Consider the following 48,681-nt stretch of genomic DNA (forward strand, 5'->3'; position numbering starts at 1 on the left):
ACCACGACTCAACCTGCTCAACCGTCAACCCATAGGCACACAGTCAAGACAACGAACACCTACACCCACAGTCACGCCCAGATGCGGTTGCAGTATTAAGCAGTCTCCCGACGATTGACTGGTCTCATCGAAGGCAGTCGACCTGGGCAGCGTGACCAGCGCGGACTGGTTTGACTGAGACGACAACCTCCAGGTCGCCCGCCCTGCCTCCGCTGGTTGACGTGGGGGCGACTTGGTCCGTCGAAACGAGCTGGCGTCCGACTGCCTTCGATGAGAGCGGTCAGCGATCACCGGGCCGGGGCCCTGCGGCTCGCACCGCACCGTGATGAGCACGTGGTGTGTGCCGGTGGAGACATGGTCCTGGGCGCCGGTGAGATCGGTTTCCGAGAGGGGTCCGGGCGGTGGGCGGTCGACGAGGTCGGTAACCAGTCGACCGACTACTGCCCGGACGTCAGCTCGCGGCCGGCCGTCGCCGACGCCCTGGACCGGGCCGGGGTCGTTCGTCCGTCCGGCTTCACGTACGAGGTGGTGTTCCGCCGCTGCCCGTCCTGCCGGCAGCTCGACATCGTCCGCGAGGAGGACTTCGTCCGTGTCTTCTGCGACGAGGCCCTGCCGCAGGGGTGGAACGCCGACCGGCCCGGACCCTAGACGAAGCGGCGCGTGAACGCGGTGCGGGAAGGGGGCGCGGTGCGGGAAGGGGACGCGAGGGCCGGGGGTGGTGAGGTACCGTCAGTCATTTTCCTGGTCGGGCGCGGGCTCGGTGAGTCCCTTGCGGCAGTGGCCGTGGCCGGGGTGCTTGTGGCAGTAGGAGTCCTTCTTCTCTCCCACGGTGATGGTGGCCTTGGCGGGTCCGCTGACGATCGGGTTCCCGTGCGGGTCGGTGGCCGCCGCGAACGCCACGTTGGTGATGTCGCAGCCCTTCTCGCCGCCGCCGCGGTTGTGGGCCGTCTTGCAGGCTTCGATGTCGGCCAGGGTGATCGTGTAGGTGCCGTGGCAGGTGGTGCCGGCCCCGGGTGTCAGCGTGGTCGCGGCGCAGCTGACGTCGGCGATGCGGTCGTCGTCGACCAGCACGCCGTGCAGGTCGGTGCTGCCGGTGTTGGTGACCGTGTAGGAGTACTCCACCGTGTCTCCGACGGCGAAGGGGCCGCGCGAGAGGACCCGCTTCTTCAGGGTGAGGTGCGGCGCCCCGATCGGCAGCGTCAGCTGGGTTTGCGGGGACGTGACCGGCTGATCGTTCGCCGTACCGGTACCGGTGGCGGTGGCGGTGGCGGTGTTGGTGACGGAGCCGGCCGTGGCGTCGTTCTCGGTGATCGTGTACGTGCCGTGGCAGGTGGTGCGGTCGCCCGGGCTCTCCGCCGGGGCGAGCGTGGTCGAGGGGCAGGTGATGTCGGTGACGTGGTCGTCGGTCACGTGGAGGCCGGTCAGTTCGGTGCCCCCGGTGTTCTGGACGGTGTAGCGGAAGGTGACCGTCTGCCCGGCCGTGTAGGGGCCGGGCGTCTGCGCCTGCTTCTCGATGGCGAGGCCGGGCGGCCGTTCGATCGGCACGCTCTGCGAGGACGGCGGCGAGGAGACCGGCTGGCCGCCCGAGGTGCCGGTCGCGGTGGCCGTGTTGTCGATGGAACCGTGGGTCACGTCGGCGGTGGTGACGGTGTAGGTGGCGGTGCAGGTGACCGTATGGCCGCTCGCGAGCGTCGTCGTGGGACACGAGACCGGGCCGACCTTCGGGTCGTTGACGGCGAGGCCGGTGATGTCCGTGGCACCGGAGTTGGTGACCACGAAGTCGTACGGCACCCGTGTCCCGGCCACCAGGTCACCGGGCAGCGGCTGCCGGACCTGCTTGACGAGGTTCAACTGCGGCAGCGGCTGGTTGCTGCTCACCACCACGTTGCGGATGAGGTGCACGTCGGTGAACAGGCCGGTGGAGGCCGCGAACCCGAACTTGTAGGTGGCGGGCACCGGTTGCGGAGCGGGCGTGCTGAGCACCTGGTGGGAGCCGGTGCCGTCGTTGAAGTCGACCGATACGGTGAGCACCGGGGCGGGCGTCGGGGTGAGCTCGACATGGACCCGGCGGCGCGAGGGTTCGAGCGCGGTCTCGGCCTGGGCGGGGGTGGCCCCCGGGGGCAGCGCGGTGAGCGGCCCTTGCAGGGTGCCCGGGAGCGTCGACGGCCAGGGTGCGGTGGTGCTGAAGTTGCTGGTGGTGGCGGTCAGGAAGCAGTAGCCCTCGATCCCGTCGCCCGGGCCGCGCACCGTGACCATGTTGGCCCCGGGACCGGGGACGCGGAACGCCGTCCCGGCGGGCGAGCGGGTGGGGCAGCCGTTGCCGCGGTGCTCCCAGTCGCCGAAGTAGTTCCCGAGGACATCGAGCCCCACGCCCAGGTAGCCGCGGTCGACACCGGGCAGGAAGGTGGCGGTGGGGTCGTCGTCGGGAAGCTTCTGCGCGTACCCGAGGCTGCCGCCGAAGGCGCCGGGGTGGGCCAGCGCGCCGTCGCCGTTCACCAGGAAGAACGAGATGCCGTCAGCGGGGTTGGCCGGGGTCGTGCTCCCGTACTGCCACTGGTCGAAGGTGACATCGAGGCCCTGGTTGGCGGGCAGCGCGTTGTTGTAGAGGACCGCGCCGGCCTGGTCGTTGGACGCGTCCGTCAGCCGCAGATAGCCGTGCGGCGCGCCGTCGGGGGGCGGCACCGGGCCCACGCCGCCCGGGCAGCCGCCCAGCGGATGGTCCCCGGGGCCGGGCGCGGCGGCAGCCGGCGCGCCGGTGAGACAGGCCGACCCCACGCCGGTGAACTCCGGGGCGGTGGCCTGGGTGAACGTCTCGCTGACCAGGGGCGAGCCGCCGGCCCGTGGCTGCGCCTGGGTGCCGGTGTCCAGGCACAGGGGCATTGCGGCGCCGACCATCAGGGCCAGGGCCCCTGCGGCGAGCCGGGCCGTCCGGACGCGCCGCGGGCGCTGCCCAGGAGGCGCCGAGTGCTGTTCATGTGTCATGTACCCACGTATAGCAGTCACTCTGAGTATTCAGAGTGAAGACAGGCTGTTATGAAATTGCCCTTCGGTGACTCCGCTGATTGCCGCGGGGGCGCTCGCGCGGGCGACAGGGCCCGATCCGGCCGCGCGGGGACTTGAAGCATCAGCGGTGCATTCCTCACTGCCATGAGGAGACCCGGGCCAGGACGGAGACATCCCAGGCTTCGAGAGTGTCCTCGAACCGGTGGTCTCGGCGGGCGCTTTGGTGGTGTGCACGATCCGGTCGCAGACTCGGCAGACGGCGGAACCGCTCTGCTGCCACCAGCGGCAGGTGGAGCGGACGGCGCACGGGGGAAGCGGAGCGTCCGGGTCGTCCGCGCCCACCTCGTACGCGGCATGGGCCACCGCGTCGCCGAGCGAGCAGCGGGACCCTTCCCACTGGCCGCACGCCGCTTCGACGCAGGGCCCGGCGAAGCGGAACCGTGCCTCGGGCGGGCGCAGACCGGGGGCGGAGGCCCGGGCCGTGAACTCGGCGTCCACCGTCAGCGGCGGGCGCAGTGCGGCGACGGTGCCGTCCTGCCGGACGATGCCGAGCAGTAGGTGGCCCGGGGCGCACAGGCTGCTCGGGCAGGTCGCCCCGGCTCGGGCCGGGCCGGCCTCGGTCTCGGTCACTACTACTCCTGCTCCATCTGCAACCCGATCGGCCCCGGCCGCTTCAGCAGCGCGTCCACCGCGTCGCCGGCAGAACCGGCCCCGCCGAGCGGCACCTCGCGCAGCGGCGGCGCGAGGTCGAGCTCGGCGACCTGGTCGAGGACGAGCCTTCGCACCGTGTCCCCGATCCGCTGCAGCACGTCCCCCTCCAGGTCGCCCTGGACGGTGACGCTGAATCCTCTTCCGGTCATGGACCTTCCTTTCCTCGGGGCAGTCGGCCGGGCCGACCGGGCCACTGACGGCGCCGGTCACCGAAGACGCTGCCAGGGGGACCCCGGGGCGGGCGAGCGCTGCTGGCCGGTTGGAGTGAGGCGGCGCGCAGCGGGCCCGCCGCCTGGTCGTTTCGGGCGTACGTCGGCGCGCAGCCCCTCGAAGGTCTGTGCACGATTGACCGGGGTCCGGAAGCCGCGCGACGTCGACCGAGGTGCTCCACCGGCCTGGACCCCTCCACCAGCGCACCGACGGGAGCACAGCATGACCGGGACCCCCGAGCCCTTCGACGACACCGCGGGGCTGCCGCCCCTGCCCGGCTGCGCCGAGGACGCGGCCGGCGCACTGAAGCAGATGTTCGTGGACCTGACCCAGGGCGTGCGGATGGCCCGCGGCCAGGATCCCGTCAAGCGGCCGGTGTTCCTCAAGCCGCACGGCGTGGCCCGTGGCACGCTCACCGTCGCCGACGACCTGCCGTCGGACCTGCGTGTCGGGTTCCTGGAGAGCGCCCGCACCCAGGCCGGCGGCCTGCCCGCCTGGGTGCGGTTCTCCAGCGACACCGTGCCCGGCGCTCCCGACCTGAAGACCACCCTCGGCGTCGGCATCAAGCTGTTCGGCGTGCCCGGCCCGAAGCTGCTGGAGGGTTACGCCGAGGCCGGCACCCAGGACCTGCTGCTGCAGAACTTCGACGTCTTCTTCGTCGACACCGCCCAGGACATGTGCGAGTTCACCAAGGCCGGTGTCATCGACGGAAGTTACGACAAGTACCTGGAAGCCCATCCGGTCACCGCCGGGATCCTCGACGCGATGGCCACGTTCGAGCAGAGCGTGCTGACCGCCACCTACTGGGGCGTCCTGCCCTACGCCTTCGGACCGGACCGCTTCGTCAAGTACAAGCTGGTGCCCGCCGGTTGCGAGTCGGCCGACCCGGCGGCGACACCGCCCGACGAGGACCCCGCCTACCTCGGCGCCGACCTGGTCCACCGGCTCAAGGCCGGTCCGGCGGCCTTCGACCTGATGCTCCAGTTCCGCACCGACGACGAGAAGATGCCGCTGGACCAGGCGACGGTGCGGTGGGAGGAGTCCGAGAGCGCCCCGGTGAAGGTGGCCCGGCTGACCTTCCAGCAGCAGGACGTCACGGCCCGCGGCCAGGCCGCGTACGGCGAGAACCTCTCCCTCAACCCGTGGCACGCTCTCGCCGAGCACACCCCGGTGGGCAGCATCGCCGAGGTGCGCAGGACGGTGTACCTGGCCTCGGCCGAACAGCGCCGCGACGTGAACGGCGTCCCGACGGCCGAGCCCGGCCCCGCCCGCCCGCAGATCACCCCGCCTGCGGCCCACGACACCCGGATCGTCCGGGCCGCCGTGCACCCGGCCATCGGCGTGGCCCGGGTCGGCGACAGCACGATGGACGACTTCGTCCTCGGCCCCGAGGTCGACGATCCGGCCCCGCTGCCGGTCGGGAGCTACAAGGACGTCACCGGCGCCCTGAAGCGCCAGGGCGTCCGGTTCCGGGTGTACGGCTACAACGCCGCCGGCGAGCCGGTCGCCGAACTGACCGCCGACAACGCCGACCTGCACTGGACCGTACACGTCGCCAACGCGAAGGCGGCCTGGTACCAGTTCCAGATCGCCCTCGACATCCCGGAGGCGAACCAGGCCGACGACAGCAACCTGCGCAACCCCAAGATCCAGGCCGACCAGCGCACGGACCTCCTGGTCATCGACCCCGGCCCCCGTTCGGTGCGCGGCCGCAACCGCTCCGACAAACCCGAGTACCGCTTCGACACCGGCACCTTCATGGGCAAACCGGTCTACCTCGGGGAACTGCGCACCGACGACGGCGGCCGGCTGGTCTTCCTCGGCGGCCACGGCGTCTCGGCCTCCTCGACCGGTACCCCCGCCGACACCTTCGCCAACAACGACGGCTGGTACGACGACACCTCCGACGGCCCGGTCACCGCCGAGGTGAGCATCGACGGACGGCCGATCCCGGTCGAGCCGGCCTGGGTGGTGACCGCGCCCCCCAACTACGCGCCCGAACTCGCCTCGGTGCGCACGATGTACGACCTGGTGCGCGACTCCTTCTTCAGCGCCGGGCAGCTCCCCGAGCCGCCGCAGGTCTCGTTCACCCGCGACGTGCTGCCCGTGCTGCGCCGGCTGTCCGGCCTGCAGTGGGTCAACAAGGGCCTGTCCACCCAGTTCGGCTTCGGCGGGCGCGAGTACCTCCTCGACCCCGCCCGGGTCGCCGCGCTGGCCGACCCCTCGCCCGTCCAGCGGGAGCTGCGCCGGCAGATCTGGCTCTCCGTCCGCGACTACAACCGCGACGGCATGTCGCCGGTGCCCTGGCCTGCGGTCTACGGCGACGCGATGAACCTGCCGCCCCAGTCCGTGCGCCAGCACATGACGCTCTCCGCGCTGCAGTACCGCCTCCTGCAGCGGTGGGCCCGCGGGGACTTCGCCGACGACTACGACCCGACGGCCGCGCCGCCCGCCGCCCTCGACGACGTCCCGTTCGCCGAACAGCCCGGGACCCTCGACCGGGCGGCCCTGTCGTTCTGCCTCGCCGACGCCTTCCACCCCGGCTGCGAGCTGACCTGGCCGATGCGCCACATCACCCTGTACAGCAGCCCGTTCCGGGTGCGGCACCGCGACCCGCTGGCGCCCGTCCCGCCCGACTACGGCCAGACGCTGACGCCGGAGCTCGCGCTCTCCCTCGACGGCCCGCTGCACGCCCAGGGCCCGGGCGGCCTGACCCGGTGGCTGGCGGTGCCGTGGCAGACCGACACGGCGAGCTGCCGGTCGGGCTACGAGTACAGCGTCTCGCTCGGCTTCGGCCCGTACGACCCGTACCTGCCGACCTTCTGGCCGGCCCGGGTGCCCAACCACGTGCTCGCCGAGGAGGACTACGAGGTGGTGATGGACACCACCCGCCCGATCGCCGACCGCCTGGCCGCGTTCCAGAACCGGCGGACCTGGCTCCGTTGGCTGCCCCGCGACTACATGGCCGCCATCAACGCGATGGTGCAGGACTTCGGCAAGCTCGGGGTGGTCGAGCGCCGGGTCGGCCCCACCGACGACCCCCGGCTGCCGGCGGAGGTCCTGGTGGAGTCCGAGGTGAGCTTCCCGGCCGAGCCCGCCCCGCCGGCCGGGCGCAACCTGATGACCGTGCACGTGGACCGCGGCGCCGACCCGGCCCTGGGCGCGGCCGCGCTGGCCACCGCGGCCACCATGGCGGACGCCCCCGACGAGGAGGTCTCGGTCGGGTTCATCGACAAGGTCAAGCGCCTGCGGCCCAACCGGTGACCCCTCACCCGCCGGTTCGCGTGCGCCCGTCCGGTCCGGTCGACGCCGTGGTCGCGGGCGGCGGACCGGCGGGCGCCGTGGCGGCGCTCGTCCTCGCCCGGGCCGGCCACCGCGTCACGCTCCTGGACGGCGGAGGCGGCCGGCACCGGCCGGGCGCCGCGTCGCCGGCCATGTCCCCGGTCGCGTCCCCGGCCATGTCCGCCACCGCGCCCCCGGTCGCGTCCGCCGCCGTGTTCTCCGCCCGACCCGTGTTCAAGATTGGGGAGTTCCTGCCGCCCGCCGCCCGGCCGCTGCTGGGCGATCTCGGGCTGCTGGAGGCCTTCCTGGCCTCCGGTCACCCCGTCTCCACCGGCACGTACGCCGCCTGGGGATCGACCGCGCTGCACGGCCGCAGCCACCTGTTCGACCCGTACGGCCACGGCTGGCACCTCGACCGGCTCCGCTTCGACGCCTTCCTGCGGGACGCGGCCGTCGCGGCCGGTGCCGAACTGCGGCAGGCCACCGTACTGGACCGGCTCGACGACCGTCTGACCGTCCGCGAGCCGGCCACCGGCGCCGTGACGGAGCTGTCCGCCCGCTGGACGGTGGACGCGACCGGCCGACGCTGTGTCATCGGCCGCCGCAACGGCCGCCGCTGGCGGCAGGACCGGCTCGTCGCCGCGTACGTCGTGTTCCCCGACCGCCGCCCGTCGCGCCCTTCGCGCCCGGGCCAACCGTCGGACCCGGGGCAACCGTCGGACCCGGCGGACGCCGAGGCCCGCACCCTGGTGGAGGCGGCGCCGCACGGCTGGTGGTACACCACCCGGATCCCGGCCGGGCGCCTGGTCGCCCATCTGACCGACGCCGACCTCGCCACCCCGTCCCTACGCACCCCACAGGGCTTCTGGCAGGCGCTCAGTCGCACCGTCCACGTCCGGCGCCGCCTGACCGGGCACGGTCCGGCCGCGACACCCGTGCCGCGCTGGGCGCCGGCTCACGGCCTGCGGCTCACCCCGGCGGCCGGGCCCGGCTGGGTGGCGGCCGGGGACGCCGCCCTCGCCTTCGACCCGCTCTCCTCGCAGGGCATCCTCACCGCGCTGCACACCGGTGCCCGCGCCGGACGGGCCGTGGCCGACTGCCTCGCCGACGGGGGACGGACGACGGCAGCGCTCGCCGACTACACGGCGTTCCTGGACGGGATCGCGGCGGCCTACCGAAGAAATCACGGGTACGCCTATACCCAGGAGCAACGTTGGCCCCTGAGCCCCTTCTGGCGCCGCCGCCGTACAGGCGAACGGCCCCTGAGCGGCATAGCCTGAAAGGGCCGGAACGCTCGTCCAAGGAGTCAGCCATGACGACTCAGACGCTCGCCGTGCTGGACGCCACGGAGGTCACCCAAGCCATTCAGGACCTCCAGCACAGCGTCACCCTGATCGCCGGCAAGGTCACCGTGATCCGCGCCTACGTGAGCGGCGCGAGCGGCCCCGCCACCGGCGTGAACGGCACCGTGGCCCTGCTCCGGTCACCCACCGACACCCCGATCACCGTTTCCTCGGCCAATACCGTCTCCCTCGATCCGACCGCGCCCAAGGACGTACCCACCCGTCGAGCCGACGCCGGCCTGAGCCTCAACTTCGTCGTGCCGAGCGCACTGACGGCCGAAGGGGCACTCAGCGTGAGCTCGATCTCCCTGACCGACACCATGACGGGCGCCGATGTCCCGTTCAACACCCCGCCCGGCGCCACCGCCGTCTGGTTCACGCAGTCCCCGCCGCTCCGGGTCCGAGTCCTGGGGCTGCGCTACACCATGGGCAACCCGCCAGTGACCTACACCCCGCAGGACATCGACTACACCTTCCTGATCAGCTGGCTCAAGCGCGCCTACCCGGTGGCCGATGTCATCGAAGCGCCGCACACCATCATCGACGTCACCGCCACCCCGCCGTTCCAGTGCACCGACACCAACGCCCAGCTCGCCGCAATCCGCGCGCTCGACATCAGCGCCGGCGGTGACCGGCGCACCCACTACCTCGGCCAGGCGGCCGACGGCGGGTTCTTCATGCGCGGATGCGCCTCCGGGGTGCCCGCCACACCCGACCCCACTACCGTCGCCTCGGCGCCGTGCGGTGCCGCGACGTGGGGCTGGGACTTCGACGGCACGTACGCCGACTGGTACGGCGGGCACGAACTCGGCCACACCTACGGCCGCAAGCACCCCGGATTCTGCGGAGAGTCGAAGGACGACCTGCAGAACTACCCGTTCCAGAACGGACAGCTGGCCAACGACGCGAACAGCTACGCCGGCTTCGACGTGGGCGACCCCCAGCTGAACCTGCCGATGGCCGCCCGGCCGGGGGTGCCGTGGCACGACGTCATGACCTACTGCAACTCCCAGTGGCCCTGCAGCTACACCTACGAGGGCATCCGCCAGCGCCTGCTGGCCGAGGACTCCCTCGCAGCCGGCGCCCCGGCGCCGACCCCGGTGGCTCCACTACGCGAGGCCGCCCACGAACTGAGAGTCACCACACGAACCGGCGGCCGCCCCGACGACCGGTTCCCGCAACTCTCGGTGACCACCGCGGCGGCCCCGATGCCGGCGGCCGACGAAGCGGCACGGGGAGCGGGGCCCGACACCGGGCAGCTCGTCAGCGTGATCGGGACCGTCAACCTCACCCAGCGCGCCGGTGACATCCGCTTCGTCAATCCGGTGTCGGCCGCGGCCCGACAACCGGCCCAGCCGGCCCAGCCGGCCCCCGCCGGACGGGCCGGGCAGCCGGACGGCGCCGGCCCGGACGGCGAGGTGCCGGTGGTGCTGCGGATCCAGCAGGCAGGCGGTGCACCCCCGCAGGACTTCCCGGTCACGGTCAAGCTGTCGTCGGACCCGGAGCCGGGGCAGGACCGCACCGGACTGGTCGACGCGGTCCTCCCGGTGGGGGCCGATCCGGCGTCCGTCGAACTGCTCGTCGGAGGGCAGGTCGTGGACACCTTCCGCCCCGGAGCCCCGGCCCCGGCCCTGCGCGGCGCCCGTCCGACGACGGCGCAGGACGGGAACGTCGGGCTGGCCCTGGACTTCGGCCCGGCCCCGCAGGACGGTCAGACCTTCGCGACCCAGGTGAGCACGGATGGCGGACGGACCTGGCAGACCGTCGGGGTCGGCCTGAAGAACCCGACGATCACGATCGACCACAGCCAGTTCCCCCCGGGGACACAGGTTCAGGTCAGGGTCATCTCGACCAACGGCTTCACGAGCACGACATCGGACATCCAGAGCTTCCAGGTGTGAAGCCGCCCTGCCGCCGCCCGGCTGGACTGCACACACCCGGCCCGGGACCGATCCCCGCACCAGGTGGACGGCTGCGGTCTCCAGCTCCAGCACCCCTCGGGCCCGTCGGGCATCCCGACTGGCCCGAGCGGAGAGGGACCGTCACTCGTCATTGACGGCGTCGTGTCGGCGCAGCGGGGGGAGGAACAGCGAGACGGCGCCGACGGCGAGCAGGATCAGAGCCTGCGTGGAAGCGGTAACTGATGAGGCGTCGTGCAGTGGCCAGGCCCAGATGCCGGGCCTGTTGTGCACCAGGCCGAAGGAGACGCACAGGAAGGGGAACAGCGCGGTGGCCACCGTGGCGAGGCGTGCTCCCCCGAGCCACCGGATGATGAGGGCGAGGCCGAGGTAGCCGGCGAAGTCGCGGGCCAGGGCGGTGGCGGCGCTGCCCGCACCCGCCGTGGATGCCACGACGGCGGCCAGCGCGCAGACCAGGACGCAGACGGCCATGAAGGCCGCGTCCCATCCGCCCATGGCGCGGACCGCCACGCGCTCCGCAACGCCGTCGGCGCGGGCCTGGCCCTCCAGGATCAGGCAGACGGGAACCAGAGGGAGAAGTGAGGACATGGGCAGGTCGAACGTCAGCCCGCCGATCACCACCGGGATGGGAACCGTCACGGAGTCGGCGCCACTGCCCAGCAGGATGCAGGAGAGCAGGCCGATGGCGACGGCGGGGACGTACCTGATGCGCAGCCACCAGCTCATCGAGCCGCCTGGAAGGAGGGCGCGCCCGGCTGGTGGTACTGCACGGGGTCCAGAGCCGGCTTGGCGTCGCAACGGCCCAAGGTGTCCGCGTTCTTCCGGAACCACGCGAGCTGCTCGTCGTGCGGGAGCGTCATGACCTGACGGGCGATCTGCACCTCCTGTGGTCGATAACGGCCTTCGACCGACTTGGGGGTGACGCCGGCCGTGAGTTTCAGCCAGGACGACAGTGGGGCGACGGCCTCGGAGCCGGGCCAGCGGGCGAACGGCTCCTTGGCGCAGTTGGGAGCCCGGTTGGGGATGTATCCCAGCGCGACGAGTGACTGCACCTCGTCCTTGCCGGGCCGGGCGGAGAACGGTGACACTGTCGCGGACTGCGCCAGACCGACAGTATGGAGACGCTGTTGGGCCTCGACCGCCCAGTCGGTGATACGGGCGGCGTCGGCCTGCTGCTCGGGCCACAGGCACACCCGCGGTGCCGTCGCGGTGCAGGTCTGCTCGCTTTCCGGGCGTGCCTGCGCCGCACGGTAGCCGAGCGGTGCGGCGATCCACGCCCCCGCCGCCGCCGTGGCCGCCAACACCAACATGGCGGTCAGCCGGTTGTTCCCTCGCAGCCTCGTCCACATCCAGGCGGCGGCCACCATCCCGACACCTACGATGACCGGCGCGAGGACCGCCCGGGTGGCCGGCACCTGGTCCAGCGCGCAGCATTCGGTGAGGTTCCGGCCGTTGAGCTGGCGAACCCAGAAGACGTTGAGCGCCGACGGGTAGGCCATCCACAGGAAGCTGGCGACGAGGGCCAGGGGTACGGCGAGCAGCCGCGGAAGAACCTGTCCGAGAACGTAACCGACCACGGTGTGCGCGAGGACGACCAGCAGTTCCAGCAGGATGATGACAGGGGTGGACCAGCCCGGAAAGCCGCTGGCCTGCGGCACGAACAGGGCAAGGGCGGCCAGGACGGACACCGTGCCGAGTGCCAGGGTCGGGGCCAGGACGGAGAGGGCGATTGCGGCGGCGGAACGGGTGGGCGCCGCACGGAGGACCGCGGACTGGCGCACTTTGAGGCCTTCCCAGGCCCCGCAGGCCGCGACGGCGGGCGCCGTGAAGTTGAGCAGAAAACTGCTCTGGGCCGTGACGGAAGGCCAGTAGCCGTCGGTGATCCAGCCGGCCATGTTGCCGCTGTACATCGCGATCCACACGAGCAGGACGGGCATGGCCCGCAGTGCCGACGAGATCCGGATGATGCTGCGCCAGGGCACGGTCACACCTCCCCGGTGACGATGCTGGCGTAGGCGGTCTCGGCACGCCGTTCCGCGGAGGCATCGTGCGGCGCGAGCGCCAGAAAGGACCCGATGGGCCCTTGGTGGCGCACGGTTCCCCGGTCGAGGACGACGACCGAGTCGTAGATCTCGGCCAGGTCCTCGGTCTGATGAGTGGAGACGACGAAACTCGTGAGGTGGCGCAGCTCCCCGATCAGCTCCCGGAAGACTCCGCGTTGCACCGGGTCGAGTCCCGCGGTGGGCTCGTCCAGGAGCACGACCTGGGCATCGTGCACCAAGGTCTGGGCGATGCCCAGCCGCCGTAACTGACCACCGGAAAGCTCCCCACTGCGCCGATCTGCGAGCGAGGTGAGCCCGACCTTGTCGATGGCCCGCTGGGACCGCTCCCAGGCCTCACTTCGCGACATGCCCTTGAGCCAGCCCGCGTAGGCTGCCTGCTCCCGCACCCGCAGACCGGGTACCGGCCGCACTTGCTGAGGGAGCCAGCCGACCCTTCGGCGGTAGGCCTTGAGGTCCTTGGAACTGCTCGTGTCCAGCCCGTCGAGGGTGATGCGGCCGGTCTCGGGCCTGAGCGCGGAAGCGATCAGACCCAGCAGGGTCGACTTGCCGGCGCCGTTCGGGCCGAGCAGCACACTGCACCCTCTTCCCAGGCTGAGGCTGAAGGAGTCCAGAACTCGGGAGCCCTTGCGGTAGCCGAAGGAGCAGTCAGTTACTTGAACAGGCATAATCACCGATCCGCTTTGCATTTGAGCTGGTGAGAGATGTAGCGCAGTCCAGTCCAGTCGACCGGACGCGCATTCCCCGCAGACACTGTGCACTATCAGGTATACCGACGCGCATCTCCTGAGCGGTGAGCACAGCCGGGAGATATCCACGCTTAACACGCGGGCCAGGCGCGGGCCCCCGGCTTCCCGCCAGTGCGAGGAATTTGGGCCCTCTGAATGGCGCGGCGAGCCCACAGGCGCGTGCGCCGACACGACAGAGAGTGCGGCGTGCGGTGCTGGCGCGCGCCTCCACGGAGATAGCGACGGAGGCGTGCTCACATCCGTTGATCTGCATCGACTCCCTCCTGGAGAGCTATGCAACGTGGCCTGCTGCGAGAGTTCGGATCCGATCATGCCGTACGAGCGCTGCCTCCGCAGCGACTTCCAGGAACCCGACCGCACAAAAGTGCGATAAATGGGCAATCCGGGAACCAAGCGGCCATGCAGGACAACGTGCACCTTGTATCGATTTTCGGAAATTTACCATAAGTCTCTAGAATCAATTGCCTTGGTCTGAATTTTCCATGCTATTGGGTGTTGCATATTGCTCGATGAAAACCAGCCAAATGTGCGAGATTTTCAGAAACCCATTCGCTCAACACTTGTATGTGTGCATTATTAATTCCGGCACTCTGAGACCTCCGGGTGCCGGCTTCGCCGATGTGCGAGGCCTCCGCAGGAGGGGATTGATATGCAGGTCACTGGATTCATGCGGCGCCGCACGGGCGTCGTCCTGACCGCGATAGCGGCAGCCACGCTCGCTGGAGCAGTGCCAGCGAACGCCGAGGGGAACTGGAGCTCCTCCATCTCGTACTGGGGGTACAACGCCGAGTCCCGTCGGTGGACCGACAACCACACCGACGGGGACTGGACCACCGTCAGCTTCAGCGGCTGCTCGGACAACAACTCGGGCTGGTTCGCCTCCGGTAGGCCTACCACCGTCGAGCTGGACAAGGACATCTCCTGGTCCCCCGACATCAGCTACGGCGGCCGCGGCAACTTCTGCAACACCGTCGACTGGGGCGAGCGCACCGACAAGGGCCAGTACTACTTCATCCACAAGAGCGACTTCCGGCTGAACGTCGACTCGGTCTACACCGCCTACTGAGCAAGGGAAGGAAGCGACATGCAGCTCACCGGATTCATGCGGCGCCGCACGGGCGTCGTCCTGGCCACGATCGCGGCGGCCACACTCGCCGGAACGGTACCGGCCCACGCCGAGGGGAGCTGGAGCTCCCACATCAGCGACTGGACGTACAACTTCGAGTCCCGCCGGTGGACTGACAACCACGCTGACGGGAACTGGACCACCGTCAGCTTCAGTGGCTGCTACCACAACGGTTCGACGGACTACTTCAACCGCGGTGGACAGGCCACCATCGAGCTGGACAGGGACATCTCCTGGTCCCCCGACGTCAGCTACGGCGGCCGCGGCAACTCCTGCAACACCGTCGACTGGGGCGAGCGCACCACGGCCGGGCAGTACTACTTCATCTTCAAGGATGACTACCCACTGAGCGTCGACTCGGTCTACACCGCCTACTGACCGAACCGGCCCGAACGTCAGCTGGCCAGTGTGCCCGGCGGTGCTGACCCCTCCGCCGGGCACACGCACCAGCCAGGAAGCGGCTCGATCACATGGGAACATGCCCGACCTGCCACCAACCGACTACCAAACCACAACCAACCCCGAACTAACAGGGAAGTGGGGTGCTCGGTGACGGCTACCAACAGAGCAGCCCAGACCGGGCACCTGGGCTCGACATCGACCAGGTCGCAACCGAGGTGGGCGAGGTCGTCCTGCGACGCGGCAAGCTCCAGCCGCAGGATCGCTCGGAGGGGCGGGAAGTAGACCGGGGGCCTCACCACGGATATGGTGAGGCCCCCGGCCCTACTTTCACGCTGGTCGCCGCGGAGCGCTTGCCGACGTCAGCCGGCGCCTCGGTCACCACGAGGTACGCGGTTCCCTCGACAGCGGCTGACCGCCTCAGCCTCACCTCGACATCGACCGTCACCGGGGTCGGCGACCGGGCTGCCACCGCAGACAGGGCGGCGTCCAGCCCCCGGTCGGTGAAGGCGACGGGCAGCAGCATGATGTCAGGGCGAGGACACCGATGGGGATGCCGCCTTGGCTGGTAGTAGACGTGGGCGAATCGCGGGGTCACCGGGCGGGTTCGGGTAACAGTTCGGCGGCTGCTTCGATGCGGTCGAGGACGTTCCGGGCGGCGTCCGACAGCGGGTAGCGGCCGGCGTCGGCGCGGGTGGCGCGGGAACGAGGCGGGGTGCAGCGAGCGCAGGCGGTCGCCGACCACCTGCCACCGCTGCAGGCCCCGGTCCAGGCCGGCCGTGATCAGGGAGTCGGCGGTGAACGCGATCCGGGTGCCGGAGGAGTCGACGGCGAACAGGTCCGCGCGGTTGAAGCCGAACTCCGCCAGGTCGAGTTGCAGCTCCTGGCCGCCGAAGAACCCGAGCGCCGCCCTGACCAGCCTCAGGCCCGTCACGAAACCGTCGGCCGTCGCCTCCACCCGCGCTCCGAGCAGCGCCGCGCCGCCGGCCAGGACCGCCTCCCCGTCGGGTGTGTACTCGACGAGTTCCGCGTTCCGACGGTGGCCGTCGCCGGCGAACTCGCGCAGGGCAACCACGGTCTCCGCGTCCACGCAACACGGGCGGCTACCCGGCGGCGCGGATCAGCCGGTCGACTCCTGTTCGGCCTGCTCCTGCTCGGCCTCCACCTGGGCGTTCCACTCGCGCTTGGCCGCCCGCCAGGCCTCGTCGCTCTGGCCGGACCGCCAGTAGCCCGAGACCGACATCCGCTCGCGCGGGATGCCCCGCTCCACGCGCAGCAGGCGCCGCAGTTCCTTCACGAAGCCTGCCTCGCCGTGCACGAACGCGGATGCCGTGCCGGCGGGGAATTCCAGCGCGCACACCGCCTCGACCAGCGCCTCGCCCACCGGGCGCGCGCCGCGGTGCAGCCAGCTGATCTCGGCCCCGGCGGGCGAGACGATCTTCTGCTCCTCCGCGGCGTCCGCGACCTCGACGAAGGCGTGCACCACGGCATCGGCCGGCATCCGTTCCAGCGCCGCGGCAATCGCGGGCAGCGCGCTCTCGTCGCCCACCAGCAAGTGCCAGTCGGCACTCGGGTCGGGGGCGTAGCCGCCGCCGGGGCCCAGGAAGCGCACCGTCTCGCCGGGCTGTGCGCGGGCCGCCCATGGCCCGGCCAGGCCCTCGTCGCCGTGCACCACGAAGTCGATGGTCAGCTCGCGCAGGGCCGGGTCCCAGGCCCGCACGGTGTACGTCCGGGTGATCGGCCGCTGCTCCGGCGGGAACTCCTCGCGGATCCGCGCCATGTCGAAGGGCTCCGGGTAGCTCACGCCCTCGGGCGTGAAGAGCACCTTGACGTAGTGGTCGGTGAACTCGGTGGCGTCGAAGTCCTCCAACCCCGCACCGCCGAGGACCAGGCGCACCATGTGCGGTGTGATCCGCTCGGCGCGCAGCACCTGTGCTTCACGGGCCTGCGGTGTCCGGCGGGTCGGCTGGTCTGCCATGGTGCCCCCCTGGGCTGTGTGATCGCGCTTCTTGGTTAGGCTTGCCTAAGTTAGCACTCTTGAGGCGGTGCTCGGCTCAGGGGCGGCAGCCGATCCCCATTCCGTCCACGACCGGGAACATCACGCCCTGGCAGCCCTGGCGCGGAATGCGGACGCAGCAAGGGCGCGCGGATGCCTCCGCGGCCGGTGCGGCGCAGTCAGACCGCGCCGCGCGCCGGCCGGGAGTCGACGACCGAGGTCGCCGCTCGCAGAGGTCCGCTCAGAACCGGCGCGCTGTCCGAGACGGTTCCAACAGGCCGCCCGGGTGGACCTGACGATCAGTCAAGTCACGATCGCGGCAGAACGAATGGCGGGCGGCGACGGCGAGGACAGCGGCTTCCGCACGACCAGGTGCGGTCGGGCCTCAGGCGCGCCGCACCACGAAGGTGACCTCGGCGGTGTTCCCCTTGCCGCCGATCACCTCGCACGTGAGGCCCGCGCCGACAGTGCACTCGTTGATGTTCGACCCGGCATAGGGATTGCTCCAGTGGATCAACCCGTTCCAGGTGTCCACGCCGAAGCTGATCTGCCCCTCGGTGCCCGTCAGGAACCCGCACGACTCGGTTTTCCAGCTGGGGGCGACGTTCGGCAGGATGTAGCTCGGGGGCAGGGGGCTGCCGGCGGTCCAGCACCCGTGGGCCAGGGTGGCCGAGCCGAGGTAGAGCATGCTGCTGGTCTGGTTCGACAGGGTGACCTTGGTGCTGCGCACCGCGTAGCCGGCGGACGCCGTCGGGGTGGCCGACTGCGCTGTTCCGGCGCTGGGGGTGGCGGCCTGCGCCGCGGGAGCCAGGGCCAAGCCTGCGCTCAGCGCCAGGACGGCGGTCAGTACGGAGGACTGGACAACACGCTTCGAGGTCATGGCAGCCAACTCTCGATCGGAGGGTGGTCAGGTACATGTCTCAACGGGATGGCGGACCTCGTTGGTTCACCAACCGCCACGACGTACGGGAATGAGGGCCTGTGTGAGGTTGTGACCAGCCTTGTGGTCCCCCCTCCTCCGAGAGCGGAACAGGTAAGACCATTGGTTGTGACGCGTCGGCAACTCGCGGACGATCAGCGGACGATGATCGAGCCCCACCTGCCGGTCGGCAGGTTCAACCCGCACCCCGAGCGACTGCGGGAGCGCTCGGGCCGGTGTGCCAGCACCGCAGGCCGGCAACGCCACGACTCGCGGGAGCTCAGCAGTCGTACCGGTGGATCGTGGGCCAGCGGGGGCAAGCACGGCAGACGAAGACGTAGACACCACCCACGTCGCCCATGGCCATCCCGTGGCTGCCGCCCTGCGCGGTATCGGACAGCTCCCGGCCGGAGCCGGGCTGCCCTGCTACGCCCGGGCCCTGCCACCAGCACCCGAAGCGGTGCGTCCTTTCTGTCCATGTCGCCCAGCGCGTATCGGCGCTACGAGGCGCCGGGATGGCCAGGAACGTCTCCCGCACCTCGGTCCGATTCTTCTCGGTCCGGTCGGCGAGGAAAGCGTCGACGGCGGCCAGGCAACGGCCGGTCGAGTCGGTCCGAACGGTTCGCGCCGGCCGGGGCCGGGACAGGCCTCACGGGCCGTCCCGCCCGTCGCCCGGTTGCGCTGCGTCCCGAGGGGGCGGTGGCGTCGCAGGAGGGCTGGGCGAAGCGGCGGGAGAGGTGGTCGCCGGACCGCGCGCGATGCGGGCGCGGTCGTCGTGCGGCAGGACGACGAGGTACTGCTGGTCGGTGTCCTCGACGCGGGCCAGCGTGACGGAGGTGCCGGCCGCCGCGAGCGCCTCGGCGGCCGGGCCGGCTTCCTCCGTCATCCGGTCGAGCCGCGCGTAGGACCGGGTGAGGTCACGTGCCGGGCCGGTGCCCCAGAACGCGATCCGCGCGCCCCGGCGCAGCGCCGCGAGCAGGTCCGTCCGCAGCGGCCCGTCGTCGGCTTCCTGGAGGAGCAGGTCGTGCAGGCGTTCCTGCCCGCACGGCCGTGACGGCGCCGCCTCGGCCAGCGCCCGGCACTTCCGGCACGAGGCCAGGTCCTGCGGCCGGAAGTGGTGCAGGAAGAACGTCAGGTACTGGCCACGGATCCCGCACAGGGTCCGCCTCCCGTCCCCGGCGTGCCCGACACCGGGCACACCGTTGACCCCGACGAGGGGGAACTCGGCCGGCTCACGCGCCGCCGCGAACGACCAGGCCCCACCCGGCGCTTCGGTATCAGGAGAGTTGATCATGCCGGGCAGCATCCCACGCGGCCGACGAACTGAGCGAGAGCCGGTCCCGAACCCGGCCTGGAGGATGCCTCCGCACACCGGGCACCAGTACCGCTGCCGGAGAGGCCACCGTTCTTCGCAGGCCTGCTCCGCCGGCAGCACGAGGGCGATGACATGTGCGGCCCACCGCCGCTGACGGCTTGCCGCGGCCCGGCGGGCTCCGTCGCCGTACTTGCGGTGCGGCGAGGCGCCCGGCGGGAGCTGTCTGCGGCACGTCGGGCTCCGGCTCTGCCTGTACCTGGCCGCGCTCCCGGGATGCGCGCGCCCGAGACCCGCACGCCCTCGAAGTGCGACCGCACGCCGTCTACCGGCCGGCGCCGAGCTGCGCCAGGATGGTCGGCCAGTCAGCGTGTACGTGGAAGGGGAGCAGCATGGGCGATCACCAGAAGCCGCCGGCGCCGCTTGAGAAGGGGAGCCCGCCGCCGGGCAACCAGGACGGGCAGGTGCCTCCCGCGCCGCCGTCGGGCGGGAAGCACAAGAAGCCGTGAGCCCCGACGCCGACCTGGTGGAGCGTCGGGTGCGGATGGACGCGGCGATGGAGCAGGGCAGGGCGTGGCCCGAGGACTCGCCGTGGTTGCGGGAGGCCATGGCCGCGCTGCCGCGCGACCTGTTCGCACCGGATCGGCTGTGGCGCTGGGACGAATGCGCCTACGTGGCGATGGACCGCGCCACTGATGCGGGCGGGTGGGCGGACGAGCTGTACGGCGACGTCAACGGCGCGGCGATCACCCAGGTCACCGACGGTCTGCCGTCCTCCAGTCTGTCGGCGCCCGGCGTGGTGGCGGACATGCTGGACAGCCTCATGCTGGAGCCCGGGCACACGGTGTGGGACGTCGGCGGCGGGCAGGGCTGGACCTGTGCTCTGGCGGCCTGGCGGGCCGGACCCGGTCGGGTGGTGTCGACCGAGGTCGACGAGCGGCTGGCGGCGTTCGCCCGCGGGCGCCTGGCGGCCGCCGGGGTCGACGCCGAGGTGCTGGCCGGCGACGCCACCCACGCGGGGCCGCCCGGCGGCGCCAGGGTCGACCGGCTCCACGCCACCTACGCCGTCGACGCCGTCCCGTGGGGCTGGGTGGAGGCGACGAAGCCGGGCGGCCGGATCGTCTACCCCTGGGGCAGGCTCGGCCACGTCGCCCTCACCGTTGCCGACGACGGGCGCAGCGCGACGGGCTGGGTGCAGGGCCTGGCCCAGTTCATGGCCGACCGGCGCGGGCCGGCTCCGACGCGCGGTGACCACGCCACGTACACGGCGGTGCGCGAGGGTGGCGGGCCCGAGGTGCGGCGGGTCGTGGAACGCGATCCGGCGCCGCTGGCCGACGACTGGCACCTGCGCTTCGCGGTGCGGGTCGCCGTCCCGGACGCCGTCGTGCTGACGGGCCGGGGCGAGGACGGCGCCAACGTCTGGTTCCACGACGGCGACCGCTCGTGGGCGGCGCTGTCCGCGGACGGTGACGGGGGCGCGGTGCTGTTCCAGGGCGGGCCGCGGCGGATCGGCGACGAGGTGCTGACCGCCTGGTCCCAGTGGGAGGCGCTCGGCTCGCCGGAACTGTACGACTACGGGATCACCGTCACCCCCGAGAAGCAGTGGGCGTGGCAGGGCAGCCCGGGCGGCCCCCGCTGGCCTGTCGCACAGGCCGCCCCGGTCGCCCCGGTCGCCCCGGCCGGACGCTGACCGGGGCGGCCTGGCGACCCGGCGGCGGCCCATACCTGCCTCGGCGCCCGTGACCCCGGGCAACAAGGGCGCCGGCAAGGTGGGTTGCAGGCCGAGGTCCGCCTACCGGGCTCGGCGGGGAGGGCGGCCGAACAGTCGGTCGTTCATGGGTGCAGGCTGGTGTCCATGGACAGCGTCTCAGTAAGTGAACCGGTCGGAGACCTCAGCGCCTTGACGTTCGATCAGCTCACCGCGTTCGCCGAACGTCCTGGTCGGCACCGTGGCGAGTTGGAGGGCGTCCAGGAGATCAGCGCCCTGCGCGCGTACCGCTCCGAGGATGGTCTCGGACCGGCGGAGCGCAAGCAATGGGCGAAGCTGTCCCTGCGGGTCAACGCGCGCCTGCACGGCGACGGCCCTCGGGAACAGGCACGCATGGCCCAGAACGACTTCATGCTCCGAGCGTGGATCATCGACCGCTTCGGCCCCGATGCCCAGGACCCCGACTGGGACCCTGACGTTCTCGCCGCCGACACCCTCGCCGAGCTCGCCCTGAGTCCTGCGGAGGCCTGCGCTCTGGGCGCCCGGTGGCGGGCCCTGCCTGCCGAGCAGATCGGTGAGCTACGCCGCCTCAAGAACCTGACCGGTCACCTCGACCTGATCATCGGACACCTACGCCCCGGTCGCAGTCGCGACCAGCTTCAGGAATGGCTGGCCGTCCGGCCGCTTCTCCCCTGATCCGGGTGGCTGGCAGTCCGACGACGTGTCGGCTGATGCCGACGTCAGGGCAATGTGCTCAGGTCCGCACAAAGGAACGGACTCATGACAGATCGCGGTTCGAGTCTTCCCCGCTCGTGATGTCGAGGGCTCCGTCGTGCAGGACGAAGTGGCGGGCGGCATTGTCATCAACTGTGACGCGGGGATGGCTGGTGCCCTGGAATGCCTCGGTCTGCAACTGGAAGCGGGCAGGGTCGGCGCCTTTCGCGACGCGCAGGCGCCAGAAGGTGCCTTCGGCGCTCTCGGGACGGGGCGGCACGGCCAGGTGCACGAGGGCGGAGGCGTTGTGGTGTGTGCCGTAGCGCGTGTATGCCGAGGCGTACGTGGCCAATCGGAGCTCGGCCTCCGGCGGACCGGGGACCGCAGAGGGGTCCGGAGCGGGCTGCTGCGGTACGTCGGCGACCGGGTGTGTTCGGGCCTGGTCGCGGAGGCCGGCGAGGAGGGCCGGTTGGTGGGCCGTCTCTGGCAGCACCGTGGTGAACCAGTCGGCGAGGGCCGACCCGCCGCGGCGGGCCCAGGTCTCGATCAGTTGGCGGAAGGCGGCTTCGCGGCGGTGGGGCAGGCGGTGCGCGCCTGCGGCGAGGATCGCCGCGCCCGCTCCGGCGAAGGCCCGGTGGAAGTCGCGCACCGGGACCCGGTGAGCGCCCCAGGCAGAGCGGACCATGCGGATGTGCAGCATGGCGCGGTGGAGGAGGGTTGCTGCGGCCATGGCGTTGGTGCCCAAGCGCCCCTCCTGCGGGGTGTCGGGCCAGGTAGGTCGGCTGTCGCGGGGTGGTGTGGTCGCATCGGCCCGGTGTCCGGCGGCGGACAGGTGCCAGCAGCGGTCGTCTGGGTGGAGGTCTGCCGTCGCAGCGCGGAGTGTGCCGCGGGCTCCGATGCCGATCGACACCCCGTCCGCTTCCGGTCGAAGGGCTGCGCCCTGGGTGTCATGGGAATCGAAGCGGACCTCGGTGATGTCGCGTAGCCGTATGTCCAGCATGGCGGTCTCGGGAGGCGCGCCGTCGTCGACGGGATAGGAACGGGCCACCGCCAGTTCGAGACAGCCGACGAGCCGGCTGCCTGTCCGCTCGACCTGTAGGAAGCGGACCTCGGCCGACGCCAGCTCATAGTCGGCGGCGAGGATTTCTGCGATCTGCGGCGTCACCGCCATCACCGGGGCCATCACCCGTCCCAGATGGTCACGACCTGGCACGTACGGCTTCGCGGGCGCAAGCAGGTCGTCCAACGAGTGTCCGGCGGCCGAGGCTTGCTCCAGCATCCAGCATCCAGCGCCTCTCCTCACCGAGGCCGGCCATCCACTCCAACGCCGCCCGCGCACGACGCTCGCGCCCGCATCGCGTACTGGCCGTGGCTGCCCGAAACAGCGGGAAGGTGTTGTTGTCCCACACGTCCGCCGCCACGCGGATGGTCTCCCGGTCGAAGCAGCGGGCGTCCGAGGAGGCGTCAGCGATCTGCACCAGCGAGCGATCCAGCAGCGCCCCCAGCACAGCGACCGCGGAACCCCGCCGGCCCGGACGACCACACCCTCGTATCCGGGAGCGCCGACCGCACGGTGATCGTCTGGGATGTGACCAACCCGGTCCAGCCCTACAACCTCGGCGGTACCAGCACCCGGACCGGCGCAATCACCGCGGTCGCCGTCACCCCGGACGGGAAGACTCTCCTGTCCGGCGCCGAGGACAAGATCGTCAACGTCAACGACCTCGGCGCACTCGACGAACTGCGCAACCACGCCCATGCGCTGGCTTGCACACGGGCCGGCGGGGGACTCTCCGCCCCGGACTGGAGGGCCTACGTCCCGGGCTTGAGCCACCAACAGACCTGCTAGGACCTCCGGTCCGAGCCACTGCAATCGGAGCCGGACCTGAACGGCCGGCCGGCCGAACGGCGTTGGTAGTGGCAGGCGTTCCCCGTGTTCCCAGCTGGAACGCTCCGGCTGCCTCATGACTCCACGCCATAGCCCGGACGCGGCCGGGTGGCCGGCCCATGCGGCCGGGAGCCGTTCGTCGGCACCCTGGCATATTCCGCAGACCCACCGACTGCTCGCCCGCTACCCGCAGGAACGGGATACCGCCGAGATCCGGCGGCCTCCGAACGACGGTCTCAGCCAAGTCGATCCGCCGCCGTGCCTCCGGCGACTGATTGTCGGCGGAGGCTGATCGCCTCCCGGCCAGCAGGCCGCGGAGCCAGGAGGTGAAGTGGCACCACCACCGGCCCCTCCCCCGGTCCTCTCGCTCCTCCCCTCCTCCCCCGGCGCGGACCGGCGCGGACCGGCGCGGACCGGCGCGGACCGGCGCGGACCGGCGCCTCCAGCGCAGCCAGCTCTGCGGCCACGGCTCTACGTTCCGTCGTCGTCCGCGAGTTCGGCGGCCGCGGCTTGCCTCTCGGCCCCGTCCTGGTCACCAGCGCGTACGGCTGGCTGATCCGCAAGGGCCTGCCCCAGCGGCAGCTGTGCCGTTCCACGGCCTGCGCCGACGGCATCGACCTGGCATGGGGAGCCGACAGCGTGATGTGCGACGGCCGGCTGACCAACCGGCGCTCGCAAGGACGCCGGGCCAGGCGGGCCGTCGAGGAGGTGACGGCGGAGCTGGAGCGTCAGGCGCTGCCGTGAGCTGCCCCGAGTTTCATGGAGTCCGCGATTGTGTGATCAAGCCGTCCCGACCAGGTTTCGACAGCCAGCCCGCCGGACCCGAGGACCAGTACGCGAGGATGCGCGCCGCCCTGGCAGCGTGCGACCGGCCGACAACCGCACTGAGCTGGCTGCGCAGCCGGACAAATCCATGCGATCACAGCATTAACATCTCCTCCCATGAGTGATTCGAAGCATGTCCTTGACTGGCTGCAGGACTGGTACACCGACCAGTGCAACGAGGACTGGGAGCACGAGTGGGGCGTGAAGATCGCCACGCTCGACAACCCGGGTTGGACCGTCACCATTGACTTGGAGGAGACAGACCTGGAGGAATGCGAATATCCCCGACAGGACATCAACCGCAGTACACACGACTGGGTGTGGGTGTGGACCTCCGAGAAGATCTTTCACGCCAGCTGCGGCCCCGGCAACCTCACCGAGGCCATCACGCTGTTCCGCGCCTGGGCGACCGCGAACACCCCCTGAGCGTTCGCGCAGCCCGAGACCCCAACCCGACGTACCTATGCGGTCAGTACAGATGTGATCCCCCATCACCGGGCCTTCATTGAGGATTGTTCATCCTGAACTTGCAGGTCACGGGGCTGGCGTGGGTCGGGGGTGGGGCACTCGGGCCGGTCTACGGCGTGATCGGTAGCAGATGATCGTCCGTCAGCGGGAGATTTCGGCGTTCGTCGACGCGAGCAGAGCCTGCAGAAGCATGGTGGCGTGCCGGGTCTGTTCATGCAGACCTTGGTGAGGACCCGTCAGTTCTTCAGGCCGGCGAAGCCGTGCTCGTTGGCTGCGGGTTCGCGGTTGACCCGGTCGGCCATGCTGGTCGCCCGCCTCAGCACGGACCACGGAGGTGGTGGCCTCCCAGCGCATTGCGCGGGCCTGGCAGCCATGATTGGCTCGCCTGGTGAAGCTTCTGTTGACGTCGAGCGGCCTGCGCAACGAGACATTGCGGGATGCGCTGCGGGACCTGCTGGGAAAGCCGTTCGAGTCGGCGAACATCGTGTACGTTCCCACGGCATCCGTTGCCGAACCCGGAGACCACGGGTGGTTCGTCGCGGACATGAGTCGACTGCATGGTCTCGGCTGGCAGGAGTTCGACATCCTGGAGCTGAACGGCCTGCCTCGGCAGATGGTGCTTGACCGGCTGCTTCACGCCGACGTCATCTATGTCGAGGGCGGCAGTCACTACCATCTCGCGCGCAGTATCACCGGCAACGGCCTGGCCGACGGCTTCTTGGAGGTGCTGGAGAACCGGGTCTATGTGGGGGTGAGCGCCGGATCGATGATCTTCAGCCGAAATCTCACCGAACATTCCGCCGACGTCATCGGGGATACTGCGGACCTGCACGTGCTCGGCGCGACGACGGTGGAGCCGCCGTTCGGTCTCTTCGACTGGTACCTGAAGCCGCACCTGGACTCGCCGGACTTCCCGGGGCGGGACGACGTCTGGGCTGATCGCATCGTCGAGCGGGCGGACTTCCCGATCTACTTCATCGACGACGACACGGCTATTCGCGTCAGCGACGGCAAAGTGGACGTCGTCTCCGAAGGGCGCTGGCGGTTTCACCCCTGACGCAACGCGCGGTGCGGCACATCTTCTCTTCCCCGATCCGGGCGAAGTGCTGGTCCAGGGCGGAGAGATAGACGTTGGCCAGCGGCGGGGAGACCACCCGCCCTGCGAAGTTCCGGTCAAGGTCTCCGTAGACCCACCGTTCGGCTCGGCCGGTCGGGGGCGTGATCGCTGGCAGGTGATCGCCCGTCAGCGGGAGATTTCGGCGTTCGTCAGCACGAGCAGGGCCCGTAGGCGGCGGTGTGCTTGGCGTTCATGCGGACCTTGCTGAGGATCCTCCAGTTCTTCAGGTCCGCGAAGCCGTGCTCGTTGGCCGCGCGTTCGCGGCTGACCAGCCGGTTCGCCTCCTTCTGGGCCTCGGTCAGCGGATGTCCCCGGGTCGCCCTGCGCCCGGTGACGATCACCGGGTCGTCCGGGTCGTCGTCCAGACCGACGAAGCCGAGGTCGGCCAAGGCGCCGAGGCCGGCTTCGCGGAGCTTGGCGCAGATCTTGTCGTGGCGCGCGGTGGTGATCTCGCCGGAGCGGCCCGGCTTCGCCGCCGAGATCCAGATCAGGTTTTTGCCCTTCTCGTGGACCCAGCTCAGATGCCACGTCTCCAGGAGATCCACGTCAATCTCATCGACCGCCTGCAGGAGCCCAAGGACCAGGGCTGGATCGGCGAGGCCGCCGCCAGCGAGACCACCTGGCCGCCGGCGCACAGAGACTGGAGGCCATGCGCGAGCGTGCAGCGCAACCTTCCACCGTCCACCTCGGCATGCCCGACTTCCGCCGGGACGCCGGACGGAGCAGCGCCGATGCGGAGGACCGAGCGCCAACGCTTTCCCGATCTCCGGAGGCAAGTCCTCGACCTGCAGGTTGGGCGCGGGCGGCGCCACCAACATCGGTTGCACCGTCAGCACCCAACTCGGCGATACTCCATGCCGACAGGACGCGCGGCGAACTCGCTCGAAGGGCCCCGACCCGAGCTCCTGCAGGGACGACAGATGGTGAGGTTGAGATGGAAGCGACAGGCGCGCGGGCGGAGTTCAACTACTCTCTGACCGGCGACGACGACGAGGACACCCCTTGGGGTTTCGCTCAGGATTGCACAGGCTTGTTCGCGCCGCTCAAGAATGACCACCGGTTGGTCGACTTGCGCGGATGCGCACCGGAGGGCGGGCTGCTGGCCGCTCTCGACCGTGTTGGTGGACACGACGCCTGCGCGGGAAACGCCTACCTGACCCTGCTCGATACCGCTGGTACCACGATGGGGTCTTACTTCGTCGGTGGTGTCACCGTGACCGCCGTCAAGCCATCAGTTCTCGGTGAGGGCCTCTTCGATGTCTCGGTACGGCTCTGGTGTCAAAATGCGCTTCCTGGCTCCGCCGGGGTGTGGGAACTGATCCGTACCGGGCAGTTGAACCGAAATGGACTGTGGAGATCCATGGGTCCGGCGGGCCGTCTTGCATGGTTGTCCGTGGCTATGTTGTCCCGGGAATACCGGCACCGGAACGACGATGGCGACCGGTCACCGGGACAAGTGTTCAGGATGGACGGCCGTCAGGTCATCGACGTCGACAGCTTCTACTGCGCGCTGGGCGAAGCGATCGACGGGCCCGGCGGATACTTCGGCTGGAACCTCGACGCCTTGGACGACTGCCTCGGAGGAGGCTGGGGTGCCTCTTCTCCGTTCACGTTGGAATGGCAGCACTCGGAGGTAGCCAGGACGCGGCTCGTGAGACAGCGTGCGCTGCACGAGGGCACTGCGGCCCTGTTCGAGGTTCTCCTTGAGATCTTCGCCGACCACGGGGTCGAGGTCGTCCTGCAGTGAGGCAGCGAGTACCCATGGCGCACCGCGCGCTGACGGATGGCGGCCGGGCAGCAGCTGGCGGTGCGACACGCCCGAATGCTCCCGGGCGCCAGGATTTCCAGCCACTACTTTCAGCGGCTCAACTGCGATCCGCCCCGCCAGGCCGCCAGCTGGGTTAGGTGTGCGTGTGTTGCGGAAGTGGCGGTTGGTGCCTTGGTAGTGCGGGAGACTCACGCCATGGATGGGATCTATCGACTGCGGCGCCAGACGAACCGCTGGGCGCGTTTCGCCGAGGTCAGCGTGCGCCTGGTCCCGGTGGCGAGTGCTGGCGTTGTGGTCCGTGCGGCGGTGTTCGGCCGAAATGGCTCGGCAGTCGTCGATGACGCGGGGGACCCGGGCGCCGAGGCGGAAGCGCGAGAAGGCGTCCGGTACGCGCTGAGGGAACTGCCCGCCGGCATCCGCGGCTGGCTGGTGGAGATCACCGGGATTGTCATCGCTCCTGCTGATACCGGTCCGGGTGACGTGAAGTTCGCTGCCGCCCACGCCGTCTGGCAAGCGCTGGGACACCTGCCGTCCCGCCCGCCGTTCACGGGTGAGGACGGGAGCCCGGTGTTTCCAGCGGAGGAAACTCCTGATCGCGGTCTGTGATGATCTTGGCGCGGGGTGCGGAGGCCTGACGGACGAACAGTGGGTCCGACTGGAGGAGTTGCTGCCGGCGGGTAAGAAGACAGGGCGGCCTCCGTACCGGACCCATCAGCAGGCCGCCGGGGCGGCGAAAAGGGGGCCTCCAGAAGGAGCCGCCAACTCAAGCGCCACGGGCCGCCGCTACGAGATACGACAAACCTGCCGTCCGCTACGAAGCGACCGTGCTGGCCACAGCCATCAACGAATGGCTGTGACCAGCACTTTCACAACAGGCCATAGTTCGGATGAGCCCGTGTCAGGTGCCCCATGCTCCGTCTCGACCTCGTCCAAGAGCCCAGGCTGCTCGAGATCGAGATCAACACCCGCTGCCTCGGGGAGACCCGACGGATGCAGTGGCTCGGCGAACTCGCCGGCCTGCAGGAGAGCCTGCGGCACATTGCTGACAAGAAGTGTCAGGTCGAACAGCTGCGAGTCCAGGCCGGCCCGGACGCGGATGGTGTCATTGCCCTGAGCCAAGGGGGTGGTGCTTACCCCGAAATCACAGTTCGGGGCCTACCCCGCCGGGCTTCTGGCGAGAACTACCGCAACTTCCGATCAAGAGGAGGGCAGTGGCTGAGGTCATCAGGTCGGTTCACGAATGGGCCGCAGAGCCACAGGCAGGCCGACTTCGAGCTCACCCGCAACCTGCGGGCAACCTCCGGCGGCCCCAGCCCATCGGCGAACAACCCGGCGGCCTCCAGCCGCACCTCCTCGCGACGCTGGCGACCTTTCGCCGCCAGCCCGCCCCCATCCGCCTATCGCATACCTACGGCATAGCGCGCAGATGACCATCAGTCAGCTACATGAACAGGCCAATCACCCCGAAGCGCCGAAGTCAGTAAGACCGTGTCCTATGTGGTGGGGCGGGTCAGGCGTTTGTAGCAGCAGAGGGTGGCGGCGAGGCCGAGGAAGGCCAGGTAGGTGCGGGGGTCGCGTTCGTAGCGGTGGTTGAGCCGGCGGTAGCCGGTCAGCCATGACGTCGTTCGTTCGATGGCCCGCCTGCGACGCCCGAGGCGTTCGCTGGAGTCGATTCGGCCTCGGCGCCGGATCGGCGCACGCCGCCGGCTGGCCGCCGCCGCAGCCGGGCGCCCACCTGTACACGGGCACCGGCGGGAGCGGGGCGGTGACCACGGTCGGCCTGGGCGACTTCGGCACCTGCCACGCCCTGTCGGCGCCCGCCCGCTCCGTCCAGGTCGTCTCCGGCTCCGTGTCCGTGGCGCTGTACCCGGACACGGGCTGCGCCGGCGCGTACCCGTGGGCCACCGGCTCGCTGGCCCAAGCCAACCTGCCGTGGGCGATGCGGAGTTACCGGGTGGTCCCGGCCTGACGGACGGCGCAGCGGCTTCGGACGGCCGCCCCGGGCGGAGGCCTCGAACGCCGGTACCGGGGGTGCGGGAGCCAGTCGGCTCGCGCCCCTGGTACCGGCGTTTTCCGTTGGGGCCTGGTCGTCCCGGCCGGTGTTTGTGCCGGTCAGGCCTAGCGCGCCTGGGCCCAGCTGTAGAGGCGGTGGGCGCTGTCACCGAGGCGGGTGGCGTACAGCGTGCCGGGCTGCCCGCCCGCGAGGTCATCCGTGGTGGTGGTGACGCCGACGACGGTGCCGGCGCCGGTCCGGGTGTCGAAGCGGGCGAAGTGCGGGCCGCCGCTCGCCCCGTGGGCCATGTCGCAGGACTCGCCCCACAGCAGGGGCGCCTTGGGGGCCGGCCGGTCCGGTCCGGCGCAGTGGATCATGCGTGAACCGGCGTACTTGGCGCTGGGGTCGTTGAGCCGGTCCTTCGGGTAGCCGAAGGTGTGGATGAACTCGCCCGCCGCGGGCTCGGTGAACGCGATCCGCTGGCTTCCGGTGACGTCCGCGATCCGGCGCCCCTCGGCTGACGGGTTCGCCACGAGGACCCCGGTGTCGTAGCCGGCGACGGCGACGTCGTTCGAGGTCGCGCTGCCCGGATCGGCGTCCCAACGGGACGACGTGGCCATCGACTTGATGCTGAATCCGCCGAGCGGCTTCGTCCCGTTGCGGTAGCCGGGCACGAAGTAGAGGTTGTGCTGCCAGGTGTCGTCGGTGGCGGGAGCCCCGACGCCCCGCAGGCAGTGCGCCGCGGTGACGACGGTGCTGCGGTTCGCACTGTTGACGACGGTCGCGGTGCAACTGCCGTCGTAGCCGTCGGAGAAGGTGAAGAAGAGCCGGCCGACGCTCCGGTCCACCGCGCCGCCGTGGGTCCAGACGGCGCCGGGGTCCGGCGTGTTCGGCGGGAGCGGACGCGGATCGTCGGGCGTGGTGTCGTCCTCGGGCACGGGGGTGATCTCGGGAACCATGGCGCCCGCCAGCTTCATCCGCGCGGCGGTCCAGTAGGCGTCGATCCGGCTGCGCTCCTGGGCGGTCGTGGCGCCGGCGTGCGAAGTGACGGAGTCCGGTTCCGCGGCGAAGGCCGCGGTGGGCAGCAGCACCGCCGCTGCCGTGGTCGCGCTCAGCAGGAGGGCGGCTGCGGCGGAGAGGCCGCGGGGGAGTTCTCGGCGTGTGGCTGACATCGTTGCCCATCTCGGTCGGGTGCGGTTCGTGTCGGGTGCGGTTCGCTTCGGGTGCGGTCCGCGCTCGGGTGCGGTCCGTACGCGGGGGGCGGCCGCGGTCCGCCCCGCGCGTCACGGATATCCGGCACTGTAGGAACAGAACGTCAGGTCCTGGTCTGGGGCGCGTTTCGCTCTTCCATCGGTACCGTCAGGTTCCGGTAACGACGTCTCGTCCTCGTACCGGTGCCGGGTGTGCGCTCCGGTCCGGTTCCAGCCGCAGTTCACGGCCGACGGAGAGGCGGCCGACGGGTTTGTCGAGGTCCGTCGGGACCATGGTTGTGCTCCGCACCGCGAGGGGCTCCCCGGGCTTCGCAAAAAAGGAGCTTGAGGCCACTGGCGCGCGTGTTGTACTTGGCACATGGGGGTTGGCGACGGTCGGATGCGGTTGCGGGTGACGAGCCACCCTGTTGCCGATCCCGAATCCGGGCTCAGCCGGATCCTGAGCACTGGTCCCATGCTCCGCAACACTTTCGTCCGCCCGCCCGACTACCGAGTCGGGTATCTGGGCGCAAGCCGCGCCGATCTCCTTCGGCTCGGCGCTCTGTTCCGCGTCGCCGCGGCGAGCCCGCACAGCGCGATCTACATTCCGGTCCCACCGGGCGCCCATCCGATGGCCTCCGCCGGCGGCGACACCCATCCGATGCCCATGCTCCTGGCCCGTGAGGACATGGGACTGCGGCCGTCCGACTGGCCGGATCTGCGGCACAGGATGCGCCGCGCCTCGGTGCCGTTGAGGGTGACCGCCCCAGCGGCACGATCTCCCGACCGTCCCGACGACGTCCGTCGCCGAGCCGATCGCCACCCCGCCCGCTTCGCCGAGTACGCCGCGACGATCGTCATCACCGCCCGTGCCGAGCTGCTGTTCTGGATCGGCGACTGGCTCACCGCCGCCGGCGACCGCGTCGCCCAAGACCCCCACGTCCATCAGCACGGCGAGAGCTTCCTCGGCGACATGGTGGGCTTCTTCGACCTCAGGGGCACGGACCAGCCCATGCACGCGTTCTGCGTGGTCGCCGTCGAACCGATCTTCCACCAGGCCCGCTGGCGGAAACAGCGAACACCCAACTGAAGCAGCGGTGGTAGCCGAAGCCCGCCGCGTCGAGGGCCTGCGTCCGCGGCGGCCGGTCAGTCCCGACCGGCCAGTCCCGACCGGTCAGTCCCGGTCGAGCAGTGCGGCGAGGTAGTGTGCCACCTCGCCGCACAGGTCCTCCGGTGTCGGCACGTGCCAGTGTCCGCTTCCCGCTGTGGCGTTGAACAGCAGCCCGTCGCACCAGCGGATCAGCCGTCGGGCGTCGGCCGCCGGGTCGGCCGAGCCGCTCTGCGCCAGCAGGGCGGCAGCGGTGTCGGTGAAGCGCGCGCCCAGCCGGTCGTAGCCGGCGCGCAGTTCGGGCCGGCGGGTGGCTTCCAGGGCGAGTTCGAGGCGGGCCAGAGTGAGCCTGCGCCCGGTGGTGAGCGCGCCGTACAGCAGCTCGGCCACTCCCTGGGTGAGCAGGTGGCGCGGGCAGCAGTCCGGCTGGGGCCCGCCGGCCATGACCGGGTGGCCTCCGGTCTCGCGTTCGACGATGCGGGTGAGGGCGAGGTCGAGCAGGGCGGCCCTGGTCCGGGCGAGGTTCGAGGTCGAGCCGGCGGGCAGTCCGGCCTCCTCGTCCACGGCGCGGTGGGTCAGCCCGCGCAGGCCGCGCTCGGCGATCAGGGCGATGGCGGCGTCGGCGATCAGCGTCGGGCGCGGCGGTGTCATGGATCCGGTCCTGGCCTCTCTCTTCAGGGGGTCCCGACCCGGGGCGGGCCCGAACCCCCTTCACGCCAACACTATCCCATCCCAACTACAGGTGTAGTACGGTGCGGGAAGTGGTCACTACAGCCGTAGTGTCGGGAGAGGGGTTCACTCATGGGCGCGTACCAGGCAATCGTCATCGGCGGCGGCATCGGCGGACTCTCCGCCGCCCTCGCCCTCCACCGCCAGGGCATCCCCGTGACCGTCCACGAGCGCGCCGCCTCGCTCGAACCCGTCGGCGCCGGACTCGCCCTCGCCCCCAACGCCCTGCGCGCCCTCGACCGGCTCGGCATCGGCGAACGCCTGCGAGCCCTCGCCACCCCTCATCCCGCCGTCGGCCTGCGCCACCCCTCCGGCCGCTGGCTCGCCCGTACCGACACCGCCACCTTCGAGGCCTGCTTCGGCGACACGATCGCCGCCGTCGCCCGCGCCGACGTCATCGCCGCCCTGGTCGACGCCCTTCCGGACGGCACCGTCCGCACCAACTCGCCCGCCGCCCTCGTCACCCCCGGAGGCACCACCGGAAGCGCCACCGAAGGCACCCCAGGAAGCACCACCGGACCAGCCGTCGTCCGGACCCCCGACGGGGAACGGCCCGCCGCCCTGGTGGTCGCCGCCGACGGCCTCCGCTCCGCCACCCGCGCGCTGCTCTTCCCCCAGCACCCCGGCCCCCGCTACAGCGGCTTCACCACCTGGCGCACCGTCGTGTCCCCCACCCGCCGGCCGGATGCCGTGGGCGAGGTCTGGGGACGCGGACAGCTCGCCGGCGTCGTCCCGCTCGCCGACGGCCGGGTCTACGTGTACGGCGCCGCCCTCGCCCCGGCCGGCGCCCGCGCCGCCGACGGCGACGAGAAGGCCGAACTCCTGCGCAGGTTCGGCACCTGGTGCGCGCCCGTGCCCCAACTCCTCGCGCTCGCGGAACCCGAGCGCGTCCTGCGCCACGACGTCTGGGACCTCGCCGACCCCCTGCCCACCTACCACCAGGGCCGGGTTGCCCTCCTCGGCGACGCCGCCCACGCCATGTGCCCCTTCCAGGGCCAGGGCGCCTGCCAGGCCATCGAGGACGCCGTCGTCCTCGCCTCCGCCCTGACCCCCGGCGCGGACCCGGCCACCACCCTCCCCGCCTACACCGCCGCACGCCTCCCGCGCACCACCGCCATCGTCACCGGCTCCCGCCGTACCGGCGACCTCGTCGCCCTCCACACCCCCGCCGCCACCCGCTTGCGCGATGCCGCCCTCACCCTCGCCGGCCTCCTCCCGGCCCGCACCCTGCTCAACCGCTCCGCCCGGACGTACAACTGGCAGCCCCCGGCCCTCGACGCAACCGCCTGAGCACGGACCGCCCGCCACTCGCCCGGGACCAGCCGACGGGCTGGATATCGAGGCGGCGGGCATGCGGGTCGAAGCGCCCGGGGGCGGCCTTGCCCGCAAGTTCGGGGACCACGACGTCCGCCCGAGGCCTTCGTCCGGATGCGCGGGATCGCCGTGCAGGCGATCGCTCCGACGATGGCCGGGCGGGCCGGTAGAGCGGCCAGGCGCGTTCCGCGGGTGACGCAGGTCATAGGAACCCGCGCGGGCGGGGCACCAGATAGGGGGCGTGGACTCTTCAGATCGAGATGTGCGCGCGAGGGTGCGGGCCGGTGACCGGGACGCGTTCGGCCGGCTCTTCGACACGTATGCGCGTGCGGTGTACAACCACGTGTTCCGGCTCACCGGGGACTGGTCGACGGCGGAGGACGTGATGTCGTTGACGTTCCTGGAGGCCTGGCGCCGGCACGACCGGGTCGAGGCGGAGGGCGGGTCGCTGCGGCCCTGGCTGCTGGGCATCGCCACGAAGCTGGTCAGCAACCAGCGCCGGGCCGCCCGGCGGCACTGGCAGGTACTGGCGCAGCTCCCGCCGGCCCGCGAGAACGTTCCCGACTTCGCGCAGGAGGTGGCCGGGCGGATCGACGACGCGGCGCGGATCGCGGTCCTGCACCAGTCGCTGGCGCGGCTGCGCCGCCCGGACCGCGAGGTGCTGGCCCTGTGCGTGTGGGCGGGCCTGGACTACCAGGAGGCCGCCGAGGCCCTGGGCGTACCGGTGGGCACCGTACGCTCACGCCTGTCCCGGGCCCGGGCCCGGCTGCACCGCCTCGCCGAGACGGCCCAGCGCCGGGCGCAGCGGAAAAAAGTGGAACCCGGCCGTGGCCGGAACCAGATCCAGGGTGGGTCCGCGAGTGCGGCCCCGTCCACGAAGGAGGTACACCAGTGAACGCCGGACAGCGGCCGGAGCCGGTCGAGCGCGCGGAACTGCTCGGGCAGGTGCCCGTGCCGGCCGAGCGCGACCTCCCCGCAGGACGCCACGCCCTACACCGGGAGCGCCTGATGCGCCAGATCGACCTCGACACCCCCACCCCAACCTCCACCCCCGCCCCGGCCCCCGCCAGGCCGCGCTTTCGGCGGCGGCTGGCCGTCACCCTCGCCGGTGCGCTCGTCGTGGGTACGGCCGTGGCCGTGGCCGTGACGCAGTCCTCGCGGGGCGGGGCCAGCGGGCCGCTGAGCTCTGCGGAGCTGGCCAGCTGGACCGGTGTCCCGACACCGCTGGCCGCTTCGACGGGCCCGGGCGCCACCGCCGAGAAGTGGTGCCTGGACCGGATGGCCGACGGCCCGGGCGCCGGGGCACCCGTCAAGATCACCAATGCGGACCTGCGGGGCAAGGTCGCCTCCATGGTCGTCAACCGCGGCGGCAAGGCCATGCTCTGCTACGTCGCCTCGGAGACCAGCGGTCTGTGGGAGGCGATCGACCCGGTGAAGAACGTGGCGGCCGACGCGATCACGTACGACACGGGCGGCTCCCACGGTGACGGGGACGCCATGTTCAACTACGCGCAGGGCTCCGTGGGGGCCGGCGTGAAGGCGATCACCATGCAGGTCGCCGGACGTACCTTCCAGGTCACCGTGGCGGACGGCCGCTGGACCGTCTGGTGGCCCGGGACGATGTCACACCGCGCCGTCCCCGACACGGTCACCGTCACCCTCGCCGACGGCACCACCCGCGTCGTCAGCGGCAGCTCGCTGTTCACCAGGTGAGACCCAGGTGAGACCTCCCGGGTGCGCGCTGAGCGCCTGGACCAGGCGGCGCCCGGTCGGGCCTGCGCGCTCCCGGGCCGGCGGCGCATCCCGGCCCTGATCTCCTCCTCGGCGAACGCCGCGAGCGTGTCGGACCTGGCCGTGGGCCGGGTCCGCCGTTCGCGGCGTTCGCGCCGTTCGCGGCGTTTGCGGCATTTGCGGAGCGGCCGCGGGCGGGGGTGGCGTCCTCCCCTCCGGCACCGGCCAGGCCCGGGAACCGAAGCGGACAAAGTAGGATGACTCAACTCCCGCGCTACGCGCGAAGAGTTCCACAAATGCCCCATTTGTTCGATTTATCTCCGCTTCACACGCACGGAGCCACCCTCATGGACAACCCGTCGAACGCCGACACCGGCGGCGCGATAGAAACCCGCGGCATCGAACCCGTCCCCGACCACGAGCGCGGGGGCAGAGTCCGCGAGCTCTTCCCGACCTGGGTCGCCGCGAACATCAGCGTCCTGCTGCTCACCATGGGCGCCGCCCTGGTGGTGTTCAACCAGTTGAACTTCTGGCAGGTCCTGATCGTCGCGGCGTGCGCCGCGCTCGTCTCGTTCGGCCTGGTCGGCGTGCTGTCGGTCTCCGGCAAGTGGGGCGGGGCGCCGGGCGCGACCCTCTCGCGGGCCACCTTCGGGGTGCGCGGCAACCTCTTCCCCGGCGCGGTGCTCTGGATCGCCCGGTTCGGCTGGGAGACGATCAACGCCGTCACCGGCGCCTACGCCGTGCTGACGGTCCTCGACCTGCTCTTCGGCGTCAAGGCCAACACCGCGCTGATCGTCGTCACGCTCTTCGCCTTCGTCGCCTGCACCTTCCTGGTCTCCGGCATGGGCCGCAAGGCGCTGAACGTCTGCAACACCTGGTCGACGTACCTCTTCGGCGTCTTCAGCGTGCTGGTCCTGGGCTACCTGGTCGCCACCATGCACTGGAGCGAGGTCTTCGCCAAGCCCGCGGGCACCACCGCGATGATGATCGCCGGCATCGGGACCATCGCCGCCGGCGGCATCAGCTGGGTCCCCACCGGCCCGGACTTCGCCCGCTACCTCCCGCACTCCGCCTCCGGCAGGAAGATCGTCGGCGTGACGGTCTCCGGCGCCGGCCTGGTGATGGTGCCCATGGTGCTCATGGGCGCCGTGATGGCGGTGGCCTCACCCGGCCTGGCCCAGGCCGCCGACCCGGTCTCCTTCCTCGGCGACCTGCTGCCGACCTGGCTGGCCGTGCCCTACCTGCTGACCGCGATCGTGGGCATGCTGCTGATCAACAGCCTCTCCATGTACTCGGCCGGCTTCACCGCTCAGACCATGGGCGTCAAGCTGCCGCGCGCCACGGCCGTCAGCATCAACGCCGTGATCTCGCTGGTCGGCGGCCTGCTGCTGATGCTGGTCGCCAAGAGCTTCCTGGGTTCCTTCATCACCTTCCTCATCCTGCTCGCCGTCTCCTTCTCGGCCTGGATCGGCGTCTATGCGGTGGACATGTTCCGGCGCCGTTCACGCGCGGTGCGCTACGACGCCGCCGGGCTCATGGACACCAGCAGGAACAGCCGCTACTGGTACACCGGCGGCTTCTGCTGGCAGGCCATGGTGTCCTGGGTGCTCGCCCTACTACTGGGGCTCGCCTTCACCAAGTGCGACTGGTTCGCCGGCCCGCTCTCCGACACCCCCGTCGGCAGGTACGGGCTCGCCTGGGCAGCGACCATCGTGATCTCCGCCGCGATCATGGCCGCACTCCCCGCACCCCGGGAGAACGCCCCCGCCACCACCGCACAGCCCGCCGACCGCCGGGCGGAGCAGCCCGAACGGGCCACCGCCTGACCCCGCGGCACGGCCCACCGCCCGCCCCGACACACCCAGACACACCCCGACCGCCCGGTCGCCGCCTCACCCGAGCCGGCGACCGGGCGGTCCCGTTCCGCCACCACACCCGGGCACCGGCCGACAGCCGGCCAGGCCCTGCCGGCGACGACCAGCACCCGTTCGAGGGCCTTGGCGGCTTCGCCGCCGTGCAGCAGGCGATCACCACGGCGACGGAATCCGGGCGCCCCCCGCTCCGGCCGGGCCGCCGACGTCGTCTCCGGCGCCTTGACCGCACTCCCCGACGTGGCCCGAACGCCCACCCGGGGGTCTGTTTCGCTCCTGCTACGCCGCGACGACCGGTCCCTGGTCCCCGGATCAGTCCATGCCCTGCCGGCCCTACGCCGTCGTCGTCGCCCGGGGTGTGAGGCCGGTGTCGACGAAGTCGCAGCGCGACGCGATGACGTCGGGGGCGGCGGATTGCAACTCGTCGCATTTCAAGGTGGCGTCGACGTACTCACGGTCCCCACTCGGGAAGCCCACCGTGAGCACGGCGACGCGGAACGTGTAGCGGGGTCCGGCGCTGGCAGGGTCCGGGATGCAGGCCCCGCCGAAGAACACTCCCTCGATCGTGGCCTCCTCGCTGTAGTAGCCGGTAGGGCAGATGTAGCCGTAGGCCGGGTCGGCGGCACGGGCCGGGGCCTGAACGGCGGTCACCGTCCCGGTGGCAAGGAGGAGCGCTGCGGCTCCCATGCCGATCGGTTTCATGGCTTCGCCTCTCCGCATAGTCACTCTGAGTACTTGAAACGCTACCCTGGATTCGCCCGCCTGGCCGCCCGGGGCTTCCAGGTCCGGGGGCTACCGGTCCAGGTCCGGTCCCAGCGCCCCGCGCCTTGAGCTGGGGTGTCGCGACCCCCGGGACGGGTGGGCGGGGTCGCCCGCCCGGAGCGGCTCGTGCCGCTCGTGCCGCGCCAGACGATCGTCGGGTTCTACCAGGTGAGCAGGATGTAGCCGGGCCACCGTTGTGGCCGCCGGTGATGACCGTGCCCGGCGATCGTCCGGCCGCCGGGCAAGCCGGTTCACCAGCGCAGGCGCCGCGCCACTGCGGACGAGTTCGAGTCCGTCTGCCGAATGCAGTGACTCCGGCAGCCGGAGTAGGTCATGCTGAGACCGGGCCGCCCCGCACCTCCCTCGTCGAACTGGCCGTTCACCAAGGAGAGTTGCATGGCAGCCCACTGTGCGGGCAGGGAGTGGAAGCGGCATGGGTACGCGCCCCCGGTGCACCCCCTCATCGTGATCGGCTGCACCACTTGACGCAATGACGTCCACGCACCGGGGGCGGGCCACCGACACGCTCATCCACCAAGGGAGCACAGCATGCGCATCAGGAAGACTCTCGCCGCCCTGGCCGTCGTCACTTCGACGATGGTCGGCGTGGGCGTCGCAACCGTCGGCACCGCGTCCGCCTCCGACAGCGGCTCCGACAGCGCCACCAGCAACAACGGCGCGTGGTACCAGGTGTACGCGAACGGCCCGACCGTCGGGTGGCACGTCAACGCGGGCCGCACCGACGAGCGGTTCTACCTGACCGCCGGGGACACCTGCGGCCACACCTACAGCTGGAACTGGAACGACGTGGCCGACGCCGGGACGAACAACGCGTGGTGGCAGTTCTCGTGCAACCTGTCGTGGGCGAACCTGTACCCGACCAACAACGGCAGCCAGTCCGGCCGCACCGTCTCGCGATGATCCACGTCGCAGACACCGTCATCCCGCTGCCCGGCGGCACGACGGGCGGCTGAGCGCCGCGCGCCGGCTGGTACTTCCTCACCGCCGGCCGGCCTCGCCCCTGCACCGATACCTGTACCAATACCTGCACCGATCCCCGCTGCGGTCGTTGTGGGGCGCACTCCGGAGGTGACGGCACCGGGTGTCTCCCGGGGCCGTCACCGACCGGGCGCGGCGCCCGCTGAACAGCCCGGCGGTGCGGTCCGACTGGCCTGGACGACGAAGGAGCCGGCTGTGTCCCGGGAGACGGGGCTACGGCGTCGGGCTCAGCTTCTTCCACGGCCGGCCGCCGTTGGCCTCCGCCGTGCCGGGGGTGGCGGTGGTGTACCACTGGGCGTACCAGTAGTAGCCCTGGTACTTCACGAACGCGGCCGTCGAGGCGGCCGGGTCGCCGGTGAGGAGGTGGGTCTCCCGGACGGTGGCTCCGCCGGCGACCTCGATGTCGCTGCCGTTCGCGGAGCGGAGCTTGAACAGGCCGTTGTGCTTCGGCCCGCCGGGGGCCCCCTCACTGCCGTTGTCGGCGATCGGGACGAGCCGCCACTTCTGCTCGTTGCGTCCGTTGCACGCGAGCGAGGCGATGTCCTGCCGGGAGGCGGTGGCGGTCAGGCACCTGCCGCCGCCGGAGACGGTGTACAGGCCGCCGCCCGCGTCCTGGATCCGCCAGTACTGGTTGGGGTTCTGGTCGTTCAGCTCCACGAGGTGCGCGCGGGACTGGTCGGGGTTGTTGTCGATCATCATGGGCTTCCCGGTCTGGCTGTCGCCGTACTCGAACATCCAGCCCTTGTCGCCCTTGTCGTACATCCGCCACAGCCGGCCGCCGTCGGGCCGGTAGACCTGGCCCTGCTTCCAGTCCGGGGCCTGGCAGGAGCTGCCGGCCGCGGGGGCGGGCGGGGCCACCGTCCGCACGTCGCGGCGCTGGTCCCCGGTCGAGCCGTACTCCCGTCCGCCGATCCTGAACGTCACGTTGGACGGCCCGGTGACCGGCAGGTAGTACTTCAGGTCGATGTCCCGGGACTTGCCCGGCGCCAGGTCCTCACAGTAGCCGAGGGTGAGGGTGAGCCGGTGGAAGTCCCCCTTGAGGCCGCCCGTGTTGGGGCCGGTGTGGCCGGGCACGAGGCCCTTCATCTCCTTGTAGTCGTTGTCCTTGACGATCGGCGGCATCGAGGTGGGCAGGTCGAGGGCGATCTCGGTGCCCTGGGCGAGGGTGACGCCGGAGTTGTTGGTGATCCGCAGCTTCGGCTGGACGGGGTAGAAGTCGTTCTCCCCGGTGGGGAAGTCCACCAGTTCGGCCTTCACGTCGATCACCTCGGCCGGCTGCGGCCGGCCGCCCGCCTTGGTGCTGCCGTCGGTGCCGGCGCCCCTGCCGCGGACATGGTGCTCCGGATCGCGCCCAACGTCTTCACCACGTCGGCGCGCACGCTGTCGAGCTTGGCTGCGACGGCCGAGTCCTCTTCGGAACAGGGGCTCAGACCGATCCCGGCGAGGTAGGCCGCCGTGCAGGACGAGATGATCTTGCTGAAGTCCAGGTCGTTGCCGCCGATGGACACCACGACCATCCGGATGTCATAGGTGCGGGCGAGGTCGGCCAACTGCTGGATCTGCGGCTTCTCGTTGTTGCGCGACACCGAGAGGATGTCCTCCGTCTTCGCGCCCGAGCAGGCGATGTTGAACCGCCGCTCTACGGGAATGCCCTCGAACTCCGTCCCCTTGATGGGGGCCACGTCGGAGCGGTCGCACTTGTTGCCGCCGTTGGCGTAGGACGTCGCGTCGTAGACGCAGTCCTCCTTCGTTCCGTCCTTCCTGCTCTGGCAGCGGTCGCGTCGGTCCGTTCCCCAGACGTCCCCCTCCTCCTTCGTGAGCGCGTTGCCCGCCCAGCGGCCGCCCTCGCCGGAGATGTAGCTGTCGCCCATGGACACGATGGCCGGTTGCTTCCTGCTTCAGGCCTTGCCGCGTGCGGCGGTGGAACGGGCAACAGGCTGCGCAGGGTCGCAGTCGGGACCGAACCACACCGCGTGGTGATCGGAGTAGAGGTTGTCCAGGCGATAGGCCTGGTACCCCACCGGCTTGGAGCTGCTGATCGCGTAGTCCAGGTTCTTTCCTCTGCCGTCATCGGGCTCAGGGCGCGGGGCCTTGAACGTAGCCGCGTCGGAATCCACGACGTGTGCCCCGCCCAGGTCGGCAGCCGTCCACGACGTCGCGGTCCTGTTGAAGTCACCGAGCACGGTCCAATCATTGGGGCCCGCGTCCTCCCTGGCCGCGTCGATGCGGTTGGCGGTGTCGCCAAGGTCGTTGGAGTTGTTCGCGCCGTGCACGCTGTAGAACCACGTGCCGTTGGGAAGCTTGATGCCGAGCATGGGCTTGGGATTACCCGCGACATCTTTTTTCTGGTCGTTCTGGGCCGCGCCGATGACATGAACGTGGTTGTTGTCGAACGGGATCACCAGGCTGCGGTCGACCACGAAACCGAGGTTCCTGGTGGCGTTCCCGGTCCGAGTGGCGAGGAAGATCAGGTCATAGTTCGTCGCCTTGGAGAACGGCTGCTCGCACTTGGTCACCGTCCATTCCGTCTTGATGTCGGTCTTGACGCTCTGCAAGCTACGGCCCAGGGTGATGAGCTGTTGGGGGTTGGCGCTGCAGGGAACAGTGCTGCCCAACTCCTGGAGCGCCATAACCTGGGGTGCGTCAGTGGTGTTCAGGAGGCTGGCCTCCAGATCTCCGCCGGCGCCCGTCCAATGGCCGTCCCAGCGGTCCTGGTTCTGCATGTTGAACGTGGCCGCCGTATAGGAATCCATGGCGGCGACGGCGGGCGCCCCCTGCGTGACCGCGAGGGCCTGCAACAGGCCCACGGTCAGGGTGAGGACGAGTGCCGCGGCGACTCGACGCCAGATGGTCGGTCGACATCGTGGAATCCCGCTCGGGGGTGACTGCCTCGCATTGACGTGTGTTCCACGTCTTTCCTTCCGTTGACGGCACAGGGAAGTCGAGACTTTACGAAGCAGGAATTGATATTTGATCAACGCTTGTGTTGACGCCGGAGGCCATGTGCGAGCCCGGAGGGCCCGTGGCGTCGGCGCGGGCCTGGACACGCCCTCCGCCGCCTGGGACGCCGGGGTCCACGGTGCGTTGATGCGCTGTCTACGCAGTCCTGCGAGCGTTCGGGCGCCTCGCCGCTGCAGACGGGTGGGGGGCGCTGTCCGGGTCGAACCGCTCCCCCGTCGAGCGGATCCCGGTGGTGCCGCTGTCCGGGGCGGCGCCCGTCGCTCGTCCGTCGCTCGTCGGCGCGGGCGGCGAACCGCGGCCTGGTGACGTCCGGGTCCTGTCGTCAGTTACCGGGCGGCTGAGTCGGCGCGGATCTCAGCCCGTCCAGGGTGAGGTCGAGGAGGCGTTCGGCCTGCTCGCGCTGCTCGGGTTTGGCCGAGGTGAGGGCGATTCCGGCGAGGGCGGCGAACATGTCGGTCGGACGGATGTCGGAGCGGATCGTTCCGGCGGCGGCACCGGCCTCTATCAGGGAGTTGAGGGCGCCCTGAATCATCTCGTGACTGTCGGCGTAGGGGTTGCTGCCCGAGGCGACGACGGCTCGCAGGGCGTCGGCCATGCCGTATTTGGCGGTGGCGTAGTCGATGAAGCGGCGAGTCCACACCCGCAGGGCCTCGGCGGGCGGCATCGTCGCCAGGAGGCCGGCGGCGGCCTCGCACAGCCGGGCCACTTCGTTGCGGTACGCCGCCTCGATCAGCGCCTCTCGGGTCGGGAAGTTGCGGTAGAGCGTGCCCGTTCCCACGCCCGCTTCCCTGGCGATGCGCTCGAAGTGGGCGTCGAGCCCCTCCTCGCTGAACACGCGCACCGCGGCGGCCAGGATCTTGTCCCGGTTGCGCTGCGCGTCGGCCCTCAGCGGGCGCCCTGCCTCTCGGGTCATCGGCGGCTCGTTCCCTTCTCCGTTGCTAAGTGGAGGCTCCGCCACTTAACCTGGGCGAAGTGGCGGAGCCTCCACTTTCACTCTAGGGCATGGTCCGACCTGCCCGGACGCCCCCTCTGCTCCGCACTCCACACTCCACACACCGCAATCCGCAATCCGCACTCTGGAAGGACAGGCGAGCATGCCGGGAATCGAAGGCAAGGTCGTGGCGATCACAGGCGCCAGCAGCGGCATCGGCGAGGCGACCGCGCTTCTGCTGGCCGAGCGAGGCGCGAAGGTCGTCCTCGGGGCACGCCGTCCGGAGCGTCTCGCGGCCCTGGCCGCCCGCATCGAACAGGCCGGTGGCGAGGCCGCCTGGATCCGCACGGACGTGACGCGGCGCGAGGACCTCCCCAACCTCGTCAAGCTGGCATGCGACCGATACGGCAAGCTCGACGTCCTCGTCAGCAACGCCGGGATCGGCCTGATCTCCCCCCTCGACGACCTGCGCGTCGAGGACTGGGAGCAGATGATCGACGTCAACCTCAAAGGCGTCCTGTACGGAATCGCGGCGGCCCTCCCCCTCTTCCGGGAGCAGGGATTCGGACACTTCGTCAACACCGTGTCCACCGCCGGACTGCGCATCGTCCCGCTCCAGTCCGTGTACGCCGCCACCAAGAACGCCGTGCGCACCGTCTCCGAGGGCCTGCGCCAGGAGGCCGGCCCCAACCTGCGCGTGACCGTCGTCTCACCCGGCGCCGTCCGCACCGACTTCGCGGAGCACATGGACCCGGCAGCGAAGGCCCAGATCGACAAGCTGATGGAGATCGCCCTCCCGCCGGCCGCGGTGGCCCGCGCCATCGCCTTCGCCATCGAGCAACCGGACGGTGTCGACGTCGGCGACATCGTCGTTCGCCCCACCGCCCAGGGATAGGCCCCCCGCGACGGGGTGAGGTGAGCGGTCGGACCGGGGCACCGGTGCTTGCCGTAGCCTGGCGGTGCCCTGCTCCCGATCCGGTCGAGGTCATGGAATTTCGTCAGTTGCGGTACTTCGTGGCGGTGGCGGAGGAGTTGCACTTCGGTCGCGCAGCCGAGCGGTTGATGATCGTGCAGTCGGCCGTCAGCCAGCAGATCGGTCGGCTGGAGCGTGAGCTGGGCGTCGAGCTGTTCGACCGCTCGGGGCGCCGCGTGCGGCTGACTGCCGCGGGGGCGGCGTTCCTGCCCGGCGCCCGCGAGGTGTTGGCGGCCGAACAACGGGCCCTGGACCTGGTCGGCGGCTTCGTCGCCGAGCGGGAGACCGTGCTGCGCGTCGGGACGAGCCGGGGCATGGGCGTGCGGTTGGAACGGGTGCTGGCGGCGCTGGGGCGAAACGCGCCCGGCACCCGGGTGGAGTTGGCGTCGGCGGCGCCGGAGGAGCGCCTGCGGCGGGTCGCCGACCGGGAGTGGGACGCGGCCTTCGTGCGCGGGGAGGTGACGACGCCGCAAGGCGTGCGGCTGATCCCGGTGTGGCAGGAGGAACTCGTGGTCGCCCTGCCGGCCCGCCACCCGTTGGCCGGGGCGGACGAGGTCGACCTCGTCCGGCTCTCGGAGCTACCGCTTCACCTGACGGAACGCCGGAGCAACCCGCCGCTGGTCGATCTGGTCGTGGGTGCCTGCCGGGACGCCGGGTTCGAGCCCGTGCCCGGACCACCGCACAGCTCACTCCAGGGCACCCTTGCGGCGCTGGGCGCGGGTGCTGCCGGTTGGACGGTGGTGTACGCGGCGCACGCCCACCAACTGCGCGGCGACCAGGTGGCCTTCCTACCGGTGCGCTCCCCGGCCGGAGCGCGGAGCGCCGAGGCAGCGCTCTCCCTGCCCACCGTGTTGGCGGTGCACGGTGCCGCCGCCCCCGAGCGCGTGCGCTTGCTGCTGGAGGCCTGTCGGGAGGCGGCGCGTGACGATCGCGATTCGTGATCGTCGCGAACTCGAAGTGCTGCTGGATCGCGAGCTCCCACCGGAGTGAACTGGGACCCATGGTCACCGCCGCCGATGCGGCCGGTACCGCCGACCACGGTTCCCCACTCGATCCGCGGGCCGTGCCCTGCTCGGCACGCCCGCCACCGGGCCGGCGCCACGTCGGACCGACACCGACCGAGCGCGCCTTCACCTCCAGGCACCAGGAGAGCGACCATGACGAACCCCACGACGGAACAGGCCACGGACCGGACGCCGCTGGCCGAGCGACTGCGGCGACCGGCGATGACACGATCACTCCGACTCGGCGACACGAAGGTGACCTACGTGCCGGACGGGGCGGTGGAACTCAGCGCGCGCGGCTGGTTCCCCCGCAGCACGGAGGAGGACTGGGCCGCCCACCCCCAGTACCTCGACGACTCCGGCAACCTGGCGGCGGGCATCGGCGCACTGCTGGTGGAGCACGGGGAGCGTGCGCTGCTGATCGACACGGGCTTCGGTCCGCAGGCGATCCCGGCCCAGCCGGGCAATCCGCGCGGGGCCATCCACGGCGGTGCGCTGCTCGACAACCTGACCGCACTGGGCCGTCCGCCGGCCACGATCGAGGCCGTCGCCATCACCCACCTGCACCTCGACCACATCGGCTGGGCCTGGCGCCCCGCACCGGACCGCGACCTGCCCGCGTTCGCCGGCCGCGACCTCCTGGTCGCCGCACCCGAATGGGCACACCGCCACCTCCTGGCAGCACGCGGCATCACCGACGAGATCCTCCGGATCATGGCACCACAGGTGCGCACCGTCCTCGACGGCGACGAGATCTTCCCCGGCGTGCACGTGCTGCTCACCCCCGGCCACACCGCCGGGCACGCGTCCTACGTCATCGCCGGGGGCGGCGAGCGGCTGATCGCCTTCGGCGACGCCATGCACTCGCCGATCCAGGTGGACCACCCCGAATGGTCGGCCGCCGCCGACCTCGACCCCGACCGGGCCGCACAGGAACGCCGGCGCCTGGTCGCCGAGTTGGCGCGACCGGGCACGATCGGCTTCGGCGTCCATTTCGCGGACGTAGTGTTCGGCCGGGTTCACCTCGACGGTGACGGCCCCGCCTGGCGAGCCGTCGCCGACTGACCGCTGCCTGCCCGACGTTCCGCTCCCTACACGGTGTGCTCGCGAATGATTTCGCCGATCTGCCGGGGAAGTCCGGGGGAGAACAGCGCGTGCCCCATGCCGGGAATCGGCTGGAATCGGGAGTGAGGGATTTCATCGGCGAGGGCACGGCCATGCGGTAGCGGGCGCAGGGGATCTTCCGTGCCGTGCATGACCAGTGTCGGGGCCCTGATCGAGGACAGCGGAGCAAGGCGGTCTTCGGTCATGTGACGCCCAGCCAGATCGTGGTTGAGGGCCGCGCTGTGGTGAACGGTCCGGTCGAAGGAGGCTTCCACGAAGCGGAGAGCGGCAGGCTCGTCGAAGGGAAGGACGTCGCCGTTGAGCACTCGCCACGTCTCCAGGTTCGCCGTGACGTACTCGTCGCGAGTCCCCTGCGGGAGAGCGGCGCGTTGTGCGAGGTGCGTCAGGAAGCGTGCCGTGGGTGGCGGCAAGTCGCTGGGGTCTGGTGTCTGGCCGGCCATGGCGCGAGCCCAGGCCGGCCCCGCACTGTGGCCCATCGGGCCGGTCATCATCGCGGTCAGAGTCAGTACGCGTTCAGGGCGGTGAACGGCCAGCCATTGGCCGATCGCACCGCCCAGGGAGGCCCCGACGATGTGCGCGGCGGCTACTCCGTGGCCGTCGAGCACGGCCGTCGCATCGGCGGCCATGTCCGCCAGCGTGTAGGGGTGGGTGGCGAAGTCCAGGCAGGTGGACCGGCCGGTGTCCCGGTGGTCGTAGCGGATGACCTGGCGACCGCTGGCGGCCAGCACATCCACCAGCTCGTCCGGCCATCCGATGCCGGGTGCGGCGGTCCCCATCACCAGGAGGACCGCCGGATCGTTCGAGTTGCCGACCCGTTCGGTCCACAGGCGCAATTCGCCGGATTCGGCAATTAATTCAGCAATCGCAGTCATGGGCGCCAACATAGCGAACGAGTTACCAATTTTCCACATCCCCAATGGATATGAATTTCCATCGCCATTCTGGTAAAATACCGAATAGGTCGCGGGCTTCAGGAAGTGGTCGACCAGGTAGGCCATCCGAGGCTCTCGACCTTCGCCGGCCGCAGGACTACTTCGGGCGGGTCTGGTCCGCAGCGCTCCGCGCCCAAGGACTCGCCCAGTCGACCTGCGAGGAGACGGCCGCATGACGCCGCTCGTCCACGCCCCCGAAGGACAGCGCCTGGGCCGACGACGAGAACTACCGGACCCACTGTCAGCGGCCCGCGGTTGACTGACGCCATGGGAGACACCACCGACCACCTGCACCGCATCGACGCCCTGCTGACCCGCCCGGCCCCGGACATCGCCCGCCTGCCCGCCGACGGCGACCTCACCACCGCCCACCGCCGCCTCGTTGAGGCGCTGCGCCCGCGCTGGGGGTCGTCGCGTAACCTCGCGACCGGCGGTTTCGTCGACCCGACCATCGACGACGACAGCGGGCTGCCACTGGTAGCCCCGTTCGCCGGGCGTCTGGTCGAGCTGTGCGGGTGGGCGGTGGGCGAGCGCTGGATCGGCTGCGGGATCGTCCGGGACAACGACGGCGGCGCGCCGCACCTGGTCGCGGTGACGGCCCGCCGGGCCGACCCGGCGACGGCCTGCCTGCTCGCCGAGGACGGGGAGGAAGAGGCCGACGTGCCGGGTGACCGCTGGGTTCGGCGGCTCGCCGCCGCGACGGGCCGGCCGCAGTCGCGGCAGTGGACCGTCGACTGGTCGTCGGCCGAGGCCAGGCTCGGCACCGCCCTGCCCGCCGACTACCGGCACCTGGCGGAGCACTTCGGCCCTGGCATGTTCGCAGGCTTCCTCGACCTCTCCCTGCCCGGCCCCCTGCCCGGCCGCGACGACCCGTTCCCGCAGTTCCTGTGCCTCGTCGAGCACGCCCTCCACCTTGCCGAACTCGCCGCCGCCGACCCCGGTATCGCCGACCTCTACCGTCCCCACCAGCTCCACCCCGCCCCGGGCGGGCTCCTGCAGTGGGCCGGCTCCGTCCAGGCCGACCAGTTCTACTGGCTGACGGAGGATGCAGACCCGAACCGGTGGCCGGTTATCGCCCGCAACGAGGACGGCGACAGCTGGGCGCGGTTCGAGGGTTCCACCGCCGAGTTCGTCCACCGGCTCCTCACCGACCACCGGCACCCCTTCTCAGTCGCTGAGCTCATCGACCGCCCCGACTTCGAGCGGTACGAGCCCCACGAACCCGACAACCCCTTCTTGGTGGTTGAGGCCCGCTCTGGTGTCACTGGGCCATAACCCGGTTATGGGTGACCGCACCAACGACGCTCACGACGACGCCCGCGTCCAGGCCCGCACCGAGGACGTTCCCGAGCAGTCGGACGAGAACCAGCTCCCCTCCTGTAGACCGCAGTCCATCGGACTGGTCGCTGGGGAGTTGGCGCTGCGGTCCCGCGAGTCGCGGGGGGGGGCGGGGGGGGGGGGCCCGCGGGGCGGGGGCGGGCGCAGGGGGGTGGGCCCCGAGGCGGGCGAGACAGAAAACAAGACCACCCCGCGGGGGAGGG

At 71.0% G+C, this 48,681-nt stretch carries 47 protein-coding genes and 3 pseudogenes; 26 read left to right on the forward strand and 24 right to left on the reverse strand.

Going from position 1 to position 48,681, the window contains the following annotated elements:
- Window positions 1-354 precede the first annotated feature (354 nt).
- Window positions 355-648, forward strand: coding sequence for a hypothetical protein (locus ACFWPI_RS00005; RefSeq protein WP_380377798.1), 294 nt, complete (start codon window positions 355-357; stop codon window positions 646-648).
- An 81-nt stretch (window positions 649-729) separates the two neighbouring features.
- On the opposite strand, the gene ACFWPI_RS00010 is transcribed toward ACFWPI_RS00005, so the two are convergent.
- From ACFWPI_RS00010 to ACFWPI_RS00020, 3 genes are read right to left on the reverse strand one after another with little or no spacing between them, the layout of a single operon-like run.
- Window positions 730-2,982 (reverse strand): hypothetical protein, encoded by a 2,253-nt coding sequence (locus tag ACFWPI_RS00010; protein ID WP_380377797.1) that lies wholly within the window; start codon window positions 2,980-2,982, stop codon window positions 730-732.
- 30 nt (window positions 2,983-3,012) lie between these two features.
- Window positions 3,013-3,633 carry a hypothetical protein gene (locus ACFWPI_RS00015; protein ID WP_380377796.1) on the reverse strand — a complete coding sequence of 207 codons (621 nt, stop codon included), beginning with the start codon at window positions 3,631-3,633 and terminating at the stop codon, window positions 3,013-3,015.
- A 2-nt stretch (window positions 3,634-3,635) separates the two neighbouring features.
- Entirely contained in the window at window positions 3,636-3,863 is a 228-nt protein-coding gene (locus ACFWPI_RS00020) for a hypothetical protein (RefSeq protein WP_380377794.1), read from the reverse strand.
- Between the two features lie 283 nt (window positions 3,864-4,146).
- Between ACFWPI_RS00020 and ACFWPI_RS00025 the strand changes: the two genes are divergently transcribed.
- From ACFWPI_RS00025 to ACFWPI_RS00035, 3 genes are read left to right on the forward strand one after another with little or no spacing between them, the layout of a single operon-like run.
- Window positions 4,147-7,188, forward strand: a complete 3,042-nt coding sequence (locus tag ACFWPI_RS00025; protein ID WP_380377792.1) for a LodA/GoxA family CTQ-dependent oxidase — start codon at window positions 4,147-4,149, stop codon at window positions 7,186-7,188.
- Window positions 7,189-7,208: 20 nt separating this feature from the next.
- Window positions 7,209-8,486 carry a tryptophan 7-halogenase gene (locus tag ACFWPI_RS00030; RefSeq protein ID WP_380377790.1) on the forward strand — a complete coding sequence of 426 codons (1,278 nt, stop codon included), beginning with the start codon at window positions 7,209-7,211 and terminating at the stop codon, window positions 8,484-8,486.
- Window positions 8,487-8,518: 32 nt separating this feature from the next.
- Window positions 8,519-10,450 carry a hypothetical protein gene (locus tag ACFWPI_RS00035; protein WP_380377788.1) on the forward strand — a complete coding sequence of 644 codons (1,932 nt, stop codon included), beginning with the start codon at window positions 8,519-8,521 and terminating at the stop codon, window positions 10,448-10,450.
- 141 nt (window positions 10,451-10,591) lie between these two features.
- Here the strand turns inward: ACFWPI_RS00035 and ACFWPI_RS00040 are convergent, their stop codons facing one another.
- From ACFWPI_RS00040 to ACFWPI_RS00050, 3 genes are read right to left on the reverse strand one after another with little or no spacing between them, the layout of a single operon-like run.
- Window positions 10,592-11,194 (reverse strand): hypothetical protein, encoded by a 603-nt coding sequence (locus tag ACFWPI_RS00040; RefSeq protein ID WP_380377787.1) that lies wholly within the window; start codon window positions 11,192-11,194, stop codon window positions 10,592-10,594.
- Window positions 11,191-12,456 carry a hypothetical protein gene (locus ACFWPI_RS00045; RefSeq protein ID WP_380377785.1) on the reverse strand — a complete coding sequence of 422 codons (1,266 nt, stop codon included), beginning with the start codon at window positions 12,454-12,456 and terminating at the stop codon, window positions 11,191-11,193. The genes ACFWPI_RS00040 and ACFWPI_RS00045 overlap by 4 nt, the downstream gene beginning before the upstream one ends.
- Window positions 12,453-13,217 (reverse strand): ATP-binding cassette domain-containing protein, encoded by a 765-nt coding sequence (locus tag ACFWPI_RS00050; RefSeq protein WP_380424477.1) that lies wholly within the window; start codon window positions 13,215-13,217, stop codon window positions 12,453-12,455. Before ACFWPI_RS00050 ends, ACFWPI_RS00045 begins: the two co-directional genes overlap by 4 nt.
- 709 nt (window positions 13,218-13,926) lie before the next feature.
- Between ACFWPI_RS00050 and ACFWPI_RS00055 the strand changes: the two genes are divergently transcribed.
- A complete protein-coding gene (locus tag ACFWPI_RS00055) occupies window positions 13,927-14,343 on the forward strand; it encodes a hypothetical protein (RefSeq protein WP_380377784.1) in 417 nt (138 codons plus the stop codon).
- An 18-nt stretch (window positions 14,344-14,361) separates the two neighbouring features.
- A complete protein-coding gene (locus tag ACFWPI_RS00060) occupies window positions 14,362-14,781 on the forward strand; it encodes a hypothetical protein (protein ID WP_380377783.1) in 420 nt (139 codons plus the stop codon).
- Between the two features lie 316 nt (window positions 14,782-15,097).
- Here ACFWPI_RS00060 and ACFWPI_RS00065 read toward each other — a convergent pair whose 3' ends face one another.
- The 5 genes and pseudogenes from ACFWPI_RS00065 to ACFWPI_RS00085 form a co-directional block, all read right to left on the reverse strand.
- Window positions 15,098-15,892 carry a hypothetical protein gene (locus tag ACFWPI_RS00065; protein ID WP_380377781.1) on the reverse strand — a complete coding sequence of 265 codons (795 nt, stop codon included), beginning with the start codon at window positions 15,890-15,892 and terminating at the stop codon, window positions 15,098-15,100.
- A 30-nt stretch (window positions 15,893-15,922) separates the two neighbouring features.
- The gene (locus ACFWPI_RS00070; protein WP_380377779.1) at window positions 15,923-16,780 is read right to left on the reverse strand and encodes a siderophore-interacting protein; all 858 of its coding nucleotides are present in this window, start codon (window positions 16,778-16,780) and stop codon (window positions 15,923-15,925) included.
- Between the two features lie 403 nt (window positions 16,781-17,183).
- Window positions 17,184-17,678: a hypothetical protein gene (locus tag ACFWPI_RS00075; RefSeq protein WP_380377778.1), complete on the reverse strand. Its 495-nt coding sequence runs from the start codon at window positions 17,676-17,678 to the stop codon at window positions 17,184-17,186.
- Between the two features lie 470 nt (window positions 17,679-18,148).
- Window positions 18,149-18,333 (reverse strand): annotated as a pseudogene (locus ACFWPI_RS00080) (DUF1768 domain-containing protein); the annotation flags it as partial.
- 33 nt (window positions 18,334-18,366) lie between these two features.
- Window positions 18,367-19,011, reverse strand: a complete 645-nt coding sequence (locus tag ACFWPI_RS00085; RefSeq protein ID WP_380377776.1) for a hypothetical protein — start codon at window positions 19,009-19,011, stop codon at window positions 18,367-18,369.
- A 523-nt stretch (window positions 19,012-19,534) separates the two neighbouring features.
- Here ACFWPI_RS00085 and ACFWPI_RS00090 point away from each other — a divergent pair.
- Together ACFWPI_RS00090 and ACFWPI_RS00095 are read left to right on the forward strand one after the other, a co-directional pair.
- The gene (locus ACFWPI_RS00090; protein ID WP_380377774.1) at window positions 19,535-20,719 is read left to right on the forward strand and encodes a protein-L-isoaspartate O-methyltransferase; all 1,185 of its coding nucleotides are present in this window, start codon (window positions 19,535-19,537) and stop codon (window positions 20,717-20,719) included.
- 210 nt (window positions 20,720-20,929) lie between these two features.
- On the forward strand, window positions 20,930-21,433 hold the full coding sequence (locus ACFWPI_RS00095) for a hypothetical protein (RefSeq protein ID WP_380377773.1): 504 nt from the start codon (window positions 20,930-20,932) through the stop codon (window positions 21,431-21,433).
- Between the two features lie 82 nt (window positions 21,434-21,515).
- Here the strand turns inward: ACFWPI_RS00095 and ACFWPI_RS00100 are convergent, their stop codons facing one another.
- Window positions 21,516-22,730, reverse strand: a complete 1,215-nt coding sequence (locus ACFWPI_RS00100; RefSeq protein ID WP_380377802.1) for a hypothetical protein — start codon at window positions 22,728-22,730, stop codon at window positions 21,516-21,518.
- Here ACFWPI_RS00100 and ACFWPI_RS00105 point away from each other — a divergent pair.
- The 5 genes and pseudogenes from ACFWPI_RS00105 to ACFWPI_RS00125 all read left to right on the forward strand — a co-directional run.
- Window positions 22,647-23,039, forward strand: a pseudogene (locus tag ACFWPI_RS00105) (WD40 repeat domain-containing protein); the annotation flags it as partial. The gene ACFWPI_RS00100 and the pseudogene ACFWPI_RS00105 sit on opposite strands and share 84 nt — an antisense overlap.
- Complete coding sequence (locus ACFWPI_RS00110) at window positions 23,040-23,300, forward strand: hypothetical protein (RefSeq protein ID WP_380377800.1); 261 nt, start codon at window positions 23,040-23,042, stop codon at window positions 23,298-23,300. It abuts the pseudogene before it with no gap.
- A 549-nt stretch (window positions 23,301-23,849) separates the two neighbouring features.
- Window positions 23,850-24,083, forward strand: coding sequence for a hypothetical protein (locus tag ACFWPI_RS00115; protein ID WP_380377771.1), 234 nt, complete (start codon window positions 23,850-23,852; stop codon window positions 24,081-24,083).
- Between the two features lie 198 nt (window positions 24,084-24,281).
- Window positions 24,282-24,590 (forward strand): immunity 53 family protein, encoded by a 309-nt coding sequence (locus ACFWPI_RS00120; RefSeq protein WP_380377770.1) that lies wholly within the window; start codon window positions 24,282-24,284, stop codon window positions 24,588-24,590.
- Between the two features lie 430 nt (window positions 24,591-25,020).
- A complete protein-coding gene (locus tag ACFWPI_RS00125; protein WP_380377768.1) occupies window positions 25,021-25,689 on the forward strand; it encodes a Type 1 glutamine amidotransferase-like domain-containing protein in 669 nt (222 codons plus the stop codon).
- Between the two features lie 209 nt (window positions 25,690-25,898).
- On the opposite strand, the gene ACFWPI_RS00130 is transcribed toward ACFWPI_RS00125, so the two are convergent.
- On the reverse strand, window positions 25,899-26,294 hold the full coding sequence (locus tag ACFWPI_RS00130) for a transposase family protein (RefSeq protein WP_380377766.1): 396 nt from the start codon (window positions 26,292-26,294) through the stop codon (window positions 25,899-25,901).
- A 389-nt stretch (window positions 26,295-26,683) separates the two neighbouring features.
- On the opposite strand from ACFWPI_RS00130, the gene ACFWPI_RS00135 reads away from it, so the two are divergent.
- Together ACFWPI_RS00135 and ACFWPI_RS00140 are read left to right on the forward strand one after the other, a co-directional pair.
- A complete protein-coding gene (locus ACFWPI_RS00135; protein WP_363367961.1) occupies window positions 26,684-27,496 on the forward strand; it encodes a barstar family protein in 813 nt (270 codons plus the stop codon).
- A 216-nt stretch (window positions 27,497-27,712) separates the two neighbouring features.
- Window positions 27,713-28,123, forward strand: coding sequence for a hypothetical protein (locus ACFWPI_RS00140; RefSeq protein ID WP_380377765.1), 411 nt, complete (start codon window positions 27,713-27,715; stop codon window positions 28,121-28,123).
- 234 nt (window positions 28,124-28,357) lie between these two features.
- Here ACFWPI_RS00140 and ACFWPI_RS00145 read toward each other — a convergent pair whose 3' ends face one another.
- The 3 genes and pseudogenes from ACFWPI_RS00145 to ACFWPI_RS00155 all read right to left on the reverse strand — a co-directional run.
- Window positions 28,358-28,636, reverse strand: coding sequence for a hypothetical protein (locus ACFWPI_RS00145; RefSeq protein WP_380377764.1), 279 nt, complete (start codon window positions 28,634-28,636; stop codon window positions 28,358-28,360).
- Window positions 28,637-28,698: 62 nt separating this feature from the next.
- Window positions 28,699-28,866: a helix-turn-helix domain-containing protein gene (locus ACFWPI_RS00150; RefSeq protein ID WP_380377763.1), complete on the reverse strand. Its 168-nt coding sequence runs from the start codon at window positions 28,864-28,866 to the stop codon at window positions 28,699-28,701.
- Window positions 28,867-29,010: 144 nt separating this feature from the next.
- A pseudogene (locus ACFWPI_RS00155) lies at window positions 29,011-29,208 on the reverse strand (IS5/IS1182 family transposase); the annotation flags it as partial.
- Between ACFWPI_RS00155 and ACFWPI_RS00160 the strand changes: the two are divergent.
- Window positions 29,133-29,486, forward strand: a complete 354-nt coding sequence (locus tag ACFWPI_RS00160; RefSeq protein ID WP_380377761.1) for a hypothetical protein — start codon at window positions 29,133-29,135, stop codon at window positions 29,484-29,486. The pseudogene ACFWPI_RS00155 and the gene ACFWPI_RS00160 overlap by 76 nt on opposite strands.
- A gap of 149 nt (window positions 29,487-29,635) precedes the next feature.
- Here ACFWPI_RS00160 and ACFWPI_RS00165 read toward each other — a convergent pair whose 3' ends face one another.
- Entirely contained in the window at window positions 29,636-30,682 is a 1,047-nt protein-coding gene (locus ACFWPI_RS00165; RefSeq protein WP_380377760.1) for a trypsin-like serine peptidase, read from the reverse strand.
- Window positions 30,683-31,175: 493 nt separating this feature from the next.
- Here ACFWPI_RS00165 and ACFWPI_RS00170 point away from each other — a divergent pair, with 493 nt between their 5' ends.
- Window positions 31,176-31,790 carry a hypothetical protein gene (locus tag ACFWPI_RS00170; RefSeq protein ID WP_380377758.1) on the forward strand — a complete coding sequence of 205 codons (615 nt, stop codon included), beginning with the start codon at window positions 31,176-31,178 and terminating at the stop codon, window positions 31,788-31,790.
- Window positions 31,791-31,874: 84 nt separating this feature from the next.
- Here the strand turns inward: ACFWPI_RS00170 and ACFWPI_RS00175 are convergent, their stop codons facing one another.
- Complete coding sequence (locus tag ACFWPI_RS00175; RefSeq protein WP_380377757.1) at window positions 31,875-32,459, reverse strand: TetR/AcrR family transcriptional regulator; 585 nt, start codon at window positions 32,457-32,459, stop codon at window positions 31,875-31,877.
- A gap of 150 nt (window positions 32,460-32,609) precedes the next feature.
- Here ACFWPI_RS00175 and ACFWPI_RS00180 point away from each other — a divergent pair, with 150 nt between their 5' ends.
- The 4 genes from ACFWPI_RS00180 to ACFWPI_RS00195 all read left to right on the forward strand — a co-directional run bounded on the left by ACFWPI_RS00180 (window position 32,610) and on the right by ACFWPI_RS00195 (window position 37,408).
- Window positions 32,610-33,827: an FAD-dependent monooxygenase gene (locus tag ACFWPI_RS00180; RefSeq protein ID WP_380377755.1), complete on the forward strand. Its 1,218-nt coding sequence runs from the start codon at window positions 32,610-32,612 to the stop codon at window positions 33,825-33,827.
- A gap of 286 nt (window positions 33,828-34,113) precedes the next feature.
- Window positions 34,114-34,746, forward strand: coding sequence for an RNA polymerase sigma factor (locus tag ACFWPI_RS00185; RefSeq protein WP_380377753.1), 633 nt, complete (start codon window positions 34,114-34,116; stop codon window positions 34,744-34,746).
- Window positions 34,743-35,564: a hypothetical protein gene (locus ACFWPI_RS00190; RefSeq protein ID WP_380377752.1), complete on the forward strand. Its 822-nt coding sequence runs from the start codon at window positions 34,743-34,745 to the stop codon at window positions 35,562-35,564. The genes ACFWPI_RS00185 and ACFWPI_RS00190 overlap by 4 nt, the downstream gene beginning before the upstream one ends.
- Before the next feature lie 365 nt (window positions 35,565-35,929).
- On the forward strand, window positions 35,930-37,408 hold the full coding sequence (locus ACFWPI_RS00195) for a purine-cytosine permease family protein (RefSeq protein ID WP_380377751.1): 1,479 nt from the start codon (window positions 35,930-35,932) through the stop codon (window positions 37,406-37,408).
- Window positions 37,409-37,786: 378 nt separating this feature from the next.
- Here ACFWPI_RS00195 and ACFWPI_RS00200 read toward each other — a convergent pair whose 3' ends face one another.
- Window positions 37,787-38,155 (reverse strand): hypothetical protein, encoded by a 369-nt coding sequence (locus ACFWPI_RS00200; RefSeq protein ID WP_380377750.1) that lies wholly within the window; start codon window positions 38,153-38,155, stop codon window positions 37,787-37,789.
- 609 nt (window positions 38,156-38,764) lie between these two features.
- On the opposite strand from ACFWPI_RS00200, the gene ACFWPI_RS00205 reads away from it, so the two are divergent.
- A complete protein-coding gene (locus ACFWPI_RS00205; protein WP_380377749.1) occupies window positions 38,765-39,136 on the forward strand; it encodes a hypothetical protein in 372 nt (123 codons plus the stop codon).
- 291 nt (window positions 39,137-39,427) lie between these two features.
- Here ACFWPI_RS00205 and ACFWPI_RS00210 read toward each other — a convergent pair whose 3' ends face one another.
- From ACFWPI_RS00210 to ACFWPI_RS00225, 4 genes are all read right to left on the reverse strand, one after another.
- Complete coding sequence (locus ACFWPI_RS00210) at window positions 39,428-40,480, reverse strand: chitinase C-terminal domain-containing protein (RefSeq protein WP_380377096.1); 1,053 nt, start codon at window positions 40,478-40,480, stop codon at window positions 39,428-39,430.
- Window positions 40,477-41,085, reverse strand: a complete 609-nt coding sequence (locus tag ACFWPI_RS00215; protein ID WP_380377099.1) for a hypothetical protein — start codon at window positions 41,083-41,085, stop codon at window positions 40,477-40,479. The genes ACFWPI_RS00210 and ACFWPI_RS00215 overlap by 4 nt, the downstream gene beginning before the upstream one ends.
- A gap of 27 nt (window positions 41,086-41,112) precedes the next feature.
- Window positions 41,113-42,021: a hypothetical protein gene (locus ACFWPI_RS00220; protein WP_380377101.1), complete on the reverse strand. Its 909-nt coding sequence runs from the start codon at window positions 42,019-42,021 to the stop codon at window positions 41,113-41,115.
- A gap of 476 nt (window positions 42,022-42,497) precedes the next feature.
- On the reverse strand, window positions 42,498-43,088 hold the full coding sequence (locus ACFWPI_RS00225) for a TetR/AcrR family transcriptional regulator (protein ID WP_380377103.1): 591 nt from the start codon (window positions 43,086-43,088) through the stop codon (window positions 42,498-42,500).
- A gap of 181 nt (window positions 43,089-43,269) precedes the next feature.
- Between ACFWPI_RS00225 and ACFWPI_RS00230 the strand changes: the two genes are divergently transcribed.
- The 3 genes from ACFWPI_RS00230 (at window position 43,270) to ACFWPI_RS00240 (ending at window position 46,148) form a co-directional block, all read left to right on the forward strand.
- The gene (locus ACFWPI_RS00230) at window positions 43,270-44,001 is read left to right on the forward strand and encodes an SDR family oxidoreductase (protein ID WP_063351875.1); all 732 of its coding nucleotides are present in this window, start codon (window positions 43,270-43,272) and stop codon (window positions 43,999-44,001) included.
- Between the two features lie 92 nt (window positions 44,002-44,093).
- Window positions 44,094-45,020 carry a LysR family transcriptional regulator gene (locus tag ACFWPI_RS00235; protein WP_380377106.1) on the forward strand — a complete coding sequence of 309 codons (927 nt, stop codon included), beginning with the start codon at window positions 44,094-44,096 and terminating at the stop codon, window positions 45,018-45,020.
- A gap of 216 nt (window positions 45,021-45,236) precedes the next feature.
- A complete protein-coding gene (locus ACFWPI_RS00240) occupies window positions 45,237-46,148 on the forward strand; it encodes an MBL fold metallo-hydrolase (RefSeq protein ID WP_380377109.1) in 912 nt (303 codons plus the stop codon).
- Between the two features lie 26 nt (window positions 46,149-46,174).
- Here the strand turns inward: ACFWPI_RS00240 and ACFWPI_RS00245 are convergent, their stop codons facing one another.
- Window positions 46,175-47,206 (reverse strand): alpha/beta fold hydrolase, encoded by a 1,032-nt coding sequence (locus ACFWPI_RS00245; protein WP_380377111.1) that lies wholly within the window; start codon window positions 47,204-47,206, stop codon window positions 46,175-46,177.
- A gap of 201 nt (window positions 47,207-47,407) precedes the next feature.
- On the opposite strand from ACFWPI_RS00245, the gene ACFWPI_RS00250 reads away from it, so the two are divergent.
- Window positions 47,408-48,415 (forward strand): hypothetical protein, encoded by a 1,008-nt coding sequence (locus ACFWPI_RS00250; RefSeq protein WP_380377113.1) that lies wholly within the window; start codon window positions 47,408-47,410, stop codon window positions 48,413-48,415.
- The last annotated feature ends 266 nt before the right edge of the window (window positions 48,416-48,681 follow it).

Source organism: Kitasatospora sp. NPDC058492 (genome assembly GCF_042720685.1).
Lineage (GTDB): Bacteria > Actinomycetota > Actinomycetes > Streptomycetales > Streptomycetaceae > Kitasatospora.

Bases quoted from the DNA above. Each gene is read 5' to 3' on its own strand.
- ACFWPI_RS00005 (WP_380377798.1), top strand. From the start codon at position 355: ATGGTCCTGGGCGCCGGTGAGATCGGTTTCCGAGAGGGGTCCGGGCGG.
- ACFWPI_RS00010 (WP_380377797.1), bottom strand. From the start codon at position 2,982: ATGACACATGAACAGCACTCGGCGCCTCCTGGGCAGCGCCCGCGGCGC.
- ACFWPI_RS00020 (WP_380377794.1), bottom strand. From the start codon at position 3,863: ATGACCGGAAGAGGATTCAGCGTCACCGTCCAGGGCGACCTGGAGGGG.
- ACFWPI_RS00025 (WP_380377792.1), top strand. From the start codon at position 4,147: ATGACCGGGACCCCCGAGCCCTTCGACGACACCGCGGGGCTGCCGCCC.
- ACFWPI_RS00035 (WP_380377788.1), top strand. From the start codon at position 8,519: ATGACGACTCAGACGCTCGCCGTGCTGGACGCCACGGAGGTCACCCAA.
- ACFWPI_RS00040 (WP_380377787.1), bottom strand. From the start codon at position 11,194: ATGAGCTGGTGGCTGCGCATCAGGTACGTCCCCGCCGTCGCCATCGGC.
- ACFWPI_RS00050 (WP_380424477.1), bottom strand. From the start codon at position 13,217: ATGCAAAGCGGATCGGTGATTATGCCTGTTCAAGTAACTGACTGCTCC.
- ACFWPI_RS00055 (WP_380377784.1), top strand. From the start codon at position 13,927: ATGCAGGTCACTGGATTCATGCGGCGCCGCACGGGCGTCGTCCTGACC.
- ACFWPI_RS00060 (WP_380377783.1), top strand. From the start codon at position 14,362: ATGCAGCTCACCGGATTCATGCGGCGCCGCACGGGCGTCGTCCTGGCC.
- ACFWPI_RS00070 (WP_380377779.1), bottom strand. From the start codon at position 16,780: ATGGCAGACCAGCCGACCCGCCGGACACCGCAGGCCCGTGAAGCACAG.
- ACFWPI_RS00075 (WP_380377778.1), bottom strand. From the start codon at position 17,678: ATGACCTCGAAGCGTGTTGTCCAGTCCTCCGTACTGACCGCCGTCCTG.
- ACFWPI_RS00085 (WP_380377776.1), bottom strand. From the start codon at position 19,011: ATGATCAACTCTCCTGATACCGAAGCGCCGGGTGGGGCCTGGTCGTTC.
- ACFWPI_RS00100 (WP_380377802.1), bottom strand. From the start codon at position 22,730: ATGCTGGAGCAAGCCTCGGCCGCCGGACACTCGTTGGACGACCTGCTT.
- ACFWPI_RS00120 (WP_380377770.1), top strand. From the start codon at position 24,282: ATGAGTGATTCGAAGCATGTCCTTGACTGGCTGCAGGACTGGTACACC.
- ACFWPI_RS00135 (WP_363367961.1), top strand. From the start codon at position 26,684: ATGGAAGCGACAGGCGCGCGGGCGGAGTTCAACTACTCTCTGACCGGC.
- ACFWPI_RS00140 (WP_380377765.1), top strand. From the start codon at position 27,713: ATGGATGGGATCTATCGACTGCGGCGCCAGACGAACCGCTGGGCGCGT.
- ACFWPI_RS00160 (WP_380377761.1), top strand. From the start codon at position 29,133: ATGACGTCGTTCGTTCGATGGCCCGCCTGCGACGCCCGAGGCGTTCGC.
- ACFWPI_RS00165 (WP_380377760.1), bottom strand. From the start codon at position 30,682: ATGTCAGCCACACGCCGAGAACTCCCCCGCGGCCTCTCCGCCGCAGCC.
- ACFWPI_RS00170 (WP_380377758.1), top strand. From the start codon at position 31,176: ATGCTCCGCAACACTTTCGTCCGCCCGCCCGACTACCGAGTCGGGTAT.
- ACFWPI_RS00175 (WP_380377757.1), bottom strand. From the start codon at position 32,459: ATGACACCGCCGCGCCCGACGCTGATCGCCGACGCCGCCATCGCCCTG.
- ACFWPI_RS00180 (WP_380377755.1), top strand. From the start codon at position 32,610: ATGGGCGCGTACCAGGCAATCGTCATCGGCGGCGGCATCGGCGGACTC.
- ACFWPI_RS00195 (WP_380377751.1), top strand. From the start codon at position 35,930: ATGGACAACCCGTCGAACGCCGACACCGGCGGCGCGATAGAAACCCGC.
- ACFWPI_RS00200 (WP_380377750.1), bottom strand. From the start codon at position 38,155: ATGAAACCGATCGGCATGGGAGCCGCAGCGCTCCTCCTTGCCACCGGG.
- ACFWPI_RS00205 (WP_380377749.1), top strand. From the start codon at position 38,765: ATGCGCATCAGGAAGACTCTCGCCGCCCTGGCCGTCGTCACTTCGACG.
- ACFWPI_RS00215 (WP_380377099.1), bottom strand. From the start codon at position 41,085: ATGGGCGACAGCTACATCTCCGGCGAGGGCGGCCGCTGGGCGGGCAAC.
- ACFWPI_RS00225 (WP_380377103.1), bottom strand. From the start codon at position 43,088: ATGACCCGAGAGGCAGGGCGCCCGCTGAGGGCCGACGCGCAGCGCAAC.
- ACFWPI_RS00230 (WP_063351875.1), top strand. From the start codon at position 43,270: ATGCCGGGAATCGAAGGCAAGGTCGTGGCGATCACAGGCGCCAGCAGC.
- ACFWPI_RS00235 (WP_380377106.1), top strand. From the start codon at position 44,094: ATGGAATTTCGTCAGTTGCGGTACTTCGTGGCGGTGGCGGAGGAGTTG.
- ACFWPI_RS00240 (WP_380377109.1), top strand. From the start codon at position 45,237: ATGACGAACCCCACGACGGAACAGGCCACGGACCGGACGCCGCTGGCC.
- ACFWPI_RS00245 (WP_380377111.1), bottom strand. From the start codon at position 47,206: ATGGCCTACCTGGTCGACCACTTCCTGAAGCCCGCGACCTATTCGGTA.
- ACFWPI_RS00250 (WP_380377113.1), top strand. From the start codon at position 47,408: ATGGGAGACACCACCGACCACCTGCACCGCATCGACGCCCTGCTGACC.